The organism is Salipiger sp. CCB-MM3 (assembly GCF_001687105.1).
Classification (GTDB): domain Bacteria; phylum Pseudomonadota; class Alphaproteobacteria; order Rhodobacterales; family Rhodobacteraceae; genus Salipiger.
In genome coordinates this window covers 484,160-540,636 of record NZ_CP014596.1, presented here as the reverse complement: position 1 = coordinate 540,636, position 56,477 = coordinate 484,160, and the positions used below count along the sequence as shown (strand labels likewise).

The window sequence follows — 56,477 nt, the reverse complement described above, 5'->3', positions numbered from 1 at the left end:
GTCTGACTCCTCGTACCGACATCCTTCGCCGACAGTCCTTGGATCGGATCTCAGACTTTGAAACAGACCCTCGCAGCCGCTCTGCAAGCCCGCGGATACGAAACACTCACCCCGGTACAGGAAGCGGTGACCGACACCGCGCTCGCCGGTGCCGACCTTCTGGTTTCCGCGCAGACCGGCTCTGGCAAGACGGTGGGCTTCGGCCTTGCCATCGCCCCCGCCGTTCTGGGTGACGCCGAAAGCTTCGGCGCCGCCGGTGCCCCCGAAGCGCTGATCATCGCGCCGACGCGCGAGCTGGCGCTGCAGGTGAAACGCGAACTGTCGTGGCTCTATGCCGAAGCGGGCGCCGTGATGGCCTCCTGCGTCGGCGGCATGGACGCGCGCACCGAGCGCCGGGCGCTGGAGCGCGGCGCGCATATTGTCGTTGCCACCCCCGGCCGTCTTTGCGACCACCTGCGCCGCGGCGCGCTTGACCTGTCGCAGGTCAAGGCCGTGGTGCTCGACGAGGCCGACGAAATGCTCGACCTCGGTTTCCGCGAAGACCTCGAGACCATTCTCGAAGCCTCCAACCCCGAGCGCCAGACCCTGCTCTTCTCGGCCACCGTCTCGCCGCAGATCGCGCAGCTGGCGCAGCGCTACCAGCGCGACTCGCAGCGCGTTTCGGTGCAGGGCGGATCGAAGCAGCACTCGGACATCTCCTATCAGGCGATCACCGTGGCGCAGGGCGATCAGGAAAACGCGATCACCAACCTGCTGCGCTTCCACGAAGCGCCCAACGCCATCGTTTTTGCCAACACCCGCGCCACCGTGGCACGGCTGGTCACGCGTCTGACCAACCGCGGCTTTGCCGTGGTCGGCCTTTCGGGCGAGCTGAGCCAGGACGAGCGCAGCCACGCGCTGCAAGCGATGCGCGACGGTCGCGCCCGGGTCTGCGTCGCCACCGATGTGGCCGCCCGCGGCATCGACCTGCCGAACCTCGATCTGGTGATCCACGCCGAACTGCCGCAGAGCAACGAAGCGCTGCTGCACCGGTCGGGCCGCACCGGCCGCGCCGGTCGCAAGGGCATCTCGGCGCTGATCGTGCAGCTGCGCGACCGCAAGAAGGCCGAGCGCATCATGCGCTTTGCCAAGGTCGAGGCCGAATGGCTCGAAGCCCCCAGCGCCGATGCCGTCCTTGAAAAGGACGAAGCCCGCCTGATGGGTGATCCGATCTGGACCGATCCCTCGCCCGAGACCGACGAGACGCTGATCAAGCAGATCACCGAGAAATATTCGGCGGAGCAGATCGCCGCCGCCATGGTCCGCCAGTGGCGCGGCCTGCGCTCGGCCCCCGAGGAACTGCTGCCGGTGGATGCGCGCCCCGAGCGCGCGCCGCGCTCCGAGCCCTTTGGCCCGAGCCGCTGGTTCACCGTGACCGTGGGCCGCGAAGGCAATGCCAACCCGCGTTGGCTGCTGCCGAAGATCTGCCGCGCCGGCCAGATCACCCGCGAGTCGCTTGGCGCCATCCGCATCGCCGACGAGCTGACCTACGTCGAGATCGCTGCCAATGCAGTCGACGGTTTCCTCGAAGCGCTCGGCCCCGACATGGAAGTGGCGCAGGGCCTCGTGATGGAAGAGGTCGATGGCCTCCCCGAAGAGCTGAAAGGCGCGCCGCGCGGCCCCAAGAAGCCCGGTGGCTTCAAGAAGGACGGCGGCGGGTTCCGCAAGGAAGGCGGCTTCAAGAAGAAGGCCTTCGGTGGCCCCGGCAAAGGTGGCTTCAAGCGCAAGTCCGAGGACGGCGACTTCGACCGCCCGCGCCGTGACGGCGACAAGCCCAAGGGCAAGTTCGGTGCCAAGAAGACCTTCCGCGACACCGACGGTGCCCACAAGAAGGCCGGCCCCAAGAAGCACCGCAAGGGCTGAGCCACCGCTTACAGAATGACAAAGAGGCCGCCGGAAATTCCGGCGGCCTTTTCTGTTGGGTTTGGACATGTTGCGAGCGGGGCGAGCGCCGGCCCGGGGGATGGCGCAAAAGCCCTTGAGGTTTGCGCTTTATCTCTGCCAAATCCGAGCACCCCGCGAGCGCTGCACAACAATGACAAAGCGCCAGCCCGTGGGGACGGGCCGGCGCTTGCCCGGCGGCCTTCGGCCTTGTTCCGGGCCGCAGCGTCAGTGCGCCGCGCCCCCTGCCCCGGCTTTCGGCGGCTTCATCGCCAGCGCCATCACCGCCAGCCCGGCAAAGAGCACGGTGATCAGCATGAACACGTCGATGAAAGACATCACCGTCGCCTGCTGCGCCACGCGCCCGGCCATCTGCTGCAGCGCGCCCTTGTCGCCGTCGATGCCCTGCGCCGCGAGGTTCTGCGCAAGCATGTCGAGCTGCCGCAGCGCCTCGGGGTTGTTCCAGTTCACCGCCTCATTGAGCCGCGCCGTGTGCAGCGCGCCGCGGTCGGTGAGCAGCGTGTTGATCACCGCCAGCCCCACCGCGCCGCCTAGGTTGCGCATCAGGTTGTAAAGGCCCGAGGCGCTCTTCATCTTCTCCGGCGGCAGAGTGCCAAGCGCGAGGTTGTTGATCGGCACCATGCAGATCATCAGCGACAGCCCGCGTAACACCTGCGGCCAGAGCAGCTCTTGGAAGTCCCACTCGGCGGTCATGCCGGTCAGCATCCACGACGACACCCCGAAGCCCAGAAAGCCCAGCAGCAGCATCAGCCGCAGGTCCATCTTCGACGACAGGATCCCCGCCAGCGGTGCCGAGGCGAACATCGCAAGCCCCGAGACAAAGACCGTCTGCCCGGTCATCAGGCTGTCGTAGCCGCGGATCGAGCTCAGATAGAGCGGGTAGAGATAGGTCATCCCGTAAAGCCCGATGCCCATCACGAAGCTGAACAGCGATCCGACGGCAAAGTTGGTGTCGGAAAAGGCCGAGAAATCCACCACCGGGTTCTTTAATGTGAACGCCCGCCAGAAGGTGATGACGCCGCCCACGACCATGACCACGAACAGCACGGCGACGATCTCATCCTGAAACCAGTCGTTGCCCGGCCCTTCTTCCAGCACGTATTCCATCGCGCCAAGGAAACAGGCCAGCGCACCAAGGCCGATCCAGTCGAATGTGTCGAAGAGCTTCCACTCGGGCTTGTCGAAATCCACCAGCGCCAGCACGCCGATCGTCACGAGGATGCCCGCCGGGACGTTCACCAGAAACAGCCAGTGCCAGCTCATCGCGTGGCTGAGATAGCCCCCTACGGTGGGGCCAACGGTGGGCGCGAGCGTCGCCACCAGCCCGATCATCGGCGAGACGATGGCGCGCTTCGAGGCCGGGAACAGCGTGAAGGCCGCCGCGAAAACCGATGGGATCATGCCGCCGCCCAGAAAGCCCTGCACCGCGCGCCACAGGATCATCTCATTGATCGAGCCCGACGTGGCGCAAAGGAACGAAGCGACGGTGAAGCCCCCCGCCGACACGGCAAACAGATAGCGCGTCGACATCATCCGCCCCAGAAGGCCCGACAGCGGGATCATGATCACCTCGGCGATGAGATACGAGGTCTGCACCCAGCTGATCTCATCTGACGAGGCGCCAAGACCCGCCTGAATCTCTGGCAGCGAGGCCGAGACGATCTGAATGTCGAGGATCGCCATGAACATGCCGAAGACCATGACGAAAAACGCCGCGACCCTGCGCGGCGTCAGCTCGGGTTCTCCGGCCTGGATATCTGCGTCGGTGCTCATTCCGAGACCCCTGCAACTTCGGTGCCCTCAGGCGCCGTGCGCTGGTCGATCTCCACCACCACCGACAGGCCCGCGCGCAGGCCGGGGGTGTCCTCGGGCAGTTCGATCCGCACCGGCACCCGCTGCACGATCTTGGTGAAGTTGCCGGTGGCATTGTCCGCCGGCAGCAGCGAGAAGACCGAGCCCGTGGCCGGCGCGACCGAGACCACGCGGCCTTCGATCTCATGGCCTTCCAGCGCGTCGATGCTGACCTTCGCGGTCTCGCCGGGCTGGATATGCGCAAGCTGGGTTTCTTTGTAGTTGGCCTCGACGTAGAGCCCGTGGTCCGGCACCACCGCGGCAAGCCGCGCGCCGATGCTGACCAACTCGCCCTCTTCGATGGCGATATTGGCGACCGTGCCGTCAAAGGGCGCGCGCAGCACCGTGTGATCGAGGTCGCGCTGTGCCTGCGCGATGTCGAGTTCCATCTCGCGGCGGCTGCTCTCGGTCTCGGCGCGCTCGGCCTTCAGCACTTCGACCTGTGCCTCAGCCCCCTTGATCGCCGCCTCGGCGGCGGCCTTGTTCGCCTTGGCGGTCTCCAGCGCCTCATTGGCATCGTCGAGATCGGCCTGCGAGGTCACCTTGCGCTCGGCCAGTCCCTGCGCCCGCACCTGAGCCGTTTGCGCCGTGCGCAGCGCGGCCTCGGCGGCGGAAAGCTCGGCCTCGGCCTGCGTGACGCTGGCCTGCGCCGCGGCGGTCTGCGCGTCGATCCGGGCCAGCGTGCGCTCGAGCGTCGGCAATTGCGCCTGCGCCTGTTCCAGCGCGATGCGGTAGTCGCCATCCTCGATGCGCACCAGTACATCGCCTTTAGAGACATGCTGGTTGGCCTGCACCGGGATCTCTTCGACGTAGCCCTGCAGCTTGGACGAGACCAGCGAGAGATCCGCCTGCACATAGGCATCGTCGGTCTCGACCATGAACCGCCCCTCGGTCCACCAGCCATAGCCCTCATATCCCCCGGCCAGCAGTGCGATCAGCGCGATCCCCCCAAGGATGCGCTTCTTGCGTCCGGACTTTTTCGGCGGCGCCGCGTCTTCGTGAGTGGTGGCCTGTTCAGGCTGCGGCGCCGCGGGACGTGTGTCGGGATCGGTGGCTTCAATGCGGTCGTGACGGGACATGGGGCGGACTTTCGGATCTCGGGACAAAGCACCAAGCGGGGGGAGATTCGACAGATCGAACCGCTCGGTTCGATACCACATAGGCGGGTGCCGTTACGAAATCAAGACTTCATCGAACCGCCTGGTTCGATTATATCAGAGGCATGAAACTCGATATCCTCTCGGAGCGGGCCAAGGCCTGCGCGCAAAAACGCCGCCACGCGGCGGGCGAAGATCCTCAGAAGCGCCGTCAGATCCTCGACGGCGCATGGCAGGTCTTTGTCGATCAGGGATTCGACGCCGCCTCGATGAACAGTATCTGCAAGGCGGCGGGGGTCTCGAAGGGCACGCTCTATGTCTACTTCGAGAATAAGGAAGATCTCTTCGTCGCGCTGGTCGAGGAGAAGCGAAAGGATTTCTTTGATGGCATCTTCGAGCGTCTGGCCGACGCCGGGACCATCGAAGAGAGGCTCTTTGCCTATGCCATGGGCCTGTCGACGCAGCTTAATTCCGAAGAGGTGATCCGCGCGCAGCGCATCGTCATCAGCGTGGTCGAGCGCATGCCCGAACTGGGCACGCGCTTTTACGATGCGGGCGCACGGCACTTCCTAAGCTGCCTGCAGGATTTCCTGCAGCGCGAGACCGAGGCGGGCACCCTCAAGGTCACCGACACCGAGCTTGCCGCCGGTCAGTTCGTGGAACTTTCGACCACGCTCACATGGCGGCCGCGGCTCTTTGGCCGCCGCCCCGATGCGCCGAGCGAGGATGAAATCGCCCGCGTCGCAAAGGACGCGGTGCGGGTTTTCTTGGCGGCCTACGGCACCTGAGGGCGCTTAAAGCCGCCGCCGGGCAAACTGGCGTTTAGCCCGCGCGGGTCAGCATCCCAAACAGATCGCGGGGATCGTCGGGGTCGGCCAGCAGGTCAAGCTGCTCGCAGAACGCCCCACCCTCGACCAGCCGGTGCACGTAGCGCAGCGCCGAGAAATCCTCGATGGCAAAGCCGACCGAGTCAAAGAGCGTGATCTGCTTCGGCTCGCGCCGTCCGGCCACCTCACCGCGCATCACCTGCCACAGCTCGGTCACCGGGTGATCTTCGTCCAGCTGCTGAATCTCGCCCTCAATCCGGGTCTGCTCGGGGTATTCCACGAAGATGTCCGAGCGCAGAAGGATATCGCGGTGCAGCTCGGTCTTGCCCGGACAGTCGCCGCCGATGGCGTTGATGTGCACGCCGCTGCCGACCATGTTGTCGGTGAGGATCGTGGCATATTGCTTGTCGGCGGTGCAGGTGGTGATCACCTGCGCCCCTTCGACCGCCGCTTCCGGGCTGTCGCAGCGCACAACGTCAAAGCCCTGCGCCAGAAGGTTCCGCTCGGCCTTGTCGGTCGCCGCCGGGTCCACATCATAAAGCCGCAGGCGGTTGATGCCGCAGAGCGCGCGGAAGGCCAGCGCCTGAAATTCGCATTGCGCGCCATTGCCGATCATCGCCATGACCTCGGCCCCTTTCGGCGCAAGGTATTTGCCGACCAGCGCCGAAGTCGCCGCCGTGCGCAGCGCGGTCAGCAGGGTCATCTCGGTCAGCAGGATCGGATAGCCGTTGGCCACCGACGACAGCACGCCGAAGGCGGTGACGGTCTGGAACCCCTCGCGCATGTTCTTGGGGTGACCGTTGACGTATTTGAAGCCGTAGTTTTCGGCATCCGCCGTCGGCATCAGCTCGATCACCCCGTCGCGCGAGTGGCTGGCGACGCGCGGCGTCTTGTCGAACTCGGGCCAGCGCTTGAAGTCATCCTCGATCACCTCGGCAAGGCCGGTGATGAAGGCTTCGACGCCATGGGCGTGCACGAGTTTCATCATATTCTCGACCGACACGAAGGGCACGAAGGCCAGCGCCGAGGGTTTGAGGTCGGAAGGGTTCACGGCCATCATCAGAAGCTCCGGGTCATACGGTCGAGCACGCGGCGGCCAAAGAGGCTCGCCGTCAGGTCGCACAGCAGTTTCGCCGTGCGCCCGCGCTCATCGAGAAAAGGGTTAAGCTCGACGAGGTCGAGCGAGCGCACCAGCCCGGAGTCCCCGAGGGTTTCCATGATCAGATGCGCCTCGCGGAAGGTGGCGCCGCCGGGCACGGTGGTGCCCACGGCGGGCGCGATGCCCGGCTCGAGGAAATCCACGTCGAAGCTGACGTGCAGCAGACCGTTCGCTGCCTTTACCTTTTCGAGAAAGGTTTTCAGCGGCGCCAGAACGCCGGTCTCGTCGATGGCGCGCATGTCGTGCACCTCGATCCCATGCTCCGAGATCAGCCTGTGCTCGGCCCGGTCGACCGAGCGGATGCCCATCATGCAGATGTTCTGGGTCGGCACGGCGGCGGCAAGAGGCGGGTAAGCGTCATTGCCGGACTGGCCGGTGAAATAGTTCACCGGGGTGCCGTGCAGATTGCCGCTTTCCGTGGTGTCGAGCGAATGCAGATCGGGGTGCGCGTCGAGCCAGAGCACAAAGAGCGGTCGCCCCTGCTCTTGCGCGTAGCGCGCCATCCCCGCGACGGTGCCCGCGGACATCGAGTGATCGCCGCCCATGAAGATCGGCAGATCATGCGCGCTTGCGGCGTCGAAGGCGGCGGCTTCCAGCACCTCGATCCATGCGATGGTTTCGGCGAGGTTGTGGATCGCGCCATTGGCGTGTCCCCGCGGGGACACCGCGGGAATGCTGAGGTCACCAAGGTCGGTCACCTGCCAGTCGAGCCCGGCCAAGGTCGGCTCGAGCCCGGCGGTGCGCAGGCTGGCGGGCCCCATCAGGCAGCCCGGTTGCGACGCGCCGGTCTGGATCGGGGCGCCGAGAAGGGAACAGGTTCTGGGCATGGTCTCTCCGTTATGCTTGCGCGCATGATGCCGCGAGTTGCTGACGAATGTGATCGTCAATGTGATCAAAACGCATTAGTATCTACTCACTTTGATCAGCATATGAGTCAAACCGTACAGCATGAGCCCACTTCCGAAAACCGATCGTGCGATCATCGCCGCGCTGCGCGGCGACGCGCGCATGCCGATCACGCAGCTTGCGCAGACCGTTGGCATCTCGCGCACCACCGCGCGCGCCCGGCTCGAGGCGCTGGTGGCCGAAGGGCGGATCCGGCGGTTCACCATCGAGACCGATCAGGATGTGGAAGGCGAGGTGCGCGCGATCACCATGGTAGAGCTGCAGGGGCGGCTGTCGCGCAATGTGATCCGCACGCTGACGCGCATCCCCGAGGTCTCGACCATCCACGCCACCAACGGCGCATGGGATCTGGTGGTGGAGATCAGGACGGACTCGCTGGTGAACTTCGACCGCGTGCTGCGCGAGATCCGCGACGTGCCGGGGGTGCTCAACTCGGAAAGCAGCCTGCTTCTGGCGCATGTGTCGGGGTGAAGCCCGCCCGGAACAAGGCGCGCAGCGCCGCCGGGCGAGCGCCGGCCCGTCCGGGCGGGCTGGCGCTTTGTCATTCATATGCGGGTGAACGAGGTCACGCGGACCTGGCGGGCATAAAGCGCGGACCTCAACCGTTGCAGCGCCAACCCACGGGCCGACGCTCGCCCGACTTCACCCCTCAGAATCCTCCGACAGCGCCTTGAGTCGGCGCAGCAGTGCCGCGTCGCGGAAGGCGACGTCCTTGGCAAAGCTTTCCTCGGTCGGCGTGCCATAGGCCTCGGTCAGCATGGTGCGGGTCTCGGGATCAAGCCGCGCATCGCCCAGATCGTCCCACCATGTCTCGACCGCCTCGCCGAGATGATCGAGGAAATGCCCCATGCCGCCGACGCCGCCCGCCAGCGCAAAGATCTTGCCTTGCCCGATGAAGGCCCATCGCTGGCCCGGACCCATGGACGCCGCAAGGTCGATGTCCTGCATCGACGCCACCCCCTCGCGCGCAAGGTAGACGCTTTCGCGCAGCACAGCGGCCTGCAGGCGGTTGGCGATATGGCCGATCATCTCGCGGTTCAGCTTGATCGGGACCTTGCCCACCGCTTTGTAAAAGGCCATCGCGGCCTCGACCGCCGCCTCCGAGGTCAGCTTGCCCGGCACCACTTCGACCAGCGGCACGAGGTGCGGCGGGTTGAACGGGTGACCAACCACCAGCCGCTCGGGGTGTGTCATCTCGGCCTGCAACTCGCTGGGCATGATGCCGCTGGTGGACGAGGCGATGACCACGTCCGGCGCCAGCGCGGACTCGAGCTTGGCGTAGGTCTCGCGCTTGATCTCGATGCGCTCGGGGGCGTTCTCTTGCACCAGATCCGCGCCGGTGGCGGCCTCTTCGGGGGTAGCGAAGAACGCAAGCGCCGCGAGCGCATCCTCGGCGCTGCGGCCCGAGGTCTGGCCAAGCGCTTCCATCGACGGCCATGCGGCGCGGATGAACTCGCGGAGCTTAGCTTCGGCTCCGGCGCCGGGATCGCTGGCGCGGACGCTGAGACCGGCGCCAAGGAACAGCGTCGCCCAGCTGGCACCGATGGTGCCGGTGCCGATAACGGCGATGGTCTGGGGGAGGGTTGGGGCTGACATGGGAAAACCTCTCGGATTCGGGAAATCGCGCATGGCTGGGCGGAAACCGCCTCGCTTGCGCGCACCCTAGCCGTTTACGCGGCGGGCGAAAGGCCCCTCGGTGGGCGCAGCGCCCACCGCAGCGCGCCATGCCGCGGCGTAATCCGCCAGCGCAGCCCGGTCTAATGTCATCGCATGCGGCTGCACCGCCCCGGTCGGTGCCACGCCGGTCGCCAGAAGCGCCGCGCCGATGCTGGTGCCGGTGGCCGAAAGCGAGCAGGCAATCTGGCGCCCGGTGGCGGCGGCGAGCATGTCGAGCAGCAGATCGTTGCGGGCGAACGGCCCTTCGACGAGGATCGGCCCTTCGGCCCCGATCAGCGACAGGCATTCGGCGGTCATCAGCCCGAGATAGAACGCGAGCGCCACGGATTTCTCGCCCGGGCTCATCGGCGCGCTCCAGCCGCCCTGCTGGCCGGGGAACGGCCCCGAGCTGACCTCGACCGAGGGCCGAAGATGCGCGCCCTGTGCCAAGACCGCGGCCACATCAGCGGGTTCATGCGGCGCGATCTGCGATTTCAGCAGATCGTATTCGCGCCCGCCCATGAAACGCGCCGACGGGGTCGGCCCGCCATCCGCGTTGACGTTGATCAGCAGATCGCGCGCCGGATCGAGCGCAATCTGCCGCCCGCCCACCGCCATGGAGATCACCCATGTCCCGGTGGAGACCACCGCAAAGGGCTGCGGCAGGCAGCGCAGATGCGGCAGCAGCGAGGCGTTGGAATCATGGATGCCGGACATTACGGGAGTGTCCGGCGCAAGCCCGGTGCGGGCGGCGAGCTGCGGCAGAATGTGCCCGGCGCAATCGCTGGCATGATTGAGCGGCGCCATCTTCCCCTCGAGCCCCAGCGCCGCGACCAGCGGCGAAAAGCCCGCCTCGCGCGGTATCCACAGATCGGTATGACAGCCAAGCGAGGTATATTCGCAGCCAAAGCGCCCGGTGAGCCGGCCCGACCAATACTGCGGATAGGTCACCACCTGCGCCAGCCGGTCACGCAGGCCAACTTCGGTTTGCAGCAGCCAATGCAACTGCGCCCCGGCATTGAGCCCCATCGGCAGCCGAGGCGAGCCGGTCCGCGCAAAGCCGGGCCGGATGGCGTCATACTCCTCGGCCAGATCGTCGGGACCCGTATGTTCGTAATCCAGCACCGGGCAGGCAAGGCCCCCAGCGCTGTCGAGCAGCGCCAGCGAGGCACCATGGGTGGTGATGCTGATCGCGTCGATCCCAAGCTCGGCCTGAAGTTCACTCAGCCCGTCCAGCAAGAAGTCCCAAAGCCCGTCGATGTCGTAATGCGGATAGGGTCCGTCCGTCCGAACGGTGTTGGGCCGCGTCCGCACGGCAATCTCGGACAGGCTCTGCATATCGACCAAGGCCAGCTTGGCGTTGGTCTTGCCGATGTCCCAGACGGCGACACGGCGTGGAGGGGGCCGCCCGCTCATGGCAGATGGAACATCGGTTGCAGCGGCACGGCCAGCGGTTCGTTGTCAGGCTTGGTCTGCATGATATCGGCCATATGCGCCCACCAGCGCTGCATGACCTCGGTCTGCGGCAGCGCGTCCATGCCGTGGTCCTCGCGCCGCCAGAGCACACCGAAGAGATGGTTCGTCTCGGGGTCGAGGTGGATCGAGTAATCCTCGACGCCCGCGTCTTTCAGCAATGCGGCCAGTTCGGGCCAGATCGCATCATGGCGGCGCTTGTACTCTTCGGCGCAGCCGGGATTGAGCACCATGCGGAAAGCATATTTCTCCATCAGCGCCTCCACATCGCCCAGAGGCGCGGCAGGGCGATCACCCCGATCAGCAGCGCGCCGATGAAGATCGACATGACGATCCCCGGCACGTTCAAGAGCCCGAGCCCGAAGGTCACCAGCCCCATGACGAAGGCGGCGATCACCACGCCGGGGATCGAGCCCGAGCCGCCAAGGATCGACACGCCGCCGAGCACCACCATGGTCACCACCTCAAGCTCCCAGCCAAAGGCGATGGAGGGCCGCGTCGAGCCGAGCCGCGAGGTCAGGCAGATCGCCGCGACGCCCGACATGAGCCCGGTCAGCAGGAAGAGGATGAACTTCACCCGCGCGACGCGGATGCCGGAAAAGCTGGCGGCGGTGGGGTTGTTGCCGATGGCATAGACCATGCGGCCAAAGTTGGTCCGATGCAGCAGCAGGTAATAGAGCACGGCGAGCAGCGCGAAGAGCACCAACTCGAAGGAGATCACCCAAGCGACGTAGCCCTGCCCAAAGAAGGCGAACTCGGGCGGGTAGCCGCGGTAAGCGCCATCGCCGAGCACGATATAGGAGATGCCGCGGAAGAGGCTCATCGTCCCGATGGTGACCACGATCGACGGCAGCCCCATCTTTGTCACCAGCAGCCCGTTGACCGTGCCGCAGACCAGACCGGTGGCAAGGCCGATCAGCACCAGTTCGGGAGTACCCGCCCCATATTGCGCGGCGGCGCCCATGGCGGTGGAGGCCAGCGCGATGATCGAGGCGACCGAGAGGTCGATCTCGCCGCTGATGATCAGCAACGCCATGGCAAAGGCGATCATCGCCTTTTCGGTGAAGTTGAAGGTGGCGTCGCTGAGGTTCCACGCGTCGAGGAAATAGGGCGAGGCGAAACTGTTGGCGGTGAAGATCGCCACCGCCACGGCAAAAAGCAGCAGCTCCCAGCTTTTCAGCAACCGCTGGACCGGGCTATGCAGCCGGTCGGGGATGTGGCGCGGGGCCGACTTGTCATGATGGGTATCTGTACGGTTGTCTGTGGGCCCATTTTTGGCCGCGTCGCCCTTCGCGATGATAGCGCTATCGGTCATCCGTGGCCCTCCGCCCGCTTGAGGATGATACGGCCTCTCGAGCGCCCCGAGCGGGCGTTGAACGCCACCGCGACGATGATCGCCGTACCGGAGATGGCCAGTTGCCAGAAGGGGGAGATGTCGACCACCGGCAGGGCGTTCTTGACGATGCCCAGAAACAGCGCCCCGAGAAGCGTGCCAAGGATCGTCCCCGCCCCCCCGGCGATGGAGATGCCGCCGATCACGCAGGCGGCGACCACCTCCAGCTCGAACCCGCCGGCGATGTCCACATAGGCCACCGAGTAGCGCGCCACCCAAAGATAGCCTGTCAGCCCGGCCAGCATGCCCGAGATGGTGAAGGCCATGAACTGCGTGCGGCCCACGTCGATTCCAGTGTAGACCGCCGCATGCGGGTTACCGCCCACGGCATAGAAGGCCCGGCCCAGCGGCGCGCGGGCGATGCCGATCAGAAACAGCGCGGTGACGGCGATGGCGATCCATGCGAGGACCGGCAGGCCCAGCAGGTTGGCCCGCGGAAAGCCGGTGAAGGCCGCGCTCATCTCATGCGCATTGACCCATGCACCGCCGGAGATGACGAAGATGATGCCGCGGTAGATGGTCATCGTGCCCAGCGTCACCACGATGGGCGGGATGTTCAGCTTCCACACGAGCAGCCCGTTGAACATGCCCATGAGAGCCCCCATGGCGAGCGCCAGCAGCAGGATCACCGCCACCGGCACGCCGGGATAGGCGGCGTTGAGCATGGCGCAGACCATCCCGGTGAGCGCGAGATTGGCGGCCACCGACAGGTCGATGCAGCGGGTGAGGATCACCACGGTCTGCCCCAGCGCCAGCAGGATCAGCGGCGAGGTGTCGGTGAAGACCCGCACAAGATTGCCCGGCGCCACAAAGGCCGGAAAGCGGCTGGCGATCAGCGCGAGCAGCGCAAGGATGGCCGCGCAAAGGATCGCTTCGCGGGATTTCAGGAAGGTCGTCATTCACAGGCTCCCTGGTCTGGCGCGGGTGGCAAGGGCGATTGGGGGCGGTTGGGGGCGCTGCCCCCTCTTCGCTGCGCGAATTCACCCCCGGCGTATTTGGAAAGAGAAGAAGCGGCATGGGCGGGCGCGCGGGTCATGGCTGCGCTCCGATCCCGGCGGCATGGCGGACGAGGTTTTCCGGGGTCAGCGCGTCGCCCTCCAGCTCGGCGGCAATGAGGCCCTCGCGCATGACGATGACGCGGTCGGACATGCCCAGCACCTCGGGGATTTCCGAGCTGACCATGATCACCGACAGGCCCTGCGCGGCAAGCTCGGCCATGAAGCCATGCACGGCGGCCTTGGAGCCGATGTCGATGCCCTTGGTGGGCTCGTCGAGGATGATCACCTTGGGCTGGGTCGCCAGCCATTTGGCGATCACCACCTTCTGCTGGTTGCCGCCCGAGAGGTTGCCGACGTCCTGATCCAGCGCGGCGGCGCGCAGATCGAGGCGTTCGGTATACTCGCGCGCGAGGGCAAATTCCTGCGACAGCCGCAAAAAGCCACGGCGCGAGGTCTGCGCCAGCGAGGGCAGCGTGACATTCTGGAAGATCGGCAGGCCGATGACGGCACCCTGCTTGCCGCGATCCTCGGGGACATAGACGATGCCATTCTCGACCGCCTCGGCGGGCGAGCGGATCACCCGCACCTGCCCGTCGATGCGCACCGCGCCCTTGCTGGGTCTGGTCACGCCAAACAGCGCCTGCATCACCTCGGAGCGCCCGGCCCCGACGAGCCCGTAAAAGCCGAGGATCTCGCCCCGGCGCAGGGTGAAATTGATCTCGTCGAACTCGGTGGGATGGGCGTAACCCACCACTTTCAGCACCTCATCGCCGACGTTATGGGCGCGCTGCGGAAAGATCTGATCCACCGAGCGGCCCACCATCAGGCGCACCAGTTCAGCCTCATCGACCTCGGAGATAAGACCCGAGCCCACGTGCTGCCCGTCGCGAAAGACCGTGTAGCGGTCGGCGATGCGGAAGATCTCGTCGAACTTGTGGGAGATGAAGAGGATCGCGCGGCCCTCGGCGCGCAGCCGCTCGACCAGTTCATAAAGCTCTTCGATCTCTTTGTGCGACAGCGCTGCGGTGGGCTCGTCCATGATGACCACGCGGGCGTCCACCGAGAGCGCACGGGCGATGGCCACGAGGTGTTTCGAGGCGATGCCAAGCTCGCGCAGCGGCATGTCGGGATCAAGATCGGCGTCGATGCGCGACAGGATCTCCTGCGCGGCCTTGCGCATCTTCGGCCAGTCGATCAGCCCGAAGCGGCCGCGCGGCGCATGGCCGATGAAGATGTTCTCGGCGACGGAAAGCTCGTCGAAGAGCACCGTCTCCTGATGGATCGCGGTGATCCCGGCGGCGGTGGCGTCCTGCGCTGTGGCGAAATGCACCGGCGCGCCGCCAAGGGTGATGGTGCCGCCATCGGGCTGATAGATGCCGGTGAGCGTTTTCACGATGGTCGATTTGCCCGCGCCATTCTCGCCCACCAGCGCGGTGACCTGACCGGGGTAGAGATCGAGCGTGACGCCGTCGAGCGCCTTCACGCCGGGAAATGTCTTGGTGATCCCCTCGAGCCGCAGCACGGGCGCGGCATCGGCCGACGCTGCTGCGACGGGCGGGGTGGTGAGGCTGACTTGCATCGAGGCCCCCGGGTTCATGGGTTTGGGTGCAACCCCGGCGCTGCGGCGCGCCGGGGCCAGACTCTGCGCCGGGTTCAGGCGCGGATCAGAAGATGCTCTTGAACTCGTCGATATTGCTGGCGTCGTAGACAAAGGGATCGGCCATGGCGCCCTCGTTGTTGTCATCGAGGGTCAGCGTGCCCATGCGGCCCATGGGGATCTCGGCACCCGGTGCTGCCTCGGCGTCGCCGGTGGCCAGCTCATAGGCGAGATAGGTGGCCGAATAGCCCAGATCGATCGGGTTCCAGATGGCAAAGCTTTTCGACGCGCCGCTCTCGATCGCGCCCGCCATCTCGGACGGCAGGCCAAGACCGGTGACATTCACCTGCCCCACTTTGCCCGCATCCTCGACCGCACGCGCGGCGGCAACGATGCCCACCGAGGTCGGCGCGATGATCGCGTCGAGGTCGGGATAGGTCTGCATCAGGCCCTGCGCCTCGCGATAGGATTTGTCGGCAAGATCGTCGCCATAGACCGTGGTGACCACCTCGATGCCCGGATAGTCGCCCATCACCTTGTTCATCTCGTCGATCCAGATGTTCTGGTTCGTCGATGTGGTGGTGGCCGAGAGCACCGCCACCTCGCCACCGTCGGGCAGATTGTCGGCGGCGAGCTTGATGATCATATTGCCGATAAGCGGGTTCGACGAAGGGTTGAGATGCAGCTGCCGCCCCTCGGGCGCGACGCCGCTGTCCCATGAGATCACCGTGATGCCGCGCTGCATCGCCTTCTTGAGGGCCGGCACCAGCGCGTCGGTGTCATTGGCCGAGACCGCGATGGCGTCCACGCGCTGTGCGATCAGCGAGTTGATCACCTCGATCTGCCCTTCGGCGGTGGTGTCGGTGGGGCCGGTGTAGATCACCTCGACATTGCCAAGCTCGCTGGCGGCCTCCTCGGCGCCTTTGGCGGCGGCCTCGAAGAAGCCGATGCCGAGCGCTTTCACCACCAGCGCGATGCGGACATTGTCCTGCGCCTGCGCGGCACCGCCCGCCAGCATCAGCGCCGCAAGCGCCGTGCCTCCGAAAATCCGTCTCGTAATGCCCATTGTCTCCTCCCTAAGTTATGAGCCGTTCCCTATGTGCCGCGGCGGTCACCCCGCCCCGGCGTCTCGCGCTCGACCGGTCTGCGCCACGATCAGCCGGATCTCGGCTGCCTCCAACATCGAGGCGGTGCGGTCGGAAATGCCTTCATCGGTAATCACGATGTCGATGCGCTCGAGCGGGCAGAGCACGAGGCTCGAGCGGTTGTCGAATTTCGAACTGTCGACCAGCACGACCAGCTCGTCGGCCTGATCGATGAGCTTCTCTTCGGCCTGAATCAGCAGCGGGTCGGCTTCCATCAGCCCGATGGGCCCCAGCGCGTGGGCCCCCATGAACATGCGCTTGGCGTAATAGTGCCGCGTCATGTCGCTCGCGAAGGGCGACAGGATGATGTTCTGTTCGCGGTAGAGCGCGCCACCGGGCAGCATCACCGTGTTCTTGGAATTCTTCAGCAGATGTTCGGCGATGGGAAAGCTGTTGGTCAGCACCTGCAGCCGGCGGTTGGCCAGCGGGTGCACCATCTGAAAGGTGGTTGTCCCGCCGTTGATGATGATCGCCTCGCCATCGTCGCAGAGGGCCACGGCCTCGCGGGCGATGGCCTGCTTCTGGTCGCTGTTGATCGCCTGGTTCACCGCGAAGGTGCGCCCGGCCAGTCCCGGCAGCGGCGGCGGGGCCAGCGCCTCGGCGCCGCCGCGGACACGGCGCAGCCGCTTGGCGGCATGCAGCGTGGCAATGTCGCGCCGGATCGTCGCCTCGGAGGTGCCGGTCAGAGACACGAGTTCCGAGACCGTCACGATCGGCCGCTCCTGAACGGCAGACAATATGATCCTATGGCGCTCGGTTTCGTGCATCGGGTCCTCCTGTTCCGCTCAGATTGGACGAATCCCCCATCAAGTCAATCACGTTTTTTCATTTTCGATCATACTGCGCCGCAGCATGATTGGTTTTGATTGTTTGTGGTTGACAGAATGAGAGCAGCGCCGCAGCTTTCAGGGCGAGGAGGCGGCCATATCGGACCGCGACATTGGGAGGACACCATGCTGACACGGGCCAAGGACCGCCTGCAAAATCTGTGGGATAGCGACAAGGCGGCGGCGATGAGCGAGCCGGAAAAGCTGCTCTACCGCTCGAACCTTCTGGGGTCGGACAAGAGAATCACCAATTACGGCGGCGGCAATACCTCGGCCAAAGTGACGGAACGCGATCCGCTCACCGGGAGCGAGGTCGAGGTGCTCTGGGTCAAAGGCTCTGGCGGCGATGTCGGCTCGATGAAGCTGGACGGGTTTTCGACCCTCTATATGGACAAACTGCGCGCGCTGAAGGGCGTCTACCGCGGCCCGGAGCACGAAGACGAGATGGTCGGCTACCTGCCCCATTGCACCTTCAACCTGAACCCGCGCGCGGCCTCCATCGACACGCCCCTCCACGCCTATGTCCCCCGCGCGCATGTGGACCACATGCATGCCGACGCGATCATTGCCATCGCCGCCTCGACGGAATCGCAGGCTCTAACACGGGAGATCTTTGGCAACCGCATCGGATGGCTGCCGTGGAAGCGGCCCGGCTACGAGCTTGGCCTCTGGCTCGAGACGTTCTGCCGCGAGAACCCCGAGGCGGAAGGCGTGGTGCTGGAAAGCCATGGTCTCTTTACATGGGGCGACACCGCTGAGAGCTGTTACGCGACCACCATCGGGATCATCAACGAAGCCATCGCATGGCTCGAAGAGAAGACCTCCGGCACCCCGGCCTTCGGCGGTGCCAAGCACCAGAGCCTCGCCCCCGAGGCGCGGCGCGAGGTTGCGGCCGCGCTGATGCCCGCCATTCGCGGCATGGTGTCCGGCAATCAGCATATGGTCGGGCATTTCGACGATCAGGAGGCGGTGCTGGAATTCGTCAACGCCCATGCGCTCGAGACGCTCGCCCCCATGGGCACCTCCTGCCCGGACCATTTCCTGCGCACCAAGATCGCGCCGCTGGTTGTGGCATTCGACCCTGAAAGCCCCGATATAGACTCTGTTCTTGCCGAATTGCCTGCGCAGGTCGAGGCCTACCGCGACGCCTACACCGCCTATTACGAGCGCTGCAAGCACGAGACCTCCCCTGCCCTGCGCGACCCCAATGCGGTGGTCTATCTCATCCCCGGCGTCGGCATGATCACCTTCGCCAAAGACAAGGCGACGGCGCGCATCTCGGGCGAGTTCTACGTGAACGCGATCAATGTGATGCGCGGCGCGTCTGCGGTCAGCGACTATCAGGGCCTGCCCGAGCAGGAGGCCTTTGATATCGAGTACTGGCTGCTGGAAGAGGCCAAGCTGCAGCGCATGCCCAAGCCCAAGTCGCTCGCAGGGCGTATCGCGCTGGTCACCGGCGGCGGCGGCGGCATCGGCGCGGCCACCGCAGAGCGCCTGCTGCGCGAGGGGGCCTGCGTGGTGCTGGCCGACATCGACATCAGTGCTGCGGAGAGGGTCGGCACCGAGCTTTCCAGTCTCTATTCCAGCGATGTCGTGCGCTCGGTCGCCATGGATGTGACCCGCGAAGACGCCGTCGCGCGCGCCTATGCAGAGACCTGTGTGGCGTTCGGCGGCGTCGACATTCTGGTGTCGAACGCGGGCATCGCCTCCTCCGCGCCGGTGGAAGAGACCTCTCTGGCGCTCTGGTCGCGCAATATGGACATCCTCTCGACGGGCTATTTCCTTGCCTCGCGGGAGGCGTTCCGCCTGCTGCGCAAACAGGGCCTCGGCGGCGCGCTGGTGTTCATCGGCTCGAAGAACGGGCTTGCCGCCTCGCCCAACGCCTCGGCCTATTGCACCGCCAAGGCGTCGGAATTGCACCTCGCCCGCTGTCTCGCGCTGGAAGGCGCCGAGCATGGCATCCGGGTCAATGTGGTGAACCCCGACGCGGTGCTGCGCGGCTCGCGCATCTGGGAGGGCGAATGGCTCGACCAGCGCGCCTCGACCTATGGCACCGACAAGGCGGGGCTCGAAGAAATGTACCGCAACCGCTCGATGCTCAAGCGCTCGGTGCTGCCCGAGGATATCGCCGAGGCGGCCTATTTCCTGGCCTCTGACCTCTCGGCAAAATCCACCGGCAACATCCTCAACGTCGATGCCGGCAACAAGGAAGCCTTCACGAGGTAAGGCTCTGTTTCGGCCAAAACTGTGTCTGATACGGCGGCGGGCCGAGCGTCCCGCCCGCCAGCAGCCGCCACGGGAGAGGCGGCATGGGAGGGATTTCATGATTAGCAGCGATCTGATCGCCACGCAGAACGAGGGGCGCGCCGATGCGCTCAAGTTCGACTACGAAATGCTGGGCGCGCAACTCGCCCGGCGCGGGGTCGACATCGACACTATCAAGCGCAAAGTAGGCTCTTATGGCGTGGCTGTGCCCAGTTGGGGCGTGGGCACCGGCGGCACCCGTTTCGCCCGCTTTCCCGGCGGCGGAGAGCCGCGGGACATCTTCGACAAGCTCGACGATTGCGGCGTCATCCATCAGCTCACCGCCGCGACGCCCAGCGTCTCGCTGCACATCCCGTGGGACAAGGCGGACCCTGCCGCGCTGCGCCAGAAAGCCGCCGCGCTGGGGCTTGGCTTTGACGCGATGAACTCAAACACATTTCAGGACCAGCCGGGCCAAGCTCTGAGCTACAAGTTCGGCTCGCTGTCGCACACCGATCCGGCGGTGCGCGCGCAGGCGGTGGAGCACAATCTTGAATGCATCGAAATCGGCGAGGCGCTTGGGTCGAAGGCCCTGACGGTGTGGATCGGTGACGGTTCGAACTTCCCCGGGCAGACCGATCTGACCGCGCAGTTCGAGCGTTATCTCGGGTCCATGAAGGACATCTACAAGGCTCTGCCCGAGGACTGGCGGCTGCTGTCGGAGCACAAGATGTTCGAGCCCGCCTTCTATTCCACCGTCGTGCAGGATTGGGGGACGAACTATCTGATCGCCAAGGAGCTGGGCGACAAAGCGCTCTGCCTCGTCGATCTGGGGCACCACGCGCCCAACACCAATATCGAGATGATCGCGGCGCGGCTCATCCAGTTCGGCAAGCTGGGCGGCTTTCATTTCAACGACAGCAAATACGGCGACGACGACCTCGACACCGGCAGCATAGACCCGTTCCGGCTGTTCCTCGTGTTCAACGAGCTGGTCGCGGCGGAGGGCAAGGAGGGCTTTGCGCCTGCCCATATGCTGGATCAGTCGCACAACGTCACAGACCCTATCGAGAGCCTGATTTCCTCCGCCAACGAGGTGCGGCGGGCCTATGCGCAGGCTCTGCTGGTGGACCGCCCTGCCCTTGCAGGCTTCCAGCAAGAGAACGACGCGCTGATGGCGGCAGCGACGCTCAAGGCCGCCTATCGCACCGACGTCGAACCGATCCTCGCCATGGCCCGCTTTGAGGCTGGCGCAGCGATCGATCCGGTCGCCGCGTATCGGGCATCGCACTACCGCGCGAAGGTTTCTGCGGAGCGCCCGGAGGTCAGTGGCGCGGGCGGCGGGATCGTCTGAGACAGGGTTTTCGGCCCATTTTCGGGCTTTCGGGGCGTCTGCCCCTGCCCGGCGGTGAAAACCGTCGGGTTTTTTGTTGTTTTACATGCATTTAAGGCCTGATATGAGCTGCGAATCGGCTCCAAAGCCCTGATTCGCAGTGATTTTGGCCCGAATCACCTGATTTTCCGCGTTTTCCACGACTCCCGGTATTGCCGTTCCCGCATGCGGCTAAACCCGGATCGAGCGGGGTGATCATGGGCCAGTTTTCCCGCTGCTCTGGGGTCGCCTTTTGCGCTGCAGATCGAAGCGGACACCCACCCCGCAAAACCGTATTGGCCTGTTCGAACGCCCTGCCCGGCGACTCTGGGTAACCCACGGGTTACCCAGAGTCGCATCAGATGTTCCCTCCCGCCCGCATCGCAACGCAGCCTAGCTCCCTCGCTGGCTGCGGACTTCTCAAGCCCGCCGTCACTACAATCAAGAAGTTCAGCGCCGCGCGCATCGGGGCCTTCAGCCGCTCTCGCTATGGGCGCCCCTGCCCTAAATCACCCACCAAAGCAAAAGGCCGGTAACCCATGGGTTACCGGCCTCTCATGCCTTAGTTTGTGGGCCGGGTTACCGCCCCCTGCCCCGTAACCCGCGGGTTACTCGTCGCGCAGAACCGCTTCGAACGCCTCAACCGCTTTCTGCAGCCGCTTGCGGTCCACCGAGGAGAAATCGATCTCCGAGAGGATACGGCACTCGCCCTTGCGCGCGGTCACTTTCGACAGGCCCACGTGAAATTCGTATTTCACGCTGCGCTGGCGCGGTGCCTGTTCGGCTTTGCCCTCGGACCGTTCGGCGCTGAGAACGAACTTCTTCAGCACCTCTGTCTGCTCATCCACAGAGCTGGCGTTCGACAGCGCCGATTTCAGCGAAGCAATCCGGCCCGGCGCGGCCTGCATCTTACGCGCCACATCGACACCAAGGTTGCGCGACACGGATTTCGGATACGGCAGCGCCTCGTCGAGATGGTCGAGCAGATAGACAAAGCTGCGAATGTAAGAGCGTTTCATCTTATGTAGCGACGCGTAAATGCGGCCGACCAGTTCTTCGGCCCCCATCCCGTCGAGCCCGGTGTCCTGCGCAGCGGTGATCGCGACCTGCGCCATCTCGGCAAAGCTGAGGTCCTCACGGATCACGTTCTCTTCGACCATGTCGATATAGAGATCGATCCGCGTTCCCGCCTCTTCAGCGACGCGTGCCACGGCCTTGGCAAACCGCGCATCGCCGGTTTCCGTCAGCAGTTGCTGCAGCGCGGTCAGACGCCGCCAGCCTTTCTTCAGCTGAAAACCGGTCTCGGTGCGATAGACCTCGATCGGTTCTTTTTGCCCACGCTCGCGGATCGAGGCCTTGAGCTCCTCCATCTCGTCGGACGCCGCGACACTGGAAAGGTCCAGACGGTCGCGCGGAAGATCATCGGTGCGGATGTCTTCGAGCGGCACCGCCACCAGAACGCGGCCCTCTTCCTGCGCGAGCCGGAACGCCTTGGCGTCAGTGGCATTCTGACGGCGCTGCTCGACGAGGTTTTCGGTGCTCTCGGTCATGCTGCTCGCGGCTTCGCGCACTGCCGCGCCCATCGGACCGGGGTCGCGGCGGCGCGGTTTGACCTGCGCGGGCTCGATGGGGCCGAAACCGAACTTGTTCTTGCTGCTCATGCTTCAACCTCTTCCTTCGCGCCTTTCGCTTCCCATGCGCGCAGCACCACTTCCTTGAACTCATCATAGGCGGAGTCGAAACTCTGCCGCGCCCGCTTCCACGTCTCGCGGGTCATCTGGCGGTAGTCCTGCTCGTAGACCGATTGCTGGAAGCGGCCCGACTGTTCGACGGCGCGGGTCATCTCGATGGCGTGCTTGCAGACGTCAGCGCCAAAGACATTGCGGAAGGCATCCATCATCGCCACGTGCAGCGGGTTCGATTGCTCGAAGCGCGTCATCAGCAGGCGGACGTCCGCGAAACGCTTGGGCAGGCGGATGCCCGCATCTTCGGCGACCTTGGCGAACCCGTCCGAAATATCCTCGAGCGCATCGCCAAGCTGGCCAAGGAAGCTGGTGGTGGAGTCATATTCCCAATAGCCGGGGCCCGAGGGGATATAGAGGATGTCCGCCGCGAAGGCCGCGTTCAGCGACTGGTAGCCGATGGCCGGCGGGCAATCGAAGATGATGAGGTCGTATTGATCCTCGGGCAGCTCATCGAGGTAGCGCGAGACGCAGCCGAAGAAGCTCCACGCTTTGTGCATGGCGCGGTACTGGGCCGAGGCGAACTCGACGAAGGCGGCGTTGGCACAGGAGGGGATGATGTCGATGGTCGGCCAGGCGGTCTTTTGGATGAAGTCCTGGATGCGCTGCGCGCCGATCGACTGCACATCCTCGGGCAGCTCATCGGCGGTGGGGTAGGGGCAGTCGGCGGGGTCATCATAAGCGGCGGCGATCCGGTCGGCCTCGCGGCAGAGGTCGCGGCACATGATGCCCCAGACGGTGTTCCATTCCTTCACCTCGGTGAGGCCCATGGAGTGGGTCATCGTCGCCTGCGGGTCGAAGTCGATCACCAGCACGCGGTAGCCGTCGAGCGCGGCGGCATTGGCGAGGTGCTGGGCCACGACCGTCTTGCCAACGCCGCCCTTGAAGTTCGACACCGCGACGCGCATCGCGCGCCCGGCCGGGCGGTGGGGCAGCAGCGACTTGCCGCGGAAGCGCAGGCGGCGGCGCAGCTCATTGATCTCTTGCAGGGTGAACCACCGCTGGCGGCCATCCTCCTCGACAGAGCCCTGCGGCAGCGAGGGATCATCGGCCAGCTTCTTGCGCAGCGTGTCCGCGGGCACGTCGAACATGAAGTGGCTGATCTCCCAGATAGAGAAGGGACGCAGGATCTTTTCCTCTGCCGGGGAGAAGGTCGCGCGACGCACCGCAGCCTGCTGCGCGAGGCTGCGTTCGTTCATCGATTGAAGGTCTGTATGATCTCTCATGAGCCTGCTCGTGTTTTCTGTTACTGTCCTTTCAATAACGCGAATTGCAGAAAGGGCAAAACCCGGAGTCTCGATTTCTCGTATTTTCGCGAAGATTTTCAGATTTACGGGATTTCTGCGGCGGGTCAGGCACAGTTTTCGTGACACCCTCAGCCGGGAACGGGCAGATATGGTGACAATCCCCCCTTGAAACGGTGTCAGCATACGTGTCACCCATTACCAATATACCGATTTTTTCCAAATAAATTTGGATTAGGGATCCCGTCCCGTATTTGAGCCCCCGTTGACAAACGACGGGAAAATCCAGCACTGTCGAAGCCAACGGGGAATCGGCCAATGAAGCCGAACCCAATCAGGCGGCAGAGCAGACGAGCATGGACTTCAAACGATTTACGGGACCTCAGGCAGGGTCTCAGAAATATGACCTATTGACCGCCATAGCGGTGGCCGGGCTGAACGGATCGCCCGGATTCCAGACCTCGATGCTGCGGCTCGTGGCGCTCGTCACGGCGCGCTACAACTGGCGCAACGACGAGTTGACCGTGGGGCAGCGCGAAATGGCCCGGCTCTGGTCGGTGGACGAGCGAACCGTGAAGCGAGAGGTCAAACGTCTCACGAAACTCGAGATCCTGCTGCAACTGCGCCCCGGCGTTCGGGGCAGGGTGGCGGCCTACCGGCTGAACTACGCCGAGATTTACCGGCTGAGCGAACCGCATTGGGACAAGGTTGGCCCCGATTTCTCGGCCCGGATGGAGGTGCAGCAACCGCAAGACGCGCCGCCCGCCGAAAAGGTCGTCCGCGTGGATTTCGCCGCGGCCCGCAGTGCCGAGCCCGTGCCGCCCGCCGACACGCCGTGGCCACGCACGCTGGCGCGGCTGGCGCAAAGCGATCCGGGCCTCTATCGCAGCTGGTTCTCGGGGCTTGCGCTTGAGAGCTTCGAGAACGGCCTGCTGATGCTTAAGGCGCCTTCGGCCTTTGCCGCGCAATACGTGCTGACGCACCACATGCGCCCGCTGCACGGCATGGCCCAACAGGAATTTCCCGGCCTGCGCCGGATCGAGATCGGCTCCTGAGCCTTCGTCTAGACGGAAATATCCCGGGGGAGTCGCCGCGCCAGCGGCGGCGGGGGCGGCGCCCCCGATGGTCCCAAGGCTGGAAGCCCACCCCAAGAGCGCCGCAACACGGCGCTTTACAATAGTAATAAAGTAATACTTAATAACCTCAGGACCTGAGGAGAGGTCCAAGGGAGGAAATCATGAATATATTGAAAAGCTTGCTCGCAAGCGCCGCTATCCTTGTGCCTGCCGTCGCCCTTGCCGAAGGCGAGACCGTGGGCTTCAGCCAGATCGGCTCGGAGTCCGGCTGGCGCGCCGCCGAGACCACGGTCACCAAGCAACAGGCCGACGAGCGCGGGATCACGCTGAAGTTCGCCGACGCGCAGCAGAAACAGGAAAACCAGATCAAGGCGCTCCGCAGCTTCGTGGCGCAGGGGGTCGATGCGATCCTGCTGGCGCCGGTCGTCGCCACCGGCTGGGAAGAGGTGCTGGAAGAGGCGAAGGACGCCGAGATTCCGGTGATCCTGCTTGACCGCAACATCGACGCGCCCGAAGACCTCTATATGACCGCCGTCACCTCGGATCAGGTGCATGAGGGCATGGTGGCCGGCAACTGGCTGGTCGAGGCCGTGGGCGATGCCGACTGCCCGGTGGTCGAGCTTCAGGGCACCACCGGCTCATCGCCCGCCATCTCGCGCAAGAAGGGCTTTGAAGAGGCCATCGCCGCGGCGGACAATATCAGCATCACCCGCAGCCAGACCGGCGATTTCACCCGTGCGCAGGGCAAGGTGGTGATGGAGAGCTTCCTCAAGTCCGAGGGCGGCGAGAACATCTGCGCGCTCTATGCGCATAACGATGACATGGCCGTCGGCGCGATCCAAGCCATCAAAGAGGCGGGTCTGAAGCCGGGCGAGGACATCAAGATCGTTTCCATCGACTCTGTGCCCGACATCCATCTGGCGATGAAGGCAGGCGAGGCCAATGCCACGGTGGAGCTGACGCCGAATATGGCGGGTCCGGCCTTTGACGTGCTGGAAGCTTACTGGAAGGACGGCACCATGCCGCCGAAGTGGATCCAGACCGAGTCCAAGCTCTACACCAGCGATGACGACAACGCGGCCATTTACGAGAGCAAGAAGGATCTCGGATACTGACGCTGCGCGGCGGGGGCGATGCCCCTGCCAAGGGCGCCTTCCGGCGGGGGCCGGGGGGCGCATTGCCCTGCAAAGGGGCCCTGTTTCAGGGGGGGAGGACACGGGATGGTCACGCCAGAACCGGTGCTGCACGCGCGCGGCATCAGCAAATTCTTTCCGGGCGCCATCGCGCTCGATGACGTCGAATTGGCGCTCTATCCGGGCGAGGTGCATGCGCTCCTCGGCGAGAATGGCGCGGGAAAATCCACGCTGATCAAATGCCTGACGGGGGCCTACACCCGCGACGGCGGCACGATCGCGCTTGCGGGCGCCGAGATCGATCCGCGCGATCCGCTGGACAGCCAGAGCCTCGGCATCGGGACGGTCTATCAGGAGGTGAACCTTCTGCCGAACCTGACCGTGGCCGAGAACCTCTTTCTGGGCCGCCAGCCGATGCGCTGGGGCATGGTCGATCATCGCAGGATGCGGGCCGAGGCGCGCGAGGTGCTGCGCGACTATGGGCTCGATATCGACCCGAGCCGCCTTTTGGACAGCTATTCCATCGCCATCCAGCAGATCGTGGCCATCGCCCGCGCCGTCGAGCTGTCGGGCAAGGTGCTGATCCTCGACGAGCCCACCGCCAGCCTCGACCATGACGAGGTGCAGCTGTTGTTCTCGGTGATCGAGCGGCTGAAGGGCAGGGGGCTGGCCATCGTCTTCATCACCCATTTCCTCGATCAGGTCTTTGCCATCTCGGACCGCGCCACCATCCTGCGCAATGGCCGGGTGGTGGGCACGCGGCGGCTTGCCGATGTCAGCCAGACCGAGATCGTCACCCTGATGCTCGGCCGCCAGCTCGAGGCGGCGACGCATCATCGCGCGCAGTCCGAGCCGGGTGAATTGCTGCTTTCGCTCAAGGGCTTCGGCAAGCGCGGCAGCATCGAGCCGTTCGACATGGAGATCCGCGAGGGCGAGGTGGTCGGCCTTGCCGGGTTGCTCGGCTCAGGCCGCAGCGAGACCGCCAATGTGGTCTTTGGCGTGGTCGCGGCGGATCAGGGCACGGCAGAACTGCGGGGCAGGGGGCTGCGCATCACCAACCCGCGCGAGGCCATCCGCAACCGCTTTGCGCTTTGCCCCGAGGATCGCAAGACCGACGGCATCGTCGGCGATCTGTCGGTGCGCGAGAACATCATCCTGTCGTTGCAGGCGCGTCAGGGCTGGCACCGCCCCATTCCCCGCGCCAAGGCCGAGGAGATCGCCCAGCACTACGTGAAGGCGCTGGATATCCGCCTCGCCTCGCTGGACATGCCAATCCGGCTGCTGTCGGGCGGCAACCAGCAAAAGGCGCTGCTGGCGCGCTGGCTGGCGACCGAGCCGGAACTGCTGATCCTCGACGAGCCGACACGCGGCATCGACGTTGGCGCACACGCCGAGATCATCGCCCTTATCGAGCAGCTGCGTGAAAAGGGCATGGCGCTGATCGTCGCCTCTTCGGAGATGGAGGAACTGGTGGCCTATTCGTCGCGCATCGTCGTGCTGCGCGACCGGCGGCAGGTGGGCGAGCTTTCGGGCGCCGAGATTTCCACCAAGGCCATCGTCGAGGCCATCGCGGCGGAGGACGCGGCATGATGACATCCACGCTGAGGCGGGTGATGCCGCAGATCATCATTCTGGCGCTGGTGCTGGGGGTCAACTTTCTGGTCTTTCGCGGGTTTTTCCACGTCGAGTTCCAGCACGGGCGGCTCTTCGGCAACCTGATCGACGTGCTCAACCGCGGCGCACCCACCGCGCTGCTGGCCACCGGCATGACGCTGGTCATCGCCACGCGCGGCATCGACCTGTCGGTTGGCGCGGTCATGGCCATCGCCGGGGCGGTCGCCGCCTCGGCCGTGGTCGGCGGCGCGCATTGGTCGGTGGCTGTGCTCATGGCGCTGGCGGCGGGCGCGGCCTGCGGGCTGTGGAACGGTGTGCTGGTGGCGATCTTTCGCATCCAGCCCATCGTCGCGACGCTGGTGCTGATGGTCGCCGGGCGCGGCATCGCGCAGCTGCTGACCGAGGGCGCGATCCTCACCTTCAACGATCCCGGCCTGATCCGGCTCGGCGCGGGCACCATCGCCGCCGTGCCCACGCCGATCTGGTTGTGGATCGCCGTGGCCTGCGCTGTGGGCCTTGTGATCCGCCGCTCTGCGCTTGGCCTGCTGATCGAGGCGGTGGGGATCAACCAGACCTCCTCGCGCCTTGCCGGGATCAATGCGCGGGTGCTGCTGATCGCGGTCTACCTCGTCTCCGGGCTCTGCGCCGCGCTGGCGGGCGTCATCGTTGCCGCCGACATCAAGGGCGCCGATGCCAATAACGCCGGGCTTTGGATGGAGCTGGACGCGATCCTTGCCGTGGTCATCGGGGGCAACTCGCTGCTGGGCGGGCGGTTCTCGATCACCGCGTCGCTGCTGGGGGCGCTGATCATTCAGGGGGTCAACTCGCTGATCCTGCTGTCGGGCATGCCGGTGGAGTTCAATCTCGTCATCAAGGCGCTGATCATCATCGCCATCCTCGTCATCCAAAGCCCGCGCGTGCGCCACAGCCTCTACCTGCTGCGCGCCTCGACCGGGCCGGTCCTGCGTGAACGGCCCAAGCCGACGCGGCGGACCCAGCCAGAGGAGGGCCAGCCGTGAGCCAGTCCACCAAGCTTCCGCTTTACATCACGCTGGCGACCTTCGTGCTGGCCTTCGTCCTCTGCGCTGCGCAATACCCGGCGATGGCCTCGACGCGGGTGGTGGCCAACCTGCTGACCGACAACGCCTTCCTTGGGATAACCGCAGTCGGAATGACCTTCGTGATCCTGTCGGGTGGCATCGACCTCTCGGTCGGCTCGGTGATCGCCTTTACCGGGGTCTTCCTTGCAGTGATCCTGCGCGACACATCCATTCACCCGCTTGTGGCCTTCGCGCTTGTGCTGCTGATCACCACCGGCTTTGGCGCGGCCATGGGCGGGATCATCCACTATCTCGAGATGCCGCCCTTCATCGTCACGCTGGCGGGCATGTTCCTGATGCGCGGGCTGGCCTATGTGCTCTCGACCGAGTCCGTGCCGATCACCCATGAATTCTACGACTGGCTGCAGTCGCTCTATTGGAAGGCCCCGGGCGGCGGGCGGTTCCGGCTGACCGGGGCGCTGATGCTGCTGACCTATGTGGCGGCGATGATCGTGCTGCACCGGACGCGCTTTGGGCAGAACGTCTATGCCATCGGCGGCTCGGCACAGACGGCGCAGCTGATGGGCGTGCCGCGGGCGCGGACGACCATCGGCATCTATGCCGTCTCGGGCGGTTTGGCCGGGCTCGCGGGGATCGTCTACACGCTTTACACCTCGGCGGGCTACTCGCTGGCGACGGTGGGGGTGGAGCTTGACGCCATCGCCGCTGTGGTCATCGGCGGCACGCTTCTGACCGGGGGCAGCGGATTTGTCGCTGGCACTTTCTTTGGCATTCTGATCATGGGGCTGATACAGACGTATATCGTCTTTGACGGCACGCTTTCGAGTTGGTGGACGAAGATCGTGATCGGGGGCCTGCTGTTCGCCTTCATCATGCTGCAGAAGGGTTTGGGTTGGGCAACGACGGCGCGCATAAGGCATCTGACCGCATCAGACGCGCGATCATGACTTTGACGGCGGGCGGCGGTTTTTCTGACCGCGCCCAAAGCCATACCACCCATGTTGTCGACCAGCTTGGGCTGGCGATTGTCGCCGGGGAATATCCCGAACGCGCAATGATCCCGCTCGACCCGGACCTCGAAGAGATGTTCGGCGTGTCGCGCACGGTGATCCGCGAAGCGAAGAAGACGCTGATCGCCAAGGGGATGCTGGCCTCGAAGGCGAAGGTCGGCACGCGGGTGCAGCCGTCGTCCGAGTGGAACATGTTCGATCCCGACGTGCTGCGCTGGCATTCCGAGCAGAAGACGCCGGGGCGCTTCGTGCATGATCTCAGCGAGATCCGCCTGATCATCGAGCCCTCTGCCGCGGCACTGGTGGCCGAGCGGGCCGGGCCGGAAGAGCACAAGCGCCTTGCCGCGAGTTGCGAGGCGCTGGCGCAGGCCGAGAGCCGCAGCGCCTTTGCCATGGCCGATCTGGAGTTCCACAAGCTGATCCTGCAGCTTTCAGGCAACCGCTTTTTGCAATCGCTCGGAGACCTCGTGCAGGCGGCGCTTTATGCGCAGCTGATCGCCGAGGCCGAGGAGGCGCGCGATCCCGGAGATCTGGCGCGCAGCGTCGACAAGCATTGCGCCATCGTCGATGCGATCCGCGCCGGGGCGCCGGATGCGGCAAGGCGGGCGATGGAAAAAGTCGTGACGGACGCGCCCGCGGGCGGGGTGAAACGGGCCGGCTGATCCGGCTCAGAACGCCCGGATGCTTTCCTGAACCATGGTCAGCAGCCGTTGTGCGGCGGTCGACAGATGACGCCCGCGCGCCTGAATGATCAGATAGGGCTCGACGGTGATCAGCCGGTTCAGCCGCAGCCGCCGCAGATCGGCCGAGACGGGCGGTTCCAGCATCAAGTCGATCACCTCCTGCGACATGGGCGCGACGGCGTCTGAATCCTTCAGCAGCGCGATGATCGCCAGCAGCGAGGAGGTGGTGATCACATCGGGCGGCGCGGTCAGCCCCTCGTCGTGAAAGGCGGTCTCGATGGCGGCGCGGATCGGCGCGCCGCGCTGCTGCAGGATCCAGCGCGTGCCATGCAGATCGGCGATGGCCACCGGTCCCTGCGCCAGCATCGGGTGCCCCTCGCGCACAAGCAGCTGGACGATTTCGTCACGCGCGGGCTCGATCAGGAACTCGCGCTCGTTGACCTGCGGCGGCAGGCGGGCGAGGGCGAAATCGAGCTCGCCACGCTCCAGCGCCTGCACCAGTGCCACTGAAGGGGCGACTTCGATCGAGATGTCCACCGAGCGCGACTCGGCCTTCAGCCGCTGCACCTGTGGCACCAGCTGGCCAAGCGCCGGGCCGGTGACCGCGCCGACCCTCACCGTGCCGCCAAGGCCCGAGTGCAAATCGTCGAAATCCTCGGCCATGCGGCGCAGGTCATGCTCGATGCGCCGCGCATGCCGCGCGAGCAGAGCGCCGGTGGGCGTGGGCTCCATCCCCTTCGGCGTGCGGCTGAACAGCTGCGCACCCACCGCTTTTTCCAGATCGGCAAGCATCCGTGAGGCCCCGGGCTGGGTCATCCGGCACACATTCGCCGCCACTTGCAGCTGCCCGTGTTCCGCAATGGCGGCGATCAGGCGGATTTGGGCGGGGCGCAGGTTCTTCAGAAGCTCGGACATGTCACATACCTATATCGATATGCAGATTACCAATAATGGTATTTGTTCGGTATGTCGCCATTAAGTAGGACTTTTGACGTCGCCAAGGGAGTCCATAAGGAGTCCGCGGGGACAAGTGGGGTGCGGGAGACGCCCCCTTAACGGGAGGATACCGATGACTTTCAAGAAACTCGCGGGTGCGCTCGCGGTGAGCCTTGTTGCGCTTTCCAGCGCGGCATTCGCCCAGGACAAGGGCACCGTTGGCATCGCCATGCCGACCAAAAGCTCGGCGCGCTGGATCGACGACGGCAACAACATGGTCAAGCAGCTGCAGGAAGCCGGCTACGAGACCGATCTGCAATACGCAGAGGACGACATCCCCAACCAGCTCGCGCAGATCGAGAACATGGTGACCAAGGGTGTCGACGTGCTGGTGATCGCCGCCATCGACGGCACCACCCTGTCGAACGCTCTGGCCAACGCTGCCGCCTCGGGCGTGCGCATCGTGGCTTATGACCGCCTGATCCGCGACAGCGGCGACGTCGACTATTACGCCACCTTCGACAACTTCAAAGTGGGCGTGCAGCAGGCGACCTCGCTGGTGGAAGGTCTCGAAGAGCGCTTTCCCGACAGCAAGCCGTGGAACGTCGAGCTCTTCGGCGGCTCGCCGGACGACAACAACGCCTACTTCTTCTACAACGGTGCCATGTCGGTGCTGCAGCCGCTGATCGACAGCGGTGACATCGTGGTGCAGTCCGGCCAGATGGGCATGGACAAGGTCGGCACGCTGCGCTGGGACGGCGCGGTGGCGCAGGCGCGCATGGATAACATCCTGTCGGCCAACTACACCGACAAGGACGTGCACGGCGTGCTCGCACCCTATGACGGTCTGTCCATCGGCATTCTCTCGTCGCTCAAGGGCGTCGGTTATGGCTCGGGCGATCTGAAGATGCCGATCGTCACCGGTCAGGACGCCGAAGTGCAGTCGGTGAAGTCGATCCTCGCAGGCGAGCAATATTCGACCATTTTCAAGGACACCCGTGAACTGGCCCGCGTCACCGTCGGCATGGTCAACGCCGTGATGGAAGGCTCCGAGCCCGAGATCAACGACACCGAGACCTACGACAACGGCGTGAAGGTCGTCCCGTCCTACCTGCTCGAGCCCGTCCCGGTGGACGCCTCGAACTGGGAAGAGGTTCTGATCGGCTCGGGCTACTACACCGAAGATCAGATCAAGTGATCCTCCCGCCATGCCCCTTCTTGTTTCCGGGGGCATGACATCAGGGGGAGGCCCTTTGGCCTCCCCCGACCTTCACTTCATACAAGGCAGGTACGGGTCATGACTCTTCTGCTCGAGATGCGCGACATCACCAAGGAATTCCCTGGTGTGAAAGCGCTCGACCAGGTGAACCTTCAGGTCCGCGAAGGCGAGATCCACGCGATCTGCGGCGAGAACGGTGCCGGGAAATCGACCCTGATGAAGGTGCTCTCCGGGGTCTATCCCGTGGGCAGCTACGACGGGGAAATCCATTACGATGGCGGGCTCGCCGAGTTCAAAACGCTGCGCGACAGCGAGGACAAGGGCATCGTCATCATCCACCAGGAACTGGCACTGGTGCCGCAGCTGTCGATTGCCGAGAACATCTTTCTTGGCAACGAGCGACAGAAAGGCGGCGTGATCCAGTGGCAGGAGACTTTCCGCCGCACCGAGGAACTGCTGGCCAAAGTGGGCCTGCGCGACGCGCCGGGCACGCTGGTCGACAGCATCGGTGTGGGCAAGCAGCAGCTTGTCGAGATTGCCAAGGCGCTTTCGAAAGACGTGAAGCTGCTGATCCTCGACGAGCCGACGGCGGCGCTGCAGGAGAACGACAGCCGCAAGCTGCTCGACCTGATGCTTGAGCTGAAGGCGCAGGGCGTGACCTGCATCATCATCTCGCACAAGCTCAATGAGGTGCGCTATGTCGCCGACACGGTCACCGTGATCCGCGACGGCATGGCAGTGTCCGAACTTGATGCCTCGCAGGGCCTCTCGGAAGATCAGATCGTGCGGGACATGGTGGGCCGCGATATGTCGCAGCGCTATCCTGACCGCACCCGCCGCGCCGGCGAGGTGGTGATGGCGGTGAAGGACTGGAACGTCTGGCACCCCGAGCACGCCGAGCGGCAGGTCATCAAGAACATCAGTTTCAACGTCCGCGCGGGCGAGGTCGTCGGCATCGCGGGCGTCATGGGCTCGGGCCGGACCGAACTGGCCATGTCGATCTTTGGTCAAAGCTGGGGGCGGAACATCTCGGGCGAGGTGTCGCTGCACGGCAAGCCGATTGACGTGTCGAAAGTGGACCGCGCGATCGAGAATGGCCTCGCCTATGTCACCGAGGACCGCAAGTCTCTGGGGCTGATCCTCGACGAGAGCATCCGGTTCAACACCACGCTGTCGAACCTTGGCGGCGTTTCGGACAAGGGCGTGCTGAACGAGGCCGAGGAAACCGAGGTCGCCGAACGCTACCGCAAGGCGCTGGCCACGCGCACACCCACGGTGATGCAGCAGGTCGGCAACCTCTCGGGCGGCAACCAGCAGAAGGTGGTGCTGGCCAAATGGCTGTTCACCGAGCCCGAGGTGCTGATCCTCGACGAGCCCACGCGCGGCATCGACGTCGGCGCGAAATACGAAATCTATTCGATCATCAACGAGCTGTCCGCCGAAGGCAAAGCCGTGGTGATGATCTCGTCGGAGATGCCCGAGCTCTTGGGCATGTGCGACCGCATCTATGTCATGAACGAAGGCGCTTTTGTCGGGGAACTCTCCGCCGAGGAAGCCAGCCAAGAGCGCATCATGTCGCTCATCGTCAGCGAGTGAGGGGGAGGGGACATGTCCACTCAAACGGCAGAAACCGCAGGCCAGCCTGAAAGCCAAGGGCTCAAGCACTACCTGCGCAACCACATGCGTGAATACGGGCTGCTCTTCGCGCTGATCGCCATCATGGTGTTCTTTCAGGCGGTGACCGGCGGCACGCTGATGCGCCCGGTGAACATCACCAACCTGTTCCTGCAGAACAGCTATATCATCATCATGGCGCTGGGGATGCTCATCGTCATCGTCTCGGGCAACATCGACCTGTCGGTCGGCTCGGTGCTGGGCTTCATCGGCGCGTTGGCGGCGGTGATGATCGTGCAATGGGATTGGCCCGTGCCCTTGACCATCCTTGCCTGTCTGATCGTCGGCGGCCTCATCGGCGCGGCGCAGGGCTATTGGGTGGCTTATTGGTCGATCCCCTCGTTCATCGTGACGCTGGCCGGGATGCTGGTGTTCCGCGGCGCCTCGCTGTGGCTGCTGCAGGGGCAGTCGGTGGGGCCGTTCCCGCCGGGCTTCCAGATGCTGTCGACCGGTTTCGTGCCCGATCTCTTCCCGGCTGCAATGACTGCCGGGCTGGCCGAGATCGCCGGGTCGCGCAACTTCAACCTGCTGGCCATGGCCGTGGGCATCATCGCCGCCGTCACCATCGTCTGGCTGGGGCTGCGCGAGCGCGCCCGTGACAAGGCCTATGGCATCGAGGGCGAGCCCGCCAACTTCTTCTGGGTGCGCAATGCCATCGTCTGCGGCGCGCTGCTGTTCCTGACCTATAAGATCGCCACCTTCCGCGGCTTGCCGAACGTGCTGGTCACCATGGGCGTGCTTATCATCATCTACGCCTTCATCACCCAAAAGACGGTGATCGGTCGCCGCATCTATGCGCTGGGTGGCAACCGCAAGGCGGCCAAGCTCTCGGGCATCAAGACCGAGCGCCTGACCTTCCTCGCCTTCGTCAACATGGGCGTTCTGGCGGCGCTCGCGGGTCTGGTGTTCGCCGCGCGTCTTAACACCGCGACGCCGAAGGCGGGCTTCGGCATGGAGCTGGACGTGATCGCCGCGGTCTTCATCGGCGGGGCGTCGATGGCGGGCGGCTCTGGTAAGATCGTCGGGGCGGTGGTCGGCGCCTTCATCATGGGCGTGATGAACAACGGCATGTCGATCATGGGCATCGGCATCGACTACCAGCAGATGATCAAGGGGCTGGTGCTGCTCGCTGCCGTGATCTTCGACGTCTACAACAAATCGAAACAGGGCTGAGCCGCGCGCTCAGCCCCCAATAAAGCCGCTTTGGAGGCACCCATGTCCGTCAAGGATTTCACCCCCGCCCCCTGGCCGCGCAAGCTGCGCTCGACCCATTGGTATTCGGGCAACTCGCGCGACACGATCTACCACCGCGGCTGGCTGAAGAACCAAGGCTACCCGCACGACCTGTTCGACGGGCGGCCGATCATCGGCATCCTCAACACATGGTCCGATCTCACCCCCTGCAACGGCCACCTGCGCGAGCTGGCGGAAAAGGTGAAGGCGGGGGTCTGGGAAGCCGGCGGCTTCCCGGTCGAGGTGCCGGTGTTCTCGGCCTCGGAAAACACGTTCCGTCCCACGGCGATGATGTTCCGCAACCTCGCGGCGCTGGCCATCGAAGAGACCATCCGCGGCCAGCCGATTGACGGCGCGGTGCTGATGGTCGGCTGCGACAAGACCACGCCCTCGCTGATGATGGCGGCGGCTTCTTGTGACGTGCCGTCCATCGTCGTGACCGGCGGACCGATGCTCAACGGCTATTTCCAGGGCGAGCGCGTCGGCTCCGGCACCCACCTCTGGAAGTTCTCCGAGATGGTGAAGGCCGGGGAGATGACGCAGGAGGAGTTCCTCGAGGCGGAGCAGTCCATGTCCCGCTCCTCGGGCACCTGCAACACCATGGGCACGGCGTCGTCGATGGCCTCGATGGCCGAGGCGCTTGGCATGGCGCTTTCCGGCAATGCGGCGATCCCGGCGGTGGACAGCCGCCGCCGCGTGATGGCGCAGCTTTCGGGCCGCCGCATCGTGCAGATGGTGAAGGACGATCTGAAGCCGTCGGACATCCTGACCAAAGAAGCCTTCGAGAACGCCATCCGCACCAATGGCGCCATCGGCGGCTCGACCAACGCTGTCATTCACATGCTGGCGCTGGCGGGCCGGGTCGGCATCGACCTGACGCTCGACGACTGGGACCGCTGCGGGCGTGATGTGGCGACCATCGTCAACCTGATGCCCTCGGGCAAATACCTGATGGAAGAGTTCTTCTATGCGGGTGGCCTGCCGGTGGTGCTCAAGCGCCTCGGCGAGAGCGGCCAGCTGCACAAGGATGCACTCACGGTCTCGGGCGCCAGCATCTGGGATGAGGTCAAAGACGTGCTGAACCACAACGAGGACGTCATCCTGCCGCTTGAAAAGGCGCTGACCGAGCAGGGCGGCATCGCCGTGTTGCGCGGCAACCTCGCGCCCAAGGGCGCAGTGCTGAAACCCTCGGCGGCCTCGGAGCATCTGCTCAAGCACAAGGGCCGCGCCGTCGTCTTCGAGGACATCGACGACTACAAGGCCAAGATCAACGACGAGGCGCTCGACATCGACGAGACCTGCATCATGGTGCTGAAGAACTGCGGGCCCAAGGGTTATCCCGGCATGGCCGAGGTTGGCAATATGGGGCTGCCGCCCAAGGTGCTGAAGAAGGGCATCACCGACATGATCCGCATCTCGGACGCGCGTATGTCGGGCACCGCCTATGGCACGGTGATCCTGCACACCTCGCCCGAGGCTGCGGCGGGCGGGCCGCTTGCGGTGGTCAAGGATGGCGACATGATCGAGCTCGACGTGGAAAGCCGCCGTCTGCACCTCGACATTCCCGACGAGGAACTGGCCGCGCGCCTTGCCGCTTGGAAGCCGACGCATGATCTGCCTGGCAGCGGCTACGCATGGCTGCACCAAAGCCACGTCGAAGGGGCCGACACCGGCGCGGACCTCGACTTCCTCAAGGGCTGCCGTGGCAATGACGTGGGCAAGGACAGCCACTGATGGATCTGTTTGACGACCGGACCTGCAAACTGGGCGAGGGGGCGCTGTGGCACCCCCTTCGCGGCGAGATCTTCTGGTTCGACATCACCGGCAAACGCCTGCTGTCGCATCATCCCGCCTCGGGCCACACGCGGGACGTGCCGCTGACCGAGATGTGCTCTGCCGCGGCATGGATCGACCGGGACCGGATGCTCATCGCCTCGGAGACCGGGCTTTGGGAATATGACGTGACCACCGGTGTCTTCGGGCATCTCGTCGATCTGGAAAAGGACTGCGCCTCGACCCGCTCGAACGACGGGCGCGCGGACCCTTGGGGCGGGTTCTGGATCGGCACCATGGGCAAGCAGGCCGAACACAAGGCCGGTGCGATCTACCGCTATGCCGAGGGGGCGCTGCGCACCATCGCGGATCGCATCAGCATTCCCAACGCCATCTGCTTCGACCACGATCGCGGCTGCGGCTATTTCGCCGACACGGCCAAGGCGCATCTCTACCGCGTGGCGCTGGACGCGGCGGGCTGGCCCGCGGCGGAGCCCGAGCTTTTCGTCGATTTCGCCGAACACGGGCTGAGCCCCGATGGCGCGCTCACCGATGCCTCGGGCACGCTCTGGGTGGCGCTCTGGGGGGCGGGGGCGGTGGTCGAGGTCTCGCCCGAGGGCGTGCTTGGCGCGCGCCACGATATGCCCGCGCCGCACAGCACTTGCCCGGCCTTCGGCGGGCCGGATTTCACCACGCTTTACTGCACCACGGCGACGCAGGGCCTTGGCCCGGACGCGCTGGCCGAGGCGCCGCTGTCGGGCAAGCTCTTTGCCCAGCTTGGCGCGGGGCAGGGCCGGGCGGAGCCCGCCTTCATACTCGACAGGGGAGACGCCTGATGAGCGATCCGATCCAGCTTGGCCTCGTCGGCCTTGGCACCATCGCGCGGAACCAGCATCTGCCCTCGCTCGAGGATGTGCCGGCGCTGCAGCTGGCCGCCATCGCCAGCCGCCACGCCGGGCATGACACGCTGCCCTCCTATCACGACATCGACGAGATGCTGGCCAAAGAGCCCGGCTTGCAGGCGATCTCGCTTTGCACGCCGCCGCAGGGCCGGTTCGAGCAGGCGGTGGCGGCGATCCGTGCGGGCAAGCATGTGATGCTGGAAAAACCGCCGGGGGCGAGCGTTTCCGAGGTCGAAGGGCTGGCGCGGCTGGCGCGCGACAGGGGCGTGACGCTGTTTGCCACGTGGCACTCGCGCGAGGCGGCGGCGGTCGAGGACGCGCGCGCGCTGCTCGCGGGGGCCAAGATCAAGCGGGCCGAGATCATCTGGAAGGAAGACGTGCGACACTGGCATCCGGGTCAGGAATGGATCTGGCAGCCGGGCGGGCTTGGCGTCTTCGATCCGGGGATCAACGCGCTGTCGATCCTCACCCGCATCCTGCCCGAGCCGGTGCATCCGGTCTCGGCGCATCTGGAAGTGCCGCAGAACAAGCAAGCGCCCATTGCCGCCAAGCTCGACATGCTGACCGCCTCGGGCGCGCAGGTGGGGGCCGAGTTCGACTGGCGCCAGACCGGCCCGCAAACTTGGGATATCCGGGTGGAAACCGATGGCCCCGAGGTGCTGCTGCGCGAGGGCGGGGCGAAGCTGTTTGTCGGAGGAGCGGCGCGCATCGCCGCCGAGGACCGCGAGTACCGCCGCCTCTATGCCCGCTTCGGCGAGCTGATCGCGGCGGGCGAGTCCGACGTCGATCTCGCGCCGCTGCAACTGGTGGCCGACGCTTTCCTGCTGGGCGCGCAGAGCCGTGTCGAGGCCTTCCATGATGATCCCTGAGCGACATGTTTTCGGCGCGACGCCGGGTGGGGCGCCGATCGAGCGCATCACCCTGCGCGCCGGAGATGTGCGCGCCGAGGTGATCACCTATGGTGCGGCGCTGCAGGCGCTGAGTGTGCCGGACCGCGAGGGGCGGCTCGATGACATCGTGCTCGGGTTTGACGATCTGGCGGGCTACGTCGAGCACCGCACCTTCTATGGCGCCACCGTGGGGCGCGTGGCCAATCGCATCGCCGGTGGCCGCTTCGATCTCGACGGCAAGGCTTACCATCTGGCGCAGAACGAGGGGCAAACCACGCTGCACGGCGGTCCCGACGGGTTCGACCGGCGCAACTGGCAGGTTTCCGAGCTCGGCGATGGCGCGGTCACGCTGGAGATGGTCAGCGCAGCGGGTGATCAGGGCTTTCCGGGGCAGCTTCTGGCCCGCGCCTGCTATGCCCTGCGCACGAACGACGGTGGCCAGCCCTGCCTGACGATCACCTATGAGGCCGAAACCGACGCGCCGACGCTGGTGTCGATGACCAACCACAGTTTCTTTGCGCTGGCCGGGATCTCGGCGCTGGCGGGGCGTCCGAACTCGGCGCTGGAATATCGGCTGAAGGTGCCCGCGTCGCGCTATCTGACGGTCGACGAGGCGAAGATCCCCACGGGCGTGGTGCCGGTGGGCGCCAGCCCCTTCGACTTCCGCGAGGGGCGACAGCCGCTGACCGCCGTGCGCTCGGGGGCGCTCGACGGCTATGATCATTGCCTGTGTCTGGACGCGGGCGAAGTGGAACTGTCGGACGCGGTGAGCGGGCGGGTCATGTGGATGAGCACCAACCTTCCCGGCCTGCAGGTCTACACCGGCAATTTCCTCGACGGGACCGTGCCGGGCAAAGGCGGCTACGCCGCGCGCAAACATGACGCCATCTGCCTCGAGCCGCAGATTTGGCCCGATGCGATCAACATGCCCGAAAGCTGGGGCGCGCAAAGCCCGGTGCTGCGGCCCGGCGAGTTGCGCCGCGCCGAGATGAGTTTTTGCTTCGGGACACGCTGAGGCGCACGCCCGCTTGGGGCCACCGGCTTGACCCCGCGTGATCACAGGTGTTTAGGTCGCGCGCGAAGTCCAGGAGGAGCCTCACGATGAAATTTCTCGCAAAGGCCGCGCTTGCGGCCAGCCTCGCCACGCTGGCAGCCCTGCCGGCGCAGGCCGAAACCCGCGTCACGCTGAAGGCGGCCAAGTCGGGCTCGTCCTATTACCAGATGGCCGTGCAGATCGCCGAGGCGATGAAGGCGGGCACCGATGGCGGCGTGATCGTCACCGTCGAGGAAAGCCAGGGCAGCCAGCAGAACGTAATGGAAGTGCGCGCCCGTGGCGGCGATTACGTCTTCACCTCGCCGCCCGCTCTGGTCAGCGGTGCCCGCAATGGTACTGGTGCGTTCGAGGGCAAGGGCAACCCCGCCTTTGGCGAGATCCGCGCGCTCTTCCCGCTGCCCTCGCTGACCATGCATTTCGTCATGTCGAAAGACAGCGGCGCGACCGATTTCGGCGCGCTGGAGGGCAAGACCCTTCTGCTCGGCAAGGGCAGCTTCGGTGCCCGTGAGGGCGAGAAGTACCTCGGTCTCTTCGGCCTCGACGGCAAGGTCGAGATCGCCGACGTGGAACTGTCGAACGCCGTCCCGGCGCTGAAAAACGGCCAGATCGACGGGTTCGTCACCGCGGGCAGCTTCCCGGCGCCGAACGTCGTGGAGGCCGCGGCTTCGACCGATGTGACCGTGCTGTCGCTGAGCGACGAACAGGTCGCCGAGACCGGCCGCGCCAAGCTGGTGATCCCCGCCGGCACCTACGCCGGGCAGGACGCCGACATCACCACCACCTCGCTGCCGGTGATCGCCTATACGACCACCAAGATGGACGACGAGACCGCCTATCAGCTGACCAAGACCTTCTGGGAAGAAAAGGCGCGCATGGGCGCGGAGTCGCCCTGGTGGACGGGTGTCGATCCGGCGCTGCTGCAGAACGTCGAAGGCGAGATGCATCCGGGCGCCGTGCGCTACTACGAAGAAGCGGGCATTGCGCTGCCGGACGCGCAGAAGTAACTCCGCGTAAAACCAGTTCAGGCGGGCCGGGCATCATTGTCCGGCCCGACCTCATTTGAGAAAGAGGCAGACGATGGGGCTTGAGACGCAGATGCCGCAGGCGGCATGGAAGCGGGCGGTGTGGATCGGACTGGCGGCGCTGGTCGTGGTCTATCACCTCGGGCTCATCTTCTCGGGTCTGGTGCCCAACCTCGTCAGCCGTCCGCTGCACATGGCAGTGATCCTGCCCTGGGTCTTCATCTTTGGCGCCACCGGGCGCTGGCAGCTGATCTCGGGCGCAGTGCTCACGGTGCTGGGCGTCGGCGCCGCTGGCTGGATCGCGCTGAACCACGAGATGCTGGGCGATCAATACGGCTTTCTGGAAAGCGACTTCCAGATCGGCGTGGCGGCGGTGCTGCTGCTCTGCGTGATCGAGGCTGCGCGTCGCGCCATCGGCTGGCCGCTGCCGCTGGTGGCGGTGATCGCGCTGGCCTATGCGCTTTTCGGGCAGCACATCCCCGGCGAGTTCGGGCATGCGGGCACGCCGATCCAGAGCTTCCTGGGCACGATGACCATCGCCGAGGGCGGCCTTTGGGGCTCGCTGACCGCGACATCGGTGGGCGTGGTGTCGATCTTTGTGATCTTCGGCGCGGTGCTCAACGCCGGTGAGGCGGGGCAGGGCTTCATGAATGTCGCCGCCGCCGCCGCCGGGCGGCTGAAGGGCGGCGCGGCCAAGGTCTCGGTGCTGTCCTCGGCGCTGTTTGGCTCGATCTCGGGCTCGGCCAGCGCCAATGTCGCGTCGACCGGCGCGATCACCCTGCCTGCGATGACGAAGCTGGGCTACCCCAAGAAGCTCGCCGCCGGGGTCGAGGCCGTGGCCTCCTCGGGTGGGCAGATCATGCCGCCGCTGATGGGTGCGGGCGCCTTCGTCATGGTCGAACTCACCGGCACGCCCTACACGCAGATCATGGGCGCGGCGATCCTGCCGGCGATCCTTTATTTCTGGGCGGTCTGGGTTGGCATCAACGCCTATGCCACGCGCTACGATCTCAAGGGCATCGCCGCCGAGGACCGACCGGCGAAGCGCGACGTGATCATCACATCGCTGTTCTTCCTCGTCCCCTTCACCGTGCTGATGATCGGCATGTTCGGGCTGGGCTACACGCCGCAATACGCCGCCTGCCTTGCGATCCTCGCGGGGGCGCTGCTGCTGCTGACCAATGGCTCGCTGAGCTTCGATGCGCGCCAGACCGGCGAGCGGGTCGCCTCGGCGCTGGTCAATTCGGCCAAACAGGTGGCGATGATCGCCTCGATTATCCTCTGCGCTTCGATCGTCATTGGCGTGCTGGCGGTCACCGGCCTTGGGGTGAAGATCACCTCGCTGATCCTCTCGGGCTCGGGCGGGATGCTCTGGCCCTCGCTGATCCTCACCGCGCTGGCCTGTCTGGTGCTGGGCATGGAGGTGCCGACCACCGCTGCCTATGTGATCTGCGTGTCGGTCGCCGGACCGGCGCTGACCCAACTTGGGCTGGAGCCGCTTCAGGCGCATCTTTTCGTCTTCTGGTTCGCGCTGCTGTCGACGATCACCCCGCCGGTCTGCGGCGCGGTTTTCATCGCGGCAGGCATGATCGGCGAGAATTGGGTGAAGGTGGCGGGCAGCGCCATGGCGCTGGGAGTGGGGCTCTACATTATTCCGCTCGGTATGGTAGCCAACCCCGGCCTGCTGGAACTGGCCGAGGCACCGGGCAGGGCGCTTTTCGCCTTTGTCCGCGTCGGGTTGGGGCTGGCGCTGATCTCCTACGGTCTGATTGGGCGGGCACCGCTGGTGATGCGGCTGGCGGCGATCATCTTTGGGTTGATCGTGGTGTTCGCAGGCGTGGCGCTCTCTGCTTCTGGTTGAAGGTTAAGAGAACGTTACCTGCTGGATTTTGCCGGGGCGCCGTGCACTGATGGTCTGGCAAAGACCTGTCGATGCATGGGGCCTAGGTGACGACACGCTACGCCGATCTGGTGATGGAAACCGCTGCACGCCTCGCCGAGGCCCGCAGCCCCCGCGAGACGTGGGACGTCGCCGTTGCCATCGGCAATAAGATCGGGGCCCGCGCCATGACCTGCGGTGCCGTGATGCGCGACAGCCGCGGTGTGGCATGGGTGCGCACCTCGATGGAAGAGCGGTTTCTCGAGCCGTTCACCGCGGAGCGGCTTTACGAGGTCGATCCGATCCAGAGCGCTGCCATTGCGGGCCATGTGCCGCGTTACATGGATATCGCGGCGCGGCTGCCGCTGCAGACCGACCCGAGGGCGCGGGACCTGCACGAACTGGCGCTGGCGCATGGCTATCGTCACTACGTCAATCACACATGGGTCGAAGGCGCTGCCGAGCACACCTTTGCGCTGGCCTGCGAGCGCCACCCGTCCGAGCTGTTCGGGAGCGGCACGGCGCAGGCGTTCCGCGCGGTTTCGGCGATGCTGTCTGCGGCGATGCGGACACCGGGGCTGAACGATCTTGGCGACCGGGCGTTTGGCGCGCCGTGGTCACGGCTCAGCAGCGCCGAACGCGACGTGCTGAGCTATCTGGGCCAAGGCCTGCACCCCGAGCAGATTGCCGATCACCTCGCGAGGCCGGTCTCGCAGGTGCAACGGCTTCTGGAGCGCGCGTGTCGGCGGCTCGGCACGCCCTGCCCGGAACAGGCGATGTCGCTGATGTTGGTGCGCGGCGGCCTCGTGCTCTAAGTCGCGAATTTGACGGGATTTTGCCCTGTCTTTGAGCACTGATCACAGTTCAACTCTGGATTTAAGAATTCCCCAGCCGTTCGTGCTGGCGTAGCGTCAGCCATCGTGATTGGTCGGTGTCGGGATACGCATGGGATGACTTCGACGTGATCGGATCGAGCCGCTACGCAAACCTATTGATCGACACCGCGGACAAGCTGGCAGCGGCTGGCAATGATCAGGAAATCTGGGAGACGGTGGTCGCCATTTCGCGGCGGATCGGTGCCAAAGCGGTGGGCGCGGGCGCCTTGATGAAAGACAGCCGTGACTTGGTCTGGATGCGCAGTTCTGCCTCGGACGAGTGGTTCGAGGACTACCGAGAGAGCGAGCTTTACCGCGTCGATCCATTGTTGCGCGGCGCGATCGCGGGCAAGATGCCCGAGTTTCTCGACACATCGAAGGCCCGGCCAACGCGCGAGGAACAGGCCCGGAGGCACCTGCAGGCCGCGGCGCTGCTCAGTGGCTACCGCTACTTCATTGGCCGGATGATGCCCCTTGGCGCGACCGATCAGGTTGTGGTCCTCTACTGCGGAAAAGACCCCACCTCGCATTTCGGCCCGGGTACGCAGCGGGCCTTCACGGCGATTTCGACGATGCTGTCGCTGGCGCTGCAGCCCCCGGGCCGGGCTGACGCCGACGATCTGTCCTTCGGCTCAGGCTGGCCGCTGCTCACGCAGGAGGAGCGCGACATGCTGTGCTTTTCGGGCGTTGGCCTGAGCCCGATTGAGGTTGCCGAGCGGCTGCATGTGACGCAGGAGCACGTGCTGCGGCAGATCCGGAATGTCTGTCTGAAGCTGGGCACCGCGACGGTCGAACAGGCCGCGTCTCTGGCGATGGCCCGCGGCGCGGTGCAGCTGTAAAGCCGCCTCGCGCCGCGGGTGTCTTCAGCGTCCCTTGATCTGGACGGTAAAGCTGGTCTGCGCTCCGGCAGGCGGCGCGGGGAAGGGCGCGGCGCTGCGCACCACGCGCAGCGCGGCTTGGTCGAGGGCAGAGGAGCCCGAGCTGCGCGCCACCGAAAGACCGGCCAGCCCGCCGCCACCGGACACGCGGAAGGCAACCACCGCCGAGCCGCGGGCGTTGATCCGCGGTCGCGGCACACGCGAGAGCTTGCGCATCACCTGTCCCGGATAGTTGCTGACGGCGGCATTGCCCGCTTCGCGCGACAGGCCACCGCTGCCGGACGTGGCGGAGGTGCCGCCCGCGCGGCCCGTGGCCGCCCCGGCTGTGGCATTGCGATCAGCGTTGCCCTGCGGCTGCTGCGCCTGCCGCCGCGGTTCGGGATCCGGCTCGCGCTGGCGTTGCGGCTGCGGTGCGGGCGTGCGCTGGCGCTTGGCAAGGTCCGGGCTGCGCGGCTTCGGGCGCATCGAGCTTTGCGGGGCGGCCTCGGTGACCTCGGTTTCTGGTGTGGCTTCGGGCTCAGGCTCAGGCTCAGGCTCTGTGGCCTCCACCGTCTCCGGCTCCTGCGGCTCGGGCTCCAGCGTTTCTGGCTCGGTCGGCGTGGCCTCGGCGACCTCGGGCTCCGCCGGGGTGACGGTCTCGGGCGGCAGCGCTTCGAGCTTATCTGGCAGCTCTTCGGGCTCAACCTGCTCGGTGGGCGCGACGGGCACCACCGGCTCCGCCTCGAGCGGCGGCACCACGGGCAGGGCGGCGGTCACGTCTTCCGCTGGCTCGGGGGTGTCCGAAGGGGTCGGCTCGACCGGGCGTTGCGCGGTGATGGCTTCAGGCTGCGCCTGCGGCACCGACTCGATCTGCTCTGGCGTCACCTCTTCGGGGGTGATCGGCTCGGCGGTCTCTTCGGTGGGCTGGCTGCTGAGCGTGCCCACCGCCATGTCGGCAAAAGCGGTGCCGAGCGCGAGATCGGTCCCGCCCGACATGCCTTCCATCTCGGCGGTCTCATTGGGCGGCATCACCGCCAGAACCGCTGCCCCATGCGCCGAAAGCGCGAGCACCGCTGCGGCGATCTTCACCTTGCGCGAGGACGCGATCATTCCAGCCCCCTTTCGGTGACGATCACCACTTTCTCGGCTCCGGCGGCGCGCAATTCGCGCCCGACGCGGATCAGATCGGCGGCGGGCAGATCGCGGTCCGGCACGATGCGGGCCAGCGTCTTGGCCCCATCGCCGAGCATCTCAAGCGCGGCGGCGCTGTCTTCGATCGGCGTGCCCTGCACGCTCATCGTGCCATCTGCATGCAGTACCAAAGCGTCGGCGGGCGCGGCGCCCTGCAGATCGGCGGTGTGGACCAGCTTCAGATCGGGGTCGAGCGGCCGGGCAACGGTGCCGGCCACAAGGAAGAACACCAGCATCAGGAACACGATGTTGATCAGCGCGATCGTCGGCTCGCGTTCGGATTTCTGTTTTCTGCGGCGCATCAGGACGCTCCGAGAACCATGGCGCGGTAGCCGCTGACGCCGCGCAGGACGACCAGCAGATCCGTCAGCCGTTGCGAATTGACCTCGCCGCGCAGCGCCACGATCAGCGGCTTGGGCTCGGCCCCCTCGGCGGTGTCGCCGCGGGTCTCGTCGAGCTTGGCCGGCAGATCTTCCAAGGTCAGCACGGTGCCGTTGAGGCGCAGATCCTCGGCCCCGAGCTGCAGGAACAGCGGCTTTGTCTCGCCGGAGACCGCGGCGCCCGACCCGGCGGCGGCAAGCTCCACCTCGGCAAAGCGCGTGAAGGTCGAGGTCAGCATGAAGAACAGCAGCAGCAGGAAGATCACGTCGATGAGCGAGGTCATCGACAGCTTCCGCCGCCGGCGCATCTTACGCATGGCGCGGCGCCCCTTGCGCCTGTGCGTGCACCTGCGCCTCGCGGCTGCCATTGGGCGACAGGATGGTGTGCACCGCGCGTTCGGCCAGCACGCGCTCGGATTCCATCCGCGCCTCGAACCAGCTCAGCACCACCGAAGTGGGCATGGCGACCACAAGCCCGACGGCGGTGGTCATCAGCGCCACCCAGATGCCGCCCGCGAGGATCGACGGATCGACCTGACTGCCCGCATCCTGCAGCGCCTGAAACGCCGAGATCATCCCCAGCACCGTGCCAAAGAGACCCAGAAGCGGCGCCAGCTGCGCCACCGAGTCGAGCAGGCGAAAGCCTTTCTCGAGCCTTGCGAAACGGGTCTCTGCTTCGGCCTCGAGCCGGGCGGCATCGCTCTGGCCCGACATTGCCATGTCGATCACCGGGCGCAGGTAAGAGCGCGAGCGGTTCAGCGCCTCGCGGGCCCCGGCGCGATCACCATTGTCCCATGCCTCGACCGCTTCGCGCAGCGCTGCGTGGCGCCCGACGCCGGAAGCGGCGAACTGCCAGAGTTTGTAGAGCACCACCGCCAGCGTCAGCAGCGAGACGGCAACCAGCAGCAGCACGACCGGCCCGCCCAGTTCCGCGATGCGACGCACGCCATCAACAACCATGTCGATCATCCGATCACCTCCACGTCGCTGCGCGACTTCAGGTCGAGCCCCTTGGTGCAAAGGTCCGACTCGCCGCCAGCCGCTTCGCAGCGGCTCGCGCCATTGATGAGAATCTGGCCCAGCCCGTCACACCCCGTGCCGGGAACCACGAACTGCCGGACACGCGGGCGTTCCGCAGGCAATTCGCCGAAATCAAACAGCGTCAGCCGGTCGACCTGACCGTTGGTGTCGAGCAGCACCGTCTCGTAGATGGCGCTGTCGATGTCGGTCTCGTGGCCATTGCGGATAAGAAAGCTCAACTGGCAGCCCTGTTCGACGCTTTTGGTGGTGTTGAGTTCGATCGAAAGCGTGTCGACCGGATCGCCTGCGTCGGCGGTCTGGGCGGCAAGGGGCAGGGGCAGCAACGCGAGAAGCGGCAGGCTCATGCGGAGAGTACGCAACACTGGGGTCTCCTGACTTTTCCTTGGATGGCTGGCCCGGCAAAGGATGCCCGAGGCTGGCAATGCGGGGAAGTTTAACTCCGAATTGCCCTCTGTGTGTCACGATCGCGCGGAATGCTCAATACCTGACTAAAACAATACGAAATCGGCATGTCTTCATCCTTACCGCTGCTGCGCGTTGAAGCGGCCACCCGTCTCCCGACATTCTGGCGACTTCGGCCAAGTTGAGGAGGCCGAGTTTCGCAATCTAGAAAGAAAACCCTGCATTCGCGGATGAAAACTGTTGGTCGAGTCTGCGGATCCCCGGGTTGACCCGAGCGGGGCGGCTGTGGCAGGCACGCGGCTTTCATTTTGCCCCCGGCGCGCGGGCGCCGGGCCCAGCCGAAGGAAGGACCCATGGCCCTCACCCTGCGCCACAACCGTGACCGCGATCTGGCTCCCTTGGCGGCAATGCTGCCGGACGCCGAGATACCCTTGCTTAATCCCAACGCCAAAGTGCCCTTCGATGAGATGGAGTGGCATCGCAAGTGGCTTGGAGAGCGTGACGACGCTTCGTTCTACCTTCGCGACGATGCGGGTCGGGACGTTGGGTTCTTCGCCCTGCGCGTGGGTGTTGGTCCCGAGGTGCGGCATCTGACCTACGCCTATGTGGCCGAAGAGGCGCGTGGCGGTGCTGGTGCAGAGCTTACGGACCTTGTGGAGCAGGCGGCGCGGGACCTTGGTGCTTTGACCCTCACGCTGAAGGTCGAGGTCGAAAATGGCCCGGCGCATAACGCCTACCTCTCGGCTGGCTACGAGGAACTCTCGCGGCGTCAGGGCATGGCGACCATGTGGCTGGATCTGGAGGAACGACGGGCCGCGTGAGCGGGGCACTGGCGTACGCGCGGGCCGGAGCCTTCCGGGGGAAGGCTCCGAAGCTCATGATACGCCCGTCAGCCCGGCAATTGTGCCGCTAGGAAGCGGTTGAAGGATTCCCAGCTCGCGACATCGGCGCGCTCTTGATAGTTGTCGGAGCCGAACACCGTGAACGCATGCGGCGCACCCGAGAACACTTCGATCGTGTAGGTCGTGCCAGCGCCTTCAAGCTCGGTCGCGAGCGTGGCGACGTCCTCCATCTTGATGGAGCTGTCCGCGCCGCCATGCATCACGAGGACCGGCGGCTCATCACCCTGCCATGTCTGGCCTTCGGGTGTCGTCAGCCCGCCATGGAAGGTGGCATAGCCGCTTGCGGTGTCCGCCATCTCGCTGCGTGCCATTTCGAGCGCCACGGCACCGCCGAAGCAATACCCCATGACCACCATCTGCGAGACGTCCGAGCGCGACAGAGCTTCATCTACGCCCGCCTTGATCAAGCTGCGCATCCGCTCTCGGTCTTCATAGAGCGCACCTGTCGCCGCGCGGCGGTGATCGACCGTCTCGGTGGGTGTCTTGTAACCGAACATGTCCAGAGCGAAGGCGTTATAGCCCATTTCGGCCAGCATGTCGGCCCGCTCGCGTTCGTAATCGGTCATCCCGTCCCAATCGTGCATGATCAGGACGAGGCCTTTGGGCGACTCCGCCTCGGCCCAATAGCCGGTGAAGGCTTCGTCATTGACGGTGTAGGAAATGTCTTCGGCAAAAGCCGGCGTGCTGACCACAGTCGCGGTCGCAATGATCATCGAAGTAACAGAAGTGCGCATGAATACTCCCCTTGTGCGACCGGCCCTTCTTTGAGGGCAGTGTCGGTGACGAATGAAAGAGAAGTAGCTCTGCGCGGGTGGGCGGCAACGCCCCCAGCACAGGGTGGCTTGGGGGGCGCGCTGCCGCTGGTGCTCAGCCTTTGGTCGCGGCGTGATACCAGTTGACGATCTCGCGGCGCGCCTCGGGATCCATCTGGATCGCGTTGGGCGGCGGCATCGCGTGGCTGGCACCGGCCTGCAGGAACACCAGCTTGGCGTGGCGGGCCACATCAGACTCCGTCTCCAGCACGACGCCTTTGGGCGGATGGTTCAGACCGTCCCACGAAGGCTCGCGCGCGTGGCACATCGAGCAATTGCCGACGACCGCGTAATAGGCATCCTCAAAGCCATCTGCCCCGGCGAATTTCTCCTCATAGGGGGTGAGGGGCCGCGCTGCGGCCTCCTCGTAGCTGTCCATCATCGGGGCCGTGGACAGCCACGCGATGGCGATGAAGAGCAGCGCGGTGGCGACCCATGTCCAGTAGGGCGCCCCCTTGCGGGCGTGCATCGAGTTGAAGAAATGGCGGATCGTCACGCCCATCAGGAAGACAAGGCTGGCGATGATCCACGCATTGTCGGTGGCGAAGGCCAGCGGGTAGTGGTTCGACAGCATCAGGAAGACGACGGGCAGCGTCAGATAGTTGTTATGGGTCGAGCGCAGCTTGGCGATCTTGCCGTATTTGGGATCGGGGGTGCGGCCGTTCTTGAGGTCATCCACCACGATGCGCTGGTTCGGCATGATGATGAAGAACACATTTGCGGTCATGATCGTGGCGGTGAAGGCCCCAAGGTGCAGCAGCGCGGCGCGGCCGGTGAACACATGGTTGTAGCCCCATGACATCACCACCAGCATCACGAAGAGCAGCACCATCAGCAGCGTCGGCGTCTCGCCGAGCTTCGATTTGCACAGCCGGTCGTAGATCAGCCAGCCGATGGTCAGCGACAGCGCCGAGATCACGATGCCTTGGAACAGCGAGATGTCCGCTTTGGTGGGGTCGATCAGGAAAAGCTCGCCGCCTGCCCAGTAGACGATCATCAGAAGGCCCGCGCCCGAAAGCCATGTGGCATAGCTTTCCCATTTGAACCACGTCAGGTGGTCGGGCATCTGCTCGGGGGCCACGAGGTATTTCTGGATGTGGTAGAAACCGCCGCCGTGGACCTGCCATTCCTCGCCATGGGCGCCGACGGGCAGATGCGGCACCTTGCGCAGACCGAGGTCGAGCGCGATGAAATAGAACGACGAGCCGATCCACGCGATTGCGGTGATCACGTGCAGCCAGCGCACGGCAAAGCCCAGCCAGTCCCAGATGATGGCGAGATCATACATCCCGGTGTCTCCCTCTTATGGTTATGCCGCACCCTAGTTCGGCGTCGATTATTCTGCTATCTCCGGGTTCTACCAAGCAGTTTCAAGAAATTCCGAAAAATGTCCTACCTCGACAATATCCGGACCTTCGTGCGTGTCTATGAGTTGGGCAGCATGTCCGCCGCGGGTCGCGACCTGCGCATCTCGCCGGCGGTCACCTCGGCGCGAATCTCGCAGCTCGAGGACCATTTGAACGTGCGGCTGTTCCAGCGCACCACCCGCAATCTCACCGCCACAGAGCAGGGCCGCGCCTTCTATACCGGCGCGCGCGAGGTTCTGGAGGCGCTCGAGAGCGCCGAGGCGCAGGTGGCGCAACTCACCGAAAATCCCAAGGGCTCGCTCTTTGTCGCGGCGCCGCTGGGGGTGGGGCGGCGGCTGATCGCTGCGCAGGTGCCGGGGTTCCTGCGCGAATATCCCGAGGTGCAGATCCGCCTGCGCCTGTCGGACCGCAAGGTCGATCTTACGACCGAAGGACTCGATCTGGCGTTCTTCCTTGGCCAGCCTGAAGACAGCACCCTGCGTATGCGCAAGATCGCCGACGTCGCGCGCGTGCTCTGCGCCGCGCCGACCTATATTGCGCGGCGTGGCAACCCGGCCTCGGGCGAGGCGCTGATCGCGGAAAAGCACGAATGCCTCAACCTGCGCTTCCCCGGCGCGACGGAGTTTCAATGGCCGCTGCGCACGCCCGAGGGCACGAAGCGTTTTGCCGTCTCGGGGCGCTATGAGTCCGACGACGGCGACGTGCTGACCGATTGGGCTCTGGCGGGCGAGGGGATTGCGCTGAAGCCGGTCTTCGAGGTGGCCGAGTATCTGCGCAGCGGGCGACTCGTGCCGGTGGCCGAGGCCACCCCGCCGGAGCCGATCCAGATGGCCTGTCTGTTCACGCATCGCCGCGGGCAGGATCCAAAGACGCGGCTTTTCATGGACTATGTGACCGACCGCATCGGCGCAGCGATCCGGCAGGCCGAGCAGCGCGCGGCGGAAAGCGGGCGGTAGGGGTGTTCCCGCGCGCCCGCAAGGCGGTTGAGGCAGCTTCAAACGGAATTTGAAAATCATCCGGTATTTTCCGGATTACACGTGTGGGATGACCCGGAGGCAACACCGAAGGAGCCCGTCCCCCATGACGCTGTTGAGCCCGCTGCCCGCGACCCGCTATCCCCGCGACCTGACCGGCTATGGAGAGACCCCGCCTGATGCCCGCTGGCCGAACGGCGCCAAGATCGCGGTGCAGATCGTGGTCAACTACGAGGAGGGCGGCGAGAACAACGTCCTGCACGGTGATGCGGCGTCCGAGGCGTTCCTTTCAGAGATCGTCGGTGCCGCGCAATGGCCCGGCCAGCGCCATTGGAACATGGAGTCGATCTATGAATACGGCGCCCGCGCCGGGTTCTGGCGGCTGCATCGGCTGCTGAAGGATATCCCCGTCACCGTCTATGGCGTCGCCACCGCGCTTGCCCGCGCGCCCGAGCAGGTTGCCGCGATGAAGCGCGCCGGTTGGGAGATCGCTTCGCATGGGCTCAAATGGGTCGAGCACAAGGATATGCCCGAGGAAGAAGAGCGCGCGCAGATCCGTGAGGCGATCCGCCTGCACACGCTGGTGACCGGCGCGCCGCCGCGCGGCTGGTACACCGGGCGCTGCTCTATGAACACGGTCCGGCTCGCCGCCGAAGAGGGCGATTTCGCTTATATCGCCGACAGCTACGCCGATGATCTGCCCTATTGGAGCCGGGTCGCGGGCAAGGATCAGCTGATCGTGCCCTATACGCTGGATGCCAATGACATGCGGTTTGCCTCGCCGCAGGGGTTCAACTCTGGCGACCAGTTCGAAAGCTACCTGCGCGACAGTTTCGACACGCTCTATGAGGAAGGGCAGGAGGGCGCGCCGAAGATGCTGTCGATCGGGCTGCACTGCCGTCTGGTCGGTCGCCCGGGCCGTGTCGCGGCGCTGAAGCGGGTGCTGGCGTATATGGCCTCGCACGACGGGGTCTGGTTCGCCACGCGCGAGCAGATCGCCGATCATTGGGCGGCGCAGCATCCTGCGAAGGCGGGCCCGCGTCCCTCCGAGATGGACCGGGCCAGCTTCACCGAGGCTTTCGGCGGTGTCTTCGAGCACAGCCCGTGGATCGCCGAGGGCGCCCATGCGCTGCAGCTTGGCCCGACGCATGACAGCGCGCTGGGCGTGCATTCGGTGCTGGCGCGGGTGTTCCGCGACGCCCCTGACGAGAAGCGGCTGGCGGTGCTGACCGCGCACCCCGACCTTGCGGGAAAACTGGCGCAGGCCAAGCGCCTGACGGCGGAGTCGACCTCGGAGCAGGCAGGCGCCGGGCTCGACGCGCTCACCGACGACGAGCGCGCTGCCTTCACCGAGCTCAATGAGGCTTACACCGCGAAATTCGGCTTTCCCTTCATCATCGCGGTGCGCGACAACGACAAGGCGTCGATCATGCAGGCCTTCCGCCGCCGCATCGAGAACGACCGCGCCACCGAGTTCGCCGAGGCCTGCTGTCAGGTCGAACGGATCGCCGAACTGCGGCTGATCGACAAGCTCGGCGCATGAGCCGGATCGACGCCGCGCCGCTGACTGCCGCAGCCTTCGCCCCGTTTGGCGAGGTGCTGGAGGCGGACGGCACGCCCGACAAGATCATCAATCAGGGGCTTTGCGGGCGGTTCCACGACCGCGCCACGCTCGACATCACCGGGGGCCGCGCCGGGATCAGCCTGTTCAAGGCCGAGCCGCGCCAACTGCCGCTGCGGCTCGAGATGGTCGAGCGGCATCCTCAGGGCAGTCAGGCCTTCGTGCCGATGAGCTTTGATCCTTTCCTCGTGGTGGTCGCCCCGGACGCAGGCGGCCGCCCCGGCGCGCCCCGCGCCTTCCTGACCCGCCCCGGTCAGGGGATCAATTTCCACCGCGGCACGTGGCACGGGGTGCTGACCCCGCTGCACGCGCCGGGACTTTTCGCCGTGATCGACCGGATCGGCGAGGGGCCCAACCTCGAGGAGCACTGGTTCGACGAACCCTACCTCATTCACGCCACCGCGTGAGGATGTCGGCAGCAAGACCGGCCCCGCGCCCCAACAGGGATCTGACTAAGACATGACCGACCACAGTCTCGGAACACCGGAGCAATTGCGCGATCCGGATTTCACCCCCGTGCTGCACAAGGCGATCCCGCTCGGGATTCAGCATGTGCTGGCGATGTTCGTCTCGAACGTGACGCCCGCGATCATCGTCGCCGGCGCCGCGGGCTTCGGCTTTGGCTCGAACAGCCCGGACTTTCCCGAACTGCTCTATCTCATCCAGATGTCGATGCTGTTCGCCGGGGTGGCGACGCTGTTGCAGACGATCACCCTCGGCCCCGTGGGCGCGGCGCTGCCCATCGTGCAGGGCACATCCTTTGCCTTCATCCCGATCATGATCCCGCTGGTTGCGGGCAAGGGTGTGGACGGGCTGGCTGCCATGTTCGGCGGGGTCCTCGTGGGCGGCGTGTTCCACGCGCTGCTTGGCACGGTGATCGGGCGCATCCGCTTTGCCCTGCCGCCGCTGGTGACCGGCCTTGTGGTGACGATGATCGGCCTCGCGCTGGTCAAGGTGGGCATCGAATATGCCGCGGGCGGTGTGCCCGCCAAGGCGAGCGGCGCCGAAAGCTACGGCTCTTGGGCCTCTTGGTCGGCGGCGCTGGTGGTGCTGGCGGTGACGCTGGGGCTGAAGTTCTTTGCCCGTGGCATGCTGAGCATCTCGGCGGTGCTGATCGGCATCCTAGTGGGCTATGTCTATGCGCTCTTCACCGGCATGCTGACCCTGGAGGCCATCACCGGCTCGTGGCAGAACGCCGCCGCCTTCGCGCTGCCGGAACCGTTCCGCTATGGTCTCGAGTTCTCCATCGCCTCGGTGATCGGCTTTTGCCTGATGGCTTTCGTCTCGGCGGTTGAAACCGTCGGTGACGTCTCGGGTATCACCAAGGGTGGCGCGGGCCGCGAGGCGAGCGACCGCGAGATCTCTGGCGCCACCTATGCCGACGGCATCGGCTCGGCCATCGCGGGCATCTTCGGCGGCTTTCCCAACACCTCGTTCAGCCAGAACGTCGGGCTGATCGCGATGACCGGCGTGATGAGCCGCCATGTGGTGACCATCGGCGCGATCTTCCTGATCGTCTGCGGGCTGGTGCCGAAGGTCGGCGGGGTGATCCGCACCGTGCCGATCGAGGTGCTGGGCGGCGGCGTGATCGTGATGTTCGGCATGGTCGTGGCCTCGGGCATCTCGATGCTGTCCGACGTCGATTGGACGCGGCGCAACATGGTGATCTTCGCCGTGGCGCTTTCGATCGGTCTGGGGCTGCAGCTGGAGGTGCTGAACGTCGCGCCGGGCGCGCCCAATGCGCTGCAGCACCTGCCCGACACGCTGCGCATTCTGGGGGCTTCGGGGATCCTGCCCGCCGCGCTGATCGCCATCGTGCTCAACCTCGTGCTGCCGGAGGAACTGGCCGAGGAATCCACCGAAGAGGTCTCGGGTGGCCTCGCCGGCCATCGCGGAGAGGAGCCGCGCGGCGAGAGGGTCTGACCCGATCGACCTTAGGTGGAAGCTGCGGCGCGTCCCTTCGGGGGCGCGCCGTTTGTATTGGATGTTGCGTGGGTGTCTGGTTCGGCAGTTCCGGCGAATGGTCTGCGCGCAAGTGGCCCGGAACCAAGGCCGAAGGCCGCCGGGCAAGCGCTTGCCCGTCCCGGCGGGCTGGCGCTCTTCATCCTCTTGCGGGGATTGAGGTCATCCGGATGTGATGGGGATAAAGCGGCGACTTCCCAAGTCAGAGCGCCACCCCACGGGCATGCGCTCGCCCAGCTTTGGTGGCGCCTCGTGGTCAACGGAAAAGGGCGGAGGCAAAGCCCCCGCCCTTGGCGTCTCCATCTGAACGCTGTCGTCAGAAATCGACCTCAATCGCGATGCCCTTCTCGACCGCCAGATCGACCACTGCCGCGGCGACCGCGAGGTCCTGCAGGCCCACGCCGGTGCCGTCGAAGAGGGTGATCTCTTCGGCCGAAGCGCGCCCCGGATGCGCGCCATTGATCACCGCGCCGAGCTGGGTGATGGCACTCTCGTCGATCAGCCCCTGCGCCACCGCGTGCTGCGCTTCGCCAATCGACACCGACTGCGCCACCTCGTCGGTGAACACCGTGGCCTTGGCCAGCAGCGCCGGAGAGACCTCCTGCTTGCCCTTGGTGTCGGTGCCCATGCAGGCGATGTGGCAGCCGGGCGAGACGTGCTCTGCCATGAGGATCGCGTCGAACGACGAGGTGATCGAGATGATCACATCGGCCTCACGCATGCCCGGCAGGTCCACCGCCTCGAAGGGCACGCCCGCCTCGGCGGCCACCTTTTCGAGGTTGGGCAGCATCTCGGGGTGCAGGTTCCAGCCGATGACCTTGTCGAACTCGCGCTGCTCGAGCGCGGCGCGCAGTTGGAAGGTCGCCTGATGGCCCGCGCCGACCATGCCGATCACCCGTGCGTCTTCGCGCGCAAGGTGCCGGATCGACACCGAAGAGGCCGCGGCGGTGCGCAGCGCGGTCAAAAGATTGCCGCCCACCATCGCCTTGGCCTTGCCGGTGTCCGGATCAAAGAGAAACACCGTGGACTGGTGGTTGATGATGCCACGCGTCGCGAGGTTGTTGGGCCAGTAGCCTCCGGCCTTCAGCCCCAGCGTCAGGCCCGAGCGATCAAAGCCGCCCTTGAAGCCGTAGAGCGCGTCTTCATGGCCGATGGCCTCGCGCACGACGGGGAAGTTGTAGGCGTCACCGGCGGCCATTGCGGCAAACACTTTCTCGACCGCAGCAAAGGCGGCGTCGCGGGTCATCAGGCTGGCGATCTCGCGTTCGGGAACGATGAGCATGAAGCTCTCCTTTCAAAGAAAAGCGCCCGCGCGCCGGGACAAGAGAGCGCGCGGGCGAGGCGTACCCGGAGGTCGGTCCGGGCACGGGGCAAAGAGTGAACGGGGCAAAGAGTGATGCTGGAGGATCAGTAGGCCTTGCCGCGGGCCGAGACCGGCCAGAGCGTCTCGACCTTGCCGCCG

At 65.5% G+C, this 56,477-nt stretch carries 51 protein-coding genes (1 of these 51 cut by a window edge); 27 read left to right on the top strand and 24 right to left on the bottom strand.

Going from position 1 to position 56,477, the window contains the following annotated elements; all coding sequences use genetic code 11:
- The first annotated feature begins 57 nt into the window (after nucleotides 1-57).
- On the top strand, nucleotides 58-1,902 hold the full coding sequence (locus AYJ57_RS16335; protein WP_066108357.1) for a DEAD/DEAH box helicase: 1,845 nt from the start codon (nucleotides 58-60) through the stop codon (nucleotides 1,900-1,902).
- A gap of 246 nt (nucleotides 1,903-2,148) precedes the next feature.
- On the opposite strand, the gene AYJ57_RS16330 is transcribed toward AYJ57_RS16335, so the two are convergent.
- Complete coding sequence (locus AYJ57_RS16330; protein ID WP_066108354.1) at nucleotides 2,149-3,714, bottom strand: DHA2 family efflux MFS transporter permease subunit; 1,566 nt, start codon at nucleotides 3,712-3,714, stop codon at nucleotides 2,149-2,151.
- Nucleotides 3,711-4,871 carry an HlyD family secretion protein gene (locus AYJ57_RS16325; protein ID WP_066108351.1) on the bottom strand — a complete coding sequence of 387 codons (1,161 nt, stop codon included), beginning with the start codon at nucleotides 4,869-4,871 and terminating at the stop codon, nucleotides 3,711-3,713. The genes AYJ57_RS16330 and AYJ57_RS16325 overlap by 4 nt, the downstream gene beginning before the upstream one ends.
- A 143-nt stretch (nucleotides 4,872-5,014) precedes the next feature.
- Here AYJ57_RS16325 and AYJ57_RS16320 point away from each other — a divergent pair, with 143 nt between their 5' ends.
- Nucleotides 5,015-5,677 carry a TetR/AcrR family transcriptional regulator gene (locus tag AYJ57_RS16320; protein WP_066108348.1) on the top strand — a complete coding sequence of 221 codons (663 nt, stop codon included), beginning with the start codon at nucleotides 5,015-5,017 and terminating at the stop codon, nucleotides 5,675-5,677.
- 34 nt (nucleotides 5,678-5,711) lie between these two features.
- Here the strand turns inward: AYJ57_RS16320 and AYJ57_RS16315 are convergent, their stop codons facing one another.
- Both AYJ57_RS16315 and rocF read right to left on the bottom strand, forming a co-directional pair.
- Entirely contained in the window at nucleotides 5,712-6,773 is a 1,062-nt protein-coding gene (locus AYJ57_RS16315) for an ornithine cyclodeaminase (protein WP_066110407.1), read from the bottom strand.
- 2 nt (nucleotides 6,774-6,775) lie between these two features.
- Entirely contained in the window at nucleotides 6,776-7,702 is a 927-nt protein-coding gene (gene rocF, locus AYJ57_RS16310) for an arginase (protein WP_066108345.1), read from the bottom strand.
- Nucleotides 7,703-7,823: 121 nt separating this feature from the next.
- On the opposite strand from rocF, the gene AYJ57_RS16305 reads away from it, so the two are divergent.
- Entirely contained in the window at nucleotides 7,824-8,252 is a 429-nt protein-coding gene (locus AYJ57_RS16305; RefSeq protein WP_066108342.1) for an Lrp/AsnC family transcriptional regulator, read from the top strand.
- A gap of 171 nt (nucleotides 8,253-8,423) precedes the next feature.
- On the opposite strand, the gene AYJ57_RS16300 is transcribed toward AYJ57_RS16305, so the two are convergent.
- The 8 genes from AYJ57_RS16300 to AYJ57_RS16265 form a co-directional block, all read right to left on the bottom strand.
- On the bottom strand, nucleotides 8,424-9,377 hold the full coding sequence (locus tag AYJ57_RS16300; RefSeq protein ID WP_066108339.1) for a 3-hydroxyacyl-CoA dehydrogenase NAD-binding domain-containing protein: 954 nt from the start codon (nucleotides 9,375-9,377) through the stop codon (nucleotides 8,424-8,426).
- 66 nt (nucleotides 9,378-9,443) lie between these two features.
- Nucleotides 9,444-10,853, bottom strand: a complete 1,410-nt coding sequence (locus tag AYJ57_RS16295; RefSeq protein ID WP_066108334.1) for an FGGY-family carbohydrate kinase — start codon at nucleotides 10,851-10,853, stop codon at nucleotides 9,444-9,446.
- Complete coding sequence (rhaM, locus tag AYJ57_RS16290) at nucleotides 10,850-11,164, bottom strand: L-rhamnose mutarotase (RefSeq protein WP_066108331.1); 315 nt, start codon at nucleotides 11,162-11,164, stop codon at nucleotides 10,850-10,852. Before rhaM ends, AYJ57_RS16295 begins: the two co-directional genes overlap by 4 nt.
- Nucleotides 11,164-12,225: an ABC transporter permease gene (locus AYJ57_RS16285; protein WP_083191325.1), complete on the bottom strand. Its 1,062-nt coding sequence runs from the start codon at nucleotides 12,223-12,225 to the stop codon at nucleotides 11,164-11,166. The genes rhaM and AYJ57_RS16285 overlap by 1 nt, the downstream gene beginning before the upstream one ends.
- Entirely contained in the window at nucleotides 12,222-13,202 is a 981-nt protein-coding gene (locus AYJ57_RS16280; RefSeq protein ID WP_066108329.1) for an ABC transporter permease, read from the bottom strand. The genes AYJ57_RS16285 and AYJ57_RS16280 overlap by 4 nt, the downstream gene beginning before the upstream one ends.
- A 133-nt stretch (nucleotides 13,203-13,335) precedes the next feature.
- Nucleotides 13,336-14,880, bottom strand: coding sequence for a sugar ABC transporter ATP-binding protein (locus AYJ57_RS16275; protein WP_066110402.1), 1,545 nt, complete (start codon nucleotides 14,878-14,880; stop codon nucleotides 13,336-13,338).
- A gap of 85 nt (nucleotides 14,881-14,965) precedes the next feature.
- Complete coding sequence (gene rhaS / locus AYJ57_RS16270; protein WP_066108326.1) at nucleotides 14,966-15,964, bottom strand: rhamnose ABC transporter substrate-binding protein; 999 nt, start codon at nucleotides 15,962-15,964, stop codon at nucleotides 14,966-14,968.
- Nucleotides 15,965-16,009: 45 nt separating this feature from the next.
- Entirely contained in the window at nucleotides 16,010-16,810 is an 801-nt protein-coding gene (locus tag AYJ57_RS16265) for a DeoR/GlpR family DNA-binding transcription regulator (RefSeq protein WP_066108323.1), read from the bottom strand.
- Between the two features lie 186 nt (nucleotides 16,811-16,996).
- Here AYJ57_RS16265 and AYJ57_RS16260 point away from each other — a divergent pair, with 186 nt between their 5' ends.
- Together AYJ57_RS16260 and rhaI are read left to right on the top strand one after the other, a co-directional pair.
- Nucleotides 16,997-19,096, top strand: coding sequence for a bifunctional rhamnulose-1-phosphate aldolase/short-chain dehydrogenase (locus AYJ57_RS16260; RefSeq protein ID WP_066108318.1), 2,100 nt, complete (start codon nucleotides 16,997-16,999; stop codon nucleotides 19,094-19,096).
- Between the two features lie 97 nt (nucleotides 19,097-19,193).
- Nucleotides 19,194-20,468 carry an L-rhamnose catabolism isomerase gene (rhaI, locus tag AYJ57_RS16255; protein WP_066108316.1) on the top strand — a complete coding sequence of 425 codons (1,275 nt, stop codon included), beginning with the start codon at nucleotides 19,194-19,196 and terminating at the stop codon, nucleotides 20,466-20,468.
- A 626-nt stretch (nucleotides 20,469-21,094) separates the two neighbouring features.
- On the opposite strand, the gene AYJ57_RS16250 is transcribed toward rhaI, so the two are convergent.
- Entirely contained in the window at nucleotides 21,095-22,147 is a 1,053-nt protein-coding gene (locus AYJ57_RS16250) for a ParB N-terminal domain-containing protein (protein WP_066108312.1), read from the bottom strand.
- Nucleotides 22,144-23,454 (bottom strand): AAA family ATPase, encoded by a 1,311-nt coding sequence (locus AYJ57_RS16245; RefSeq protein WP_157374215.1) that lies wholly within the window; start codon nucleotides 23,452-23,454, stop codon nucleotides 22,144-22,146. The genes AYJ57_RS16250 and AYJ57_RS16245 overlap by 4 nt, the downstream gene beginning before the upstream one ends.
- Nucleotides 23,455-23,882: 428 nt before the next feature.
- Between AYJ57_RS16245 and AYJ57_RS16240 the strand changes: the two genes are divergently transcribed.
- The 6 genes from AYJ57_RS16240 (at nucleotide 23,883) to AYJ57_RS16215 (ending at nucleotide 30,028) form a co-directional block, all read left to right on the top strand.
- Nucleotides 23,883-24,527: a DnaA N-terminal domain-containing protein gene (locus tag AYJ57_RS16240; protein ID WP_237220258.1), complete on the top strand. Its 645-nt coding sequence runs from the start codon at nucleotides 23,883-23,885 to the stop codon at nucleotides 24,525-24,527.
- A 182-nt stretch (nucleotides 24,528-24,709) separates the two neighbouring features.
- Nucleotides 24,710-25,663, top strand: a complete 954-nt coding sequence (gene ytfQ / locus AYJ57_RS16235; protein ID WP_066108304.1) for a galactofuranose ABC transporter, galactofuranose-binding protein YtfQ — start codon at nucleotides 24,710-24,712, stop codon at nucleotides 25,661-25,663.
- 105 nt (nucleotides 25,664-25,768) lie between these two features.
- A complete protein-coding gene (locus AYJ57_RS16230; protein WP_066108301.1) occupies nucleotides 25,769-27,271 on the top strand; it encodes a sugar ABC transporter ATP-binding protein in 1,503 nt (500 codons plus the stop codon).
- Nucleotides 27,268-28,314: an ABC transporter permease gene (locus AYJ57_RS16225; RefSeq protein WP_237220257.1), complete on the top strand. Its 1,047-nt coding sequence runs from the start codon at nucleotides 27,268-27,270 to the stop codon at nucleotides 28,312-28,314. The genes AYJ57_RS16230 and AYJ57_RS16225 overlap by 4 nt, the downstream gene beginning before the upstream one ends.
- Complete coding sequence (yjfF, locus tag AYJ57_RS16220) at nucleotides 28,311-29,303, top strand: galactofuranose ABC transporter, permease protein YjfF (protein WP_066108296.1); 993 nt, start codon at nucleotides 28,311-28,313, stop codon at nucleotides 29,301-29,303. The genes AYJ57_RS16225 and yjfF overlap by 4 nt, the downstream gene beginning before the upstream one ends.
- Nucleotides 29,300-30,028, top strand: coding sequence for a FadR/GntR family transcriptional regulator (locus AYJ57_RS16215; protein WP_066108293.1), 729 nt, complete (start codon nucleotides 29,300-29,302; stop codon nucleotides 30,026-30,028). Before yjfF ends, AYJ57_RS16215 begins: the two co-directional genes overlap by 4 nt.
- 6 nt (nucleotides 30,029-30,034) lie before the next feature.
- On the opposite strand, the gene AYJ57_RS16210 is transcribed toward AYJ57_RS16215, so the two are convergent.
- The gene (locus AYJ57_RS16210; RefSeq protein WP_066108290.1) at nucleotides 30,035-30,964 is read right to left on the bottom strand and encodes a LysR family transcriptional regulator; all 930 of its coding nucleotides are present in this window, start codon (nucleotides 30,962-30,964) and stop codon (nucleotides 30,035-30,037) included.
- Between the two features lie 154 nt (nucleotides 30,965-31,118).
- On the opposite strand from AYJ57_RS16210, the gene chvE reads away from it, so the two are divergent.
- The 11 genes from chvE to AYJ57_RS16155 all read left to right on the top strand — a co-directional run bounded on the left by chvE (nucleotide 31,119) and on the right by AYJ57_RS16155 (nucleotide 44,345).
- A complete protein-coding gene (gene chvE, locus AYJ57_RS16205; RefSeq protein ID WP_066108287.1) occupies nucleotides 31,119-32,183 on the top strand; it encodes a multiple monosaccharide ABC transporter substrate-binding protein in 1,065 nt (354 codons plus the stop codon).
- Between the two features lie 99 nt (nucleotides 32,184-32,282).
- Entirely contained in the window at nucleotides 32,283-33,800 is a 1,518-nt protein-coding gene (gene mmsA, locus AYJ57_RS16200) for a multiple monosaccharide ABC transporter ATP-binding protein (protein WP_066108284.1), read from the top strand.
- A 12-nt stretch (nucleotides 33,801-33,812) separates the two neighbouring features.
- A complete protein-coding gene (gene mmsB / locus AYJ57_RS16195) occupies nucleotides 33,813-35,051 on the top strand; it encodes a multiple monosaccharide ABC transporter permease (protein WP_066108281.1) in 1,239 nt (412 codons plus the stop codon).
- A 42-nt stretch (nucleotides 35,052-35,093) separates the two neighbouring features.
- Nucleotides 35,094-36,845 (top strand): L-arabinonate dehydratase, encoded by a 1,752-nt coding sequence (gene araD, locus AYJ57_RS16190; RefSeq protein ID WP_066108278.1) that lies wholly within the window; start codon nucleotides 35,094-35,096, stop codon nucleotides 36,843-36,845.
- The gene (locus AYJ57_RS16185) at nucleotides 36,845-37,720 is read left to right on the top strand and encodes an SMP-30/gluconolactonase/LRE family protein (RefSeq protein WP_066108275.1); all 876 of its coding nucleotides are present in this window, start codon (nucleotides 36,845-36,847) and stop codon (nucleotides 37,718-37,720) included. The genes araD and AYJ57_RS16185 overlap by 1 nt, the downstream gene beginning before the upstream one ends.
- Nucleotides 37,720-38,655, top strand: coding sequence for a Gfo/Idh/MocA family protein (locus AYJ57_RS16180; protein ID WP_066108272.1), 936 nt, complete (start codon nucleotides 37,720-37,722; stop codon nucleotides 38,653-38,655). The genes AYJ57_RS16185 and AYJ57_RS16180 overlap by 1 nt, the downstream gene beginning before the upstream one ends.
- The gene (locus AYJ57_RS16175) at nucleotides 38,642-39,691 is read left to right on the top strand and encodes an aldose epimerase family protein (protein ID WP_066108269.1); all 1,050 of its coding nucleotides are present in this window, start codon (nucleotides 38,642-38,644) and stop codon (nucleotides 39,689-39,691) included. Before AYJ57_RS16180 ends, AYJ57_RS16175 begins: the two co-directional genes overlap by 14 nt.
- A gap of 86 nt (nucleotides 39,692-39,777) precedes the next feature.
- Nucleotides 39,778-40,734, top strand: a complete 957-nt coding sequence (locus AYJ57_RS16170; protein ID WP_066108266.1) for a TAXI family TRAP transporter solute-binding subunit — start codon at nucleotides 39,778-39,780, stop codon at nucleotides 40,732-40,734.
- Nucleotides 40,735-40,807: 73 nt separating this feature from the next.
- A complete protein-coding gene (locus AYJ57_RS16165; protein WP_066108265.1) occupies nucleotides 40,808-42,613 on the top strand; it encodes a TRAP transporter permease in 1,806 nt (601 codons plus the stop codon).
- 86 nt (nucleotides 42,614-42,699) lie between these two features.
- Complete coding sequence (locus tag AYJ57_RS16160; protein ID WP_066108263.1) at nucleotides 42,700-43,446, top strand: helix-turn-helix transcriptional regulator; 747 nt, start codon at nucleotides 42,700-42,702, stop codon at nucleotides 43,444-43,446.
- A 116-nt stretch (nucleotides 43,447-43,562) separates the two neighbouring features.
- Nucleotides 43,563-44,345: a helix-turn-helix transcriptional regulator gene (locus AYJ57_RS16155; RefSeq protein WP_083191324.1), complete on the top strand. Its 783-nt coding sequence runs from the start codon at nucleotides 43,563-43,565 to the stop codon at nucleotides 44,343-44,345.
- A gap of 24 nt (nucleotides 44,346-44,369) precedes the next feature.
- Here AYJ57_RS16155 and AYJ57_RS16150 read toward each other — a convergent pair whose 3' ends face one another.
- The 5 genes from AYJ57_RS16150 to AYJ57_RS16130 are packed head-to-tail and all read right to left on the bottom strand — an operon-like array spanning nucleotide 44,370 to nucleotide 47,337.
- Entirely contained in the window at nucleotides 44,370-45,473 is a 1,104-nt protein-coding gene (locus AYJ57_RS16150; protein ID WP_066108257.1) for a TonB family protein, read from the bottom strand.
- A complete protein-coding gene (locus tag AYJ57_RS16145; protein ID WP_066108255.1) occupies nucleotides 45,470-45,856 on the bottom strand; it encodes an ExbD/TolR family protein in 387 nt (128 codons plus the stop codon). The genes AYJ57_RS16150 and AYJ57_RS16145 overlap by 4 nt, the downstream gene beginning before the upstream one ends.
- A complete protein-coding gene (locus tag AYJ57_RS16140; RefSeq protein ID WP_224907120.1) occupies nucleotides 45,856-46,251 on the bottom strand; it encodes a biopolymer transporter ExbD in 396 nt (131 codons plus the stop codon). Before AYJ57_RS16140 ends, AYJ57_RS16145 begins: the two co-directional genes overlap by 1 nt.
- Nucleotides 46,244-46,903 (bottom strand): MotA/TolQ/ExbB proton channel family protein, encoded by a 660-nt coding sequence (locus tag AYJ57_RS16135; protein WP_066108253.1) that lies wholly within the window; start codon nucleotides 46,901-46,903, stop codon nucleotides 46,244-46,246. Before AYJ57_RS16135 ends, AYJ57_RS16140 begins: the two co-directional genes overlap by 8 nt.
- Complete coding sequence (locus AYJ57_RS16130; protein WP_237220256.1) at nucleotides 46,900-47,337, bottom strand: hypothetical protein; 438 nt, start codon at nucleotides 47,335-47,337, stop codon at nucleotides 46,900-46,902. Before AYJ57_RS16130 ends, AYJ57_RS16135 begins: the two co-directional genes overlap by 4 nt.
- Before the next feature lie 393 nt (nucleotides 47,338-47,730).
- Here AYJ57_RS16130 and AYJ57_RS16125 point away from each other — a divergent pair, with 393 nt between their 5' ends.
- Entirely contained in the window at nucleotides 47,731-48,198 is a 468-nt protein-coding gene (locus AYJ57_RS16125) for a GNAT family N-acetyltransferase (RefSeq protein ID WP_066108248.1), read from the top strand.
- A 68-nt stretch (nucleotides 48,199-48,266) separates the two neighbouring features.
- Here the strand turns inward: AYJ57_RS16125 and AYJ57_RS16120 are convergent, their stop codons facing one another.
- Together AYJ57_RS16120 and AYJ57_RS16115 are read right to left on the bottom strand one after the other, a co-directional pair.
- Entirely contained in the window at nucleotides 48,267-49,013 is a 747-nt protein-coding gene (locus AYJ57_RS16120) for a dienelactone hydrolase family protein (RefSeq protein WP_066108246.1), read from the bottom strand.
- Nucleotides 49,014-49,146: 133 nt separating this feature from the next.
- On the bottom strand, nucleotides 49,147-50,379 hold the full coding sequence (locus AYJ57_RS16115) for a urate hydroxylase PuuD (RefSeq protein WP_066108242.1): 1,233 nt from the start codon (nucleotides 50,377-50,379) through the stop codon (nucleotides 49,147-49,149).
- A 99-nt stretch (nucleotides 50,380-50,478) separates the two neighbouring features.
- On the opposite strand from AYJ57_RS16115, the gene AYJ57_RS16110 reads away from it, so the two are divergent.
- From AYJ57_RS16110 to AYJ57_RS16095, 4 genes are all read left to right on the top strand, one after another.
- Entirely contained in the window at nucleotides 50,479-51,414 is a 936-nt protein-coding gene (locus tag AYJ57_RS16110) for a LysR family transcriptional regulator (RefSeq protein WP_066108239.1), read from the top strand.
- Between the two features lie 124 nt (nucleotides 51,415-51,538).
- Nucleotides 51,539-52,975 (top strand): allantoinase PuuE, encoded by a 1,437-nt coding sequence (puuE, locus tag AYJ57_RS16105; RefSeq protein WP_066108235.1) that lies wholly within the window; start codon nucleotides 51,539-51,541, stop codon nucleotides 52,973-52,975.
- A complete protein-coding gene (locus AYJ57_RS16100) occupies nucleotides 52,972-53,460 on the top strand; it encodes an ureidoglycolate lyase (protein WP_066108232.1) in 489 nt (162 codons plus the stop codon). Before puuE ends, AYJ57_RS16100 begins: the two co-directional genes overlap by 4 nt.
- Nucleotides 53,461-53,512: 52 nt before the next feature.
- Nucleotides 53,513-54,976 (top strand): uracil-xanthine permease family protein, encoded by a 1,464-nt coding sequence (locus AYJ57_RS16095; RefSeq protein WP_066108229.1) that lies wholly within the window; start codon nucleotides 53,513-53,515, stop codon nucleotides 54,974-54,976.
- A 355-nt stretch (nucleotides 54,977-55,331) separates the two neighbouring features.
- Here the strand turns inward: AYJ57_RS16095 and bhcD are convergent, their stop codons facing one another.
- Both bhcD and bhcC read right to left on the bottom strand, forming a co-directional pair.
- Complete coding sequence (gene bhcD / locus AYJ57_RS16090; protein WP_066108225.1) at nucleotides 55,332-56,297, bottom strand: iminosuccinate reductase BhcD; 966 nt, start codon at nucleotides 56,295-56,297, stop codon at nucleotides 55,332-55,334.
- Nucleotides 56,298-56,422: 125 nt separating this feature from the next.
- Nucleotides 56,423-56,477: the end of a 3-hydroxy-D-aspartate aldolase BhcC gene (bhcC, locus tag AYJ57_RS16085; RefSeq protein WP_066108221.1), read on the bottom strand. It continues 1,109 nt past the right edge of the window; the window shows 55 of its 1,164 coding nt (coding positions 1,110-1,164); the start codon falls outside the window, past its right edge; its stop codon occupies nucleotides 56,423-56,425.

Bases quoted from the DNA above. Each gene is read 5' to 3' on its own strand.
- AYJ57_RS16330 (WP_066108354.1), bottom strand. From the start codon at position 3,714: ATGAGCACCGACGCAGATATCCAGGCCGGAGAACCCGAGCTGACGCCG.
- AYJ57_RS16325 (WP_066108351.1), bottom strand. From the start codon at position 4,871: ATGTCCCGTCACGACCGCATTGAAGCCACCGATCCCGACACACGTCCC.
- AYJ57_RS16320 (WP_066108348.1), top strand. From the start codon at position 5,015: ATGAAACTCGATATCCTCTCGGAGCGGGCCAAGGCCTGCGCGCAAAAA.
- AYJ57_RS16315 (WP_066110407.1), bottom strand. From the start codon at position 6,773: ATGGCCGTGAACCCTTCCGACCTCAAACCCTCGGCGCTGGCCTTCGTG.
- rocF (WP_066108345.1), bottom strand. From the start codon at position 7,702: ATGCCCAGAACCTGTTCCCTTCTCGGCGCCCCGATCCAGACCGGCGCG.
- AYJ57_RS16305 (WP_066108342.1), top strand. From the start codon at position 7,824: ATGAGCCCACTTCCGAAAACCGATCGTGCGATCATCGCCGCGCTGCGC.
- AYJ57_RS16300 (WP_066108339.1), bottom strand. From the start codon at position 9,377: ATGTCAGCCCCAACCCTCCCCCAGACCATCGCCGTTATCGGCACCGGC.
- AYJ57_RS16295 (WP_066108334.1), bottom strand. From the start codon at position 10,853: ATGAGCGGGCGGCCCCCTCCACGCCGTGTCGCCGTCTGGGACATCGGC.
- rhaM (WP_066108331.1), bottom strand. From the start codon at position 11,164: ATGGAGAAATATGCTTTCCGCATGGTGCTCAATCCCGGCTGCGCCGAA.
- AYJ57_RS16285 (WP_083191325.1), bottom strand. From the start codon at position 12,225: ATGACCGATAGCGCTATCATCGCGAAGGGCGACGCGGCCAAAAATGGG.
- AYJ57_RS16280 (WP_066108329.1), bottom strand. From the start codon at position 13,202: ATGACGACCTTCCTGAAATCCCGCGAAGCGATCCTTTGCGCGGCCATC.
- AYJ57_RS16275 (WP_066110402.1), bottom strand. From the start codon at position 14,880: ATGCAAGTCAGCCTCACCACCCCGCCCGTCGCAGCAGCGTCGGCCGAT.
- rhaS (WP_066108326.1), bottom strand. From the start codon at position 15,964: ATGGGCATTACGAGACGGATTTTCGGAGGCACGGCGCTTGCGGCGCTG.
- AYJ57_RS16265 (WP_066108323.1), bottom strand. From the start codon at position 16,810: ATGCACGAAACCGAGCGCCATAGGATCATATTGTCTGCCGTTCAGGAG.
- AYJ57_RS16260 (WP_066108318.1), top strand. From the start codon at position 16,997: ATGCTGACACGGGCCAAGGACCGCCTGCAAAATCTGTGGGATAGCGAC.
- rhaI (WP_066108316.1), top strand. From the start codon at position 19,194: ATGATTAGCAGCGATCTGATCGCCACGCAGAACGAGGGGCGCGCCGAT.
- AYJ57_RS16250 (WP_066108312.1), bottom strand. From the start codon at position 22,147: ATGAGCAGCAAGAACAAGTTCGGTTTCGGCCCCATCGAGCCCGCGCAG.
- AYJ57_RS16245 (WP_157374215.1), bottom strand. From the start codon at position 23,454: ATGAGAGATCATACAGACCTTCAATCGATGAACGAACGCAGCCTCGCG.
- ytfQ (WP_066108304.1), top strand. From the start codon at position 24,710: ATGAATATATTGAAAAGCTTGCTCGCAAGCGCCGCTATCCTTGTGCCT.
- AYJ57_RS16230 (WP_066108301.1), top strand. From the start codon at position 25,769: ATGGTCACGCCAGAACCGGTGCTGCACGCGCGCGGCATCAGCAAATTC.
- AYJ57_RS16225 (WP_237220257.1), top strand. From the start codon at position 27,268: ATGATGACATCCACGCTGAGGCGGGTGATGCCGCAGATCATCATTCTG.
- AYJ57_RS16215 (WP_066108293.1), top strand. From the start codon at position 29,300: ATGACTTTGACGGCGGGCGGCGGTTTTTCTGACCGCGCCCAAAGCCAT.
- AYJ57_RS16210 (WP_066108290.1), bottom strand. From the start codon at position 30,964: ATGTCCGAGCTTCTGAAGAACCTGCGCCCCGCCCAAATCCGCCTGATC.
- chvE (WP_066108287.1), top strand. From the start codon at position 31,119: ATGACTTTCAAGAAACTCGCGGGTGCGCTCGCGGTGAGCCTTGTTGCG.
- mmsA (WP_066108284.1), top strand. From the start codon at position 32,283: ATGACTCTTCTGCTCGAGATGCGCGACATCACCAAGGAATTCCCTGGT.
- mmsB (WP_066108281.1), top strand. From the start codon at position 33,813: ATGTCCACTCAAACGGCAGAAACCGCAGGCCAGCCTGAAAGCCAAGGG.
- araD (WP_066108278.1), top strand. From the start codon at position 35,094: ATGTCCGTCAAGGATTTCACCCCCGCCCCCTGGCCGCGCAAGCTGCGC.
- AYJ57_RS16185 (WP_066108275.1), top strand. From the start codon at position 36,845: ATGGATCTGTTTGACGACCGGACCTGCAAACTGGGCGAGGGGGCGCTG.
- AYJ57_RS16180 (WP_066108272.1), top strand. From the start codon at position 37,720: ATGAGCGATCCGATCCAGCTTGGCCTCGTCGGCCTTGGCACCATCGCG.
- AYJ57_RS16175 (WP_066108269.1), top strand. From the start codon at position 38,642: ATGATGATCCCTGAGCGACATGTTTTCGGCGCGACGCCGGGTGGGGCG.
- AYJ57_RS16170 (WP_066108266.1), top strand. From the start codon at position 39,778: ATGAAATTTCTCGCAAAGGCCGCGCTTGCGGCCAGCCTCGCCACGCTG.
- AYJ57_RS16165 (WP_066108265.1), top strand. From the start codon at position 40,808: ATGGGGCTTGAGACGCAGATGCCGCAGGCGGCATGGAAGCGGGCGGTG.
- AYJ57_RS16150 (WP_066108257.1), bottom strand. From the start codon at position 45,473: ATGATCGCGTCCTCGCGCAAGGTGAAGATCGCCGCAGCGGTGCTCGCG.
- AYJ57_RS16145 (WP_066108255.1), bottom strand. From the start codon at position 45,856: ATGCGCCGCAGAAAACAGAAATCCGAACGCGAGCCGACGATCGCGCTG.
- AYJ57_RS16140 (WP_224907120.1), bottom strand. From the start codon at position 46,251: ATGCGTAAGATGCGCCGGCGGCGGAAGCTGTCGATGACCTCGCTCATC.
- AYJ57_RS16135 (WP_066108253.1), bottom strand. From the start codon at position 46,903: ATGATCGACATGGTTGTTGATGGCGTGCGTCGCATCGCGGAACTGGGC.
- AYJ57_RS16125 (WP_066108248.1), top strand. From the start codon at position 47,731: ATGGCCCTCACCCTGCGCCACAACCGTGACCGCGATCTGGCTCCCTTG.
- AYJ57_RS16120 (WP_066108246.1), bottom strand. From the start codon at position 49,013: ATGCGCACTTCTGTTACTTCGATGATCATTGCGACCGCGACTGTGGTC.
- AYJ57_RS16115 (WP_066108242.1), bottom strand. From the start codon at position 50,379: ATGTATGATCTCGCCATCATCTGGGACTGGCTGGGCTTTGCCGTGCGC.
- AYJ57_RS16110 (WP_066108239.1), top strand. From the start codon at position 50,479: ATGTCCTACCTCGACAATATCCGGACCTTCGTGCGTGTCTATGAGTTG.
- puuE (WP_066108235.1), top strand. From the start codon at position 51,539: ATGACGCTGTTGAGCCCGCTGCCCGCGACCCGCTATCCCCGCGACCTG.
- AYJ57_RS16100 (WP_066108232.1), top strand. From the start codon at position 52,972: ATGAGCCGGATCGACGCCGCGCCGCTGACTGCCGCAGCCTTCGCCCCG.
- AYJ57_RS16095 (WP_066108229.1), top strand. From the start codon at position 53,513: ATGACCGACCACAGTCTCGGAACACCGGAGCAATTGCGCGATCCGGAT.
- bhcD (WP_066108225.1), bottom strand. From the start codon at position 56,297: ATGCTCATCGTTCCCGAACGCGAGATCGCCAGCCTGATGACCCGCGAC.